Origin of the sequence: Burkholderia sp. Ac-20344 (assembly GCF_017104975.1) — a bacterium.
GTDB lineage: Bacteria > Pseudomonadota > Gammaproteobacteria > Burkholderiales > Burkholderiaceae > Burkholderia.
Genome location: NZ_JAAGPP010000027.1, coordinates 1 through 57671, shown reverse-complemented (window position 1 = coordinate 57671; position 57671 = coordinate 1). Strand labels below are relative to the sequence as shown.

Sequence of the window (57671 nt, the reverse complement as noted above, 5' to 3'; positions counted from 1 at the left end):
CCTGGAAGTCGAGTTGCGCGTGTATCGCGACGGGTCCAATCGCAGCGAATTCCTCGACACGCTCTGGCAGCATTTGCGCGAGGCGCCTTCCCGGCTCGGTTGAGACAGGGTTTTCCCGCCTTATGCGGTATTCGCATACCGCCATGTTGTACCGGCATCACGGCTTTTTTGACCGTCCCTACCATTCGTTCCAACGGCAATTGCGACGCGTGACCGGCGTCGCGCGGCCTTCTTCGCAGCGCTCGCCCGCCAGCCGGCGGCCGGGTGTCACCCACGGACGGATGGACATGAAAAATCGCCTTACCCTGAGCATTGCAATCGGCATGATCCTCGGTGTCGTCGCCGGTTACGCGTGCCACACGAACATAGCGGACCCGGCCACGCTCAAAGCGGTCGCCGGTTATTTCTCGATCGTCACCGACATCTTCCTGCGCCTGATCAAGATGATCATTGCGCCGCTGGTGTTCGTGACGCTCGTGTCCGGCCTGGCCGGCATGGACGGCGGCGAGGACGTCGGGCGCATCGGTGCGCGTTCGATCGGCTGGTTCGTCTGCGCGTCGCTGATTTCGTTGAGCCTCGGCCTCGTGATGGCCAATGCGCTGCAGCCGGGCGCCGGCCTGCACCTCACGGAAACCGCCGGCGAGGTGAACACCGGGCTGAATACCGCCGCACTGAACGCCCGGGACGTGATCACGCATGCGTTCCCGACCAGCCTGCTCGACGCGATGGCGCGCAACGACATCCTGCAGATCCTGGTGTTCTCGGTCTTTCTCGGCGTCGCGCTGAGTGCGCTGAAGCACGACAAGCGGGTCGGCGTCGTGATCCAGTCGATCGAAGGGATGGTGCCGGTGATGCTGCGCCTGACGAACTACGTGATGCGCGCGGCGCCGCTGGGCGTATTCGGTGCGATCGCTTCGTCGGTCACGCTGCGCGGGCTCGACGTGATCTACACGTATGGAAGGCTGATCGGCGCGTTCTATCTCGGCTTGCTCGTGCTCTGGATGATCCTGGTCGGTGTCGGCTACGTGTTTCTCGGGCGGCGCGTCGGGAGCCTGCTGAAGGCCATGCGCGAACCCGCGCTGATCGCGTTCTCGACCGCGAGCAGCGAGGCCGCCTATCCGCGCCTGGCCGAGCAGCTCGAGAAGTTCGGCGTCGACAAGAAGGTCGTGGGCTTCACGCTGCCGCTGGGTTACGCGTTCAACCTCGACGGTTCGATGATGTATCAGGCGTTTGCCGCCATCTTCATCGCACAGGCGTTCGGCGTGCACATGCCGCTGTCGCAGCAGGTCTTCATGTTGCTGGTGCTGATGTTGAGCAGCAAGGGCATGGCAGGCGTGCCGCGCGGCTCGGTGGTGGTGGTCGCGGCGGTTGCGCCGATGTTCCATCTGCCGGCGGCCGGCGTCGCGATGGTCCTGGCGATCGACCAGATTCTCGACATGGGCCGCACGATGACGAACGTGATCGGCAACAGCGTGGCGACCGCGGTGATCGCGAAATGGGAAAACCGGCGTGCCGCGAAGCCGCAAGACGCCGTGTTCGACCAGCCGGAGCTGAACGCATGATGCGCACCGAGAGCGTGAAGGCCCGGCAGAAATTCGGTGTGGTCGGCGGCCTCGGGCCGCTGGGGAGTGCCGATGTGTTCTTCAAGATGGTGAAGGCGACGCCTGCGTCGTCCGACGAGGAACACGTCGAGATGGTCTTCGAGCAGTATCCGTTCAAGGGTTCGGGGTCGGGCAGTGCGGCGACCATCGAACGCAAGCTGTACGTGTTCGACATGATCCGGTCGTTCGAGCAGCGCGGCGTGACGACGGTCGTGCTGCCGTGTTTCCTGAGCCATACGTTCATCGACGAGCTGAAGGCGAATACGCGCCTGCCGATCGTGGATATCGTCGAAGCGGTGCGCAGCCACGTGCGGCGCAAGTATCCCGACGCGACGCGCATCGGCGTGCTGGCTTCCGACTACGTGCGGGACAAGCGACTCTTCGACGCGTATTTCGAGTCACCGCCATTCGAAGTCGTTTATCCGCGGGCGCACGAGGGTATCGACCTCGTGACGGAGGCCATCTACGGCCCGGACGGCATCAAGCGCGGCAATCTTCGCGGCCGGCCGGTCGAGTTGTTGCGCCGCGCATGCGAGGACCTGGCCGATCAGGGCGTGCAGGTCATCGTCCCGGGGCTGACCGAGATCGCGCTGGTCGCGGACGAAATCGGCCCGCAGCGCGTGCCGCTCGTGGATTCGAATCTGGCGTACGCGCAGTATGCGGTGACCGGGGCGCCGGGCTCGCGTGCGGCGACGTTCAAGATCGGCGTGGTCGGCGGGGTGGGCCCGGCCGCGACGGTCGATTTCCTGGACAAGATCGTGCGCAATACGCCGGCGTCGCGCGACCAGGACCATATCAAGCTGCTGGTCGAACAGAATCCGCAGATTCCGGACCGAACCGAGAACCTGGTGGGCGCCGGCGCGGATCCGACGATCTCCCTGTACGCGACCTGCAAGAAGCTCGAGGACGGCGATGCCGACGTCATCGCGATCCCGTGCAACACCGCGCATGCGTTCGTCGAGCGGATCCAGCCTTACCTCGGCATTCCGATCGTCAACATGCTGACCGTCACGGTCGCCTATCTGCGCGACACCTATCCGGCGCTGCGGGAGGTCGGCGTGCTGGCGACGTCCGGCACGATCGAAAGCGGGGTCTATCAAAGGGCGCTGGAATCGCAAGGGCTCCGGCAGGTGGCGCCCGGGCCGGCGTTGCAGGCGCGCGTGATGGAAGCGATCTACGGCAAGCAGGGCGTCAAGGCTGGCTTCACGACCGGACAATGCGAGGACGATATCGGTGCGGCCGTCGAGGCGTTGATTGCCGACGGTGTGAGCGTGATCGTGCTTGGATGCACCGAGCTGCCGATCCTGCTGCCGGGCGGCGAATATGTCGCGCGGGACGGGCGCCGGGCGACGCTCGTCGATCCGACCGAGGTGCTTGCACGCGCGTGCATTGCCTGTGCGACGGCGGGCGGCGGCTGATTCGGTTCCTGTTTGGGGCGAACGTCGATGACGTGGCCGAGGCGCTGTTCGTGCACCTCGGCACGTGGTCAGGTTCTGCCAGCGTCGCCGGCGCCCGGCCGGGCCGCGCGCGTGATGAACGGGTATCCCGATGCGGGCGCCGCGGCGTCATCCTTGTACGAGGAAAAAGCGTAGTTCAGCAACTGCGCCGCCCCCGATATTCTTGCGGCCGCAGTGGGCGCGCCGAGGACTACCGCGAACACGCGGCGCTTCATCGCCGGGGCTTGCTGCGGCCGGCTCGCGGTCGCGACGATGCAATAGCCGGCGGCCGCGGTGTGCCCAGTCTTCAGGCCGTCCACGGACGGATCCATGCCCAGCAGCCAGTTCTTGTTGCGTTTTTCGAATTTTCCGTACGCGACGTGGCGTACGCGATGCCGTGTCGGCATCGCGTGATGCGTGTGCGGCATACGGCCGGAAAGCGTGGGCCGTATGTCGTCGTGATGCATACCCGCCGAGCGTCGTTCAGCGTGCGCTGTCGATGATCGAACCGCCGTCTGGCGTGAGGCTGTAGCCCGTCAGGAACTGAGCGTCCTTGCTGGCGAGGAACAGGACGACCGGCGCGATGTCGTCGTCGGGTGTGCCGAATCGACCCAGCGGGTTGGTCGGCGGCGGCACGTCGGCACGCTCGCCCCACGTTTGCGCCAACGGCAGCACATTGTTGACCGTGATCCCGTCGGCCGCCCATTCACGTGCGGCGGTTCTCGTCAGCGCGCGCACGGCTTCCTTCGCCATGTTGTACGGACCGTACCCTGCGAGGCCCATGACGCCGGCCATCGAACCGAAGTTGATCACGCGGCCAGCGCCGCTCGCTTTCAGGTGCGGGTAGGCCGCCTGCATCATCCGCAGGTACGCGATGGGCCCGAGATCGAAGTTGCGTTGCAGTTGCTCCACCGACAAATCGGCGATCGACGAAAACGGCGCGGACGGATCGAACGCATTGTTCACGAGGATGTCGATGCCGCCGCAGGTCGTGGCGACCTTGTCGACGGCCGCGTTGATCTGGTCGGCGCTGCCGAGATCGCAAGGGATGCCGAGCGCATGGCCGCCGGCGGCCTCGATGTCGGCCACGACCGAATCGACGTTGGCAGGCGTGAGCGACATGACCGCCACCGTTGCGCCTTCGGCAGCGAACCGTTTTGCGGTGGCGCGTCCGATTCCCCGGCCGGCGCCCGTGACGATGGCAATTTTCCCGCTGAGTCGGGCCATGATGTTCTCCTTTAACCGATGGTTGCGTGACGCATCGTCGCGACGATGCCGTACGGCGACGGGATGTCGCGCGCCGCGTTTTGCGTGATGAATGAAACGACGAGACAGACGAGGGCGATTGCCGCCGGCAGCGCGCCGCGTGGCTGGCGAACGCCTATGTGTGCCAGCGCGGAAAGCAGCAGGTGATAGAAGATGCCTGCGTACGCGAGATCACTGAGCGGCACGTAAGCACGCGTCAGGATGGCCGCCACGGCGGCGATTTTCACGACGGTCAGGAGCGGCACGAGATACGCGGGATAGCCTAACCCGACGAGGGTTGTGCGGATCAGATCCCGCTTGACGATGTAGAGCGTCGCGGACGCGAGGTAGAGCAGTGACAGCAATGCGGTGCTGATCCAGTAGGCAAGATTTGCAGCCATGGGTTGCGGTTTCCTGTGTTTCGTCGCTATCGACTTGGCGCAAGAATGTCGTCTAAGATGAATGCCCGCAAGTAGGATGATTTGCTGTCTGTTGGTATGGAAAAGATGACTAAAGACGCCGGCGAAGTGAACATGCACGACGAAATGCGGCGTGCATTCGCGCTGCTGTCCGGCAAGTGGAAGCTGGAGATCATGTGGCTGCTCAACCAGCACGTCTATCGTTTCGGAGAACTACGGAAGGCAATTCCGGGTATCACGCAGCACATGCTGACGGCTCAGTTGCGTGAGCTCGAAGCGGACGGCTTGATTGCCCGCACGGTGTTCGCGGAAGTGCCGCCGCGCGTCGAATACGAAATCACCGAAAAGGCGCGCGGCCTCGGGCCGACGATGGAGGCGCTGACGGCGTGGTGGAACGAGTACGGGCGAACCGTGCCGGCCAGGCCACCGGGGCGTGGACGCAAAGCCGGTCTCGGCAAGGCGTAGCCGGAGTGATCTGGCGCGTTTTCACGAATTCGCGCCGTTCATGGAAAACTGTATGAATATACAGTATAGTGTCCGTCGAAATCGAGCCGCACAGGTGCAACCTTCGCGGCCCGTGCGCCGCGCCTGCGGGCATCCGCCGCAGCGTTCCGGCACCGTGAAATCCGGCTAACTCATTCAGACGGGCAGGCAAATTGTCATCCAGCAATCTGATCCGCATTCGCGGAGCACGTCAGCACAACCTCAAGAATCTCGATCTCGACCTGCGCACCGGCGAGATGACGGTCGTCACCGGCCCGTCGGGCTCAGGCAAGTCGAGTCTCGTGTTCGACACGCTGTACGCGGAAGGCCAGCGGCGCTACGTCGAGACGTTCAGCGCGTACGCGCGGCAGTTCCTCGACCGGATGGACCGCCCGCAGGTCGAGCGTGTCGACGGCGTGCCGCCTGCGATCGCGATCGACCAGACCAACCCGGTGCGCAGTTCGCGTTCGACCGTCGGCACGATGACCGAGCTGAACGATCACCTGAAGCTGCTGTACGCGCGCGCGGCCGAGCTGTTCGACCGCAAGACCGCGCGGCAGGTGCGGCACGACACGCCGGAGACGATCTACGCGGATCTCGTCGCGCGCACGCAGGCGGACGATCCGCGCGTCGTCGTCACGTTCCCGGTCGAGCTGCCCGAAACGGTGTCCGACGAAGAAATCGCGCAGTGGCTGTCGGCGAGCGGCTACACGCGCGTGCAGGCGCAGCGCGAAGTCGCGTCGCCCACCGGGCCGCGCAAGATGCTCGACGTGGTGGCCGACCGCTTCCGCGTGCAGCAGGCCGACAAGGTGCGTGTCGTCGAGGCGATCGAGGCGTCGCTGAAGCGCGGCGGCGGGCGCGTGAACGTGTACGTGCTCGCGGCGGAGCCGGAAACCCCGGATGGCACGGCCGCCGAGCCGCAGGTATGGCGCTTCTCCACCGGGCTGCACGATCCCGACAGCGACCTGCGCTACGCGGAGCCGCAAGCGGCGCTGTTCTCGTTCAACTCGGCGTACGGCGCGTGCGAAACCTGCCGCGGCTTCGGCCGCGTGATCGGCGTCGATCTCGGCCTCGTGATCCCCGACGCGCGCAAGACGCTGCGCGGCGGCGCGATCAAGCCGATGCAGACACCCGCCTGGAAGGAATGCCAGGACGACCTGATGCGCTATGCGGCGAAAGCCGGCATCCCGCGCGACACGCCGTGGTCCGAGCTGTCGGACGCCGAGCGCGACTGGGTCGTCAACGGCTCGCCGGACTGGAACGGCAAGTGGCAGAGCCAGTGGTACGGCGTGAAGCGCTTCTTCGGCTATCTCGAATCGAAAGCGTACAAGATGCATATCCGCGTGCTGCTGTCGAAATACCGCAGCTACACGCCGTGCGACGTGTGCGGCGGCGCGCGCCTGAAGACGGAGTCGCTGCAATGGCGGCTCGGCTCGAAGGAGAACGCCGACGCGGTGCTCGCGCCCGCCGATCGCTTCCTGCCGCGCGGCGTCGACTGGTCGCGCGCGCAGCTCGAGGCGCTGCCGGGCCTGACCGTGCACGACCTGATGCTGTTGCCGATCGAGCGCATCCGCCGCTTCTTCGACGACATCACGCTGCCGAGCGCGCTGCTCGACGATGCGCTGAAGCTGCTGCTCGCCGAGGTGCGCACGCGCCTGAAATACCTGTGCGACGTCGGGCTCGGCTACCTGACGCTCGACCGGCAGAGCCGCACGCTGTCGGGCGGCGAGGTGCAGCGGATCAACCTGACCACGGCGCTCGGCACGTCGCTCACGAAAACCCTGTTCGTGCTCGACGAACCGAGCATCGGGCTGCATCCGCGCGATCTCACGCGGATCGTCGAGGCGATGCAGCGGCTGCGCGACGCGGGCAATACGCTGGTCGTGGTCGAACACGATCCGTCGGTGATGCTCGCGGCCGACCGGCTGATCGACATGGGCCCCGGCCCGGGCGAGCGCGGCGGCACGATCGTCTACGACGGCACGCCGGGCGATATCCGCTCCGCGCGCACGCTGACGGGCGAGTATCTCGGCGGCCGCAAGCATGTCGCGCATGCGTCGAACTGGGCGCGCCGCGTGGTCGACGCGAACACGCCGCGCATCGTGCTCGAAGGCGCGAGCGAACACAACCTGCGCGACGTGACGGTCGAGATCCCGCTGCAGCGGCTCGTCTGCGTGACGGGCGTGTCGGGGTCCGGCAAATCCACGCTGCTGCAGGATGTGCTCTATCCGGCGATGGCGCGGCACCACGGCAAGGCGACCGAGTCGCCGGGCGCGTTCCGCAATCTCACGGGCGCCGACCAGGTGGGCGACGTCGTGTTCGTCGACCAGTCGCCGATCGGCAAGACCACGCGTTCGAACCCGGCGAGCTACGTCGGCGCGTTCGACGAGATCCGCAAGCTGTTCGCGAAGGCGCCGCTCGCGCTGCAACGCGGCTACGGCGCCGGCACGTTCAGCTTCAACTCGGGCGACGGCCGGTGCCCGACCTGCGGCGGCTCGGGCTTCGAGCACATCGAGATGCAGTTCCTGAGCGACGTCTACCTGCGCTGCCCGGACTGCGACGGCAGCCGCTACCGTGCCGAGATCCTCGAAGTGCGCATCGAGCGCAACGGCCGCGCGCTGAGCATCGCCGACGTGCTCGATCTCACGGTGAGCGAAGCGGCCGCGTTCTTCGCGACCGACGCCGAGGTGCTGCGCGTGCTGCAGCCGATCGTCGACGTCGGCCTCGAATACGTGAAGCTCGGCCAGCCGGTGCCGACGCTGTCGGGCGGCGAAGCGCAGCGCCTGAAGCTGGCCGGTTTCCTCGCCGAATCGGCGGCGGCGGCCAACGGGCGCCGGGTCGCGACGGAAGAGGCGCGCATCGCGCGGGCGAAGCTGTTCATGTTCGACGAGCCGACCACCGGGCTGCACTTCGACGACATCGCGAAGCTGATGCAGGCGTTCGGCAAGCTGCTCGCGGCCGGCCATTCGCTGATCGTGATCGAGCACAACCTCGACGTGATCCGCGCGGCCGACTGGCTGATCGATCTCGGCCCGGAAGGCGGCGACGGCGGCGGTCTCGTGCTGTGCGCGGGCACGCCCGACGACGTGAAGGCCTGCGCCGCGTCGCATACGGGCGTGGCGCTGCTGCAGTACGACCGCGCGATGGATGCCGAGCTGGCGCTCGCCGACGAAGGCAAGCCGCTGCAGGCCGTGCTGAACGCGGCGCGCGAGCGGCGTGCGATCGAAGGCGAAGACGTCGTGCGGATCGTCAACGCGCGCGAGCACAACCTGAAGGCACTCGACGTCGACATCCCGCACGGCAAGTTCAACGTGATCACCGGCGTGTCGGGTTCCGGCAAGTCGACGCTCGCGTTCGACATCCTGTTCCACGAAGGCCAGCGCCGTTACCTCGAATCGCTGAACGCGTATGCGCGCTCGATCGTGCAGCCGGCCGGCCGCCCTGAAGTCGACGCGGTGTACGGCATTCCGCCGACGGTGGCGATCGAGCAGCGGCTGTCGCGCGGCGGGCGCAAGAGCACGGTCGCGACCACGTCCGAGGTCTGGCACTTCCTGCGGCTGCTGTACGTGAAGCTCGGCCTGCAGCATTGCATCCACGACGGCACGCCGGTCACGTCGCAATCCGTCGAATCGATCGCCGCGCAGTTGCTGCGCGATCATCGCGGCGAGCACGTCGGGCTGCTCGCGCCGCTCGTCGTCAACCGCAAGGGTGTGTATACCGATCTCGCGAAGTGGGCGAAGGCGCGCGGCAGCACGCATCTGCGGGTCGACGGCGAGTTCGTGCCGGTCGATCCGTGGCCGAAGCTCGACCGTTTCCGCGAGCACACGATCGAGCTGCCGGTGGCCGATATCGTCGTATCGCCGGACAACGAGGCCGAACTGCGGCGCGTGCTCGACGAGACGCTCGAACTCGGCAAGGGCGTGATGCATCTGCTCGCGCCGCTCGACGGGCTGCACGACGCGATGCAGAACGGTCATTCGACCGCGCGCGTCGGCACGGTCAAGGTGCTGTCGGTCAAGCGCGCGTGCCCGGTATGCGGCACGAGCTACCCGGAGCTGGACCCGCGGATGTTCTCGTACAACAGCAAGCATGGCTGGTGCACGACCTGCGTCGGCACCGGCGTCACGCTCACGCGCGAACAGCGCGCCGCGTACGACGACACGGTGCTCGCCGGGGACGATCGCGGCCGCGAGCAGACGCTGCCTTCCGACGAGCAGGAACCGGAAGGCGTCGGCAACGAGCCGTGCCCGGATTGCGGCGGCACGCGGCTGAACCCGTCCGCGCGCGCGGTCACGTTCGACGCGCATCCGATCGTCGAGGTCGCGCAATGGACGGTGTCCGACACGCGGCGCTGGATCGACGGGCTGGAACTGACGGGGCGCGACGCGCAGATCGCGCGCGACATCGTCAGCGAGATCGGCAGCCGCCTCGCGTTTCTCGAGGAAGTCGGGCTCGGCTACCTGAGCCTCGATCGCGCGGCGCCGAGCCTGTCGGGCGGCGAAGCGCAGCGCATCCGGCTCGCCGCGCAGCTCGGCAGCAACCTGCAGGGCGTGTGCTACGTGCTCGACGAACCGACGATCGGCCTGCATCCGCGCGACAACCAGATCCTGCTGGACGCGCTGCGCAAGCTCGGCGACAAGGGCAATACGCTCGTCGTCGTCGAGCATGACGAGGACACGATCCGCCGTGCCGATCACATCATCGACGTCGGCCCGGGCGCGGGCAAGCGCGGTGGCACGCTGGTCGCGCAGGGCGCGGTTGCGGATCTGGCCGCGCAGTCCGATTCGGTGACGGGGCGCCTGCTCGCGCAGCCGATGACGCACCCGCTGCAGCCGCGCCGCAGCGTGAGCCTGCCGGGCAAGAAGGGCGGCGCCGCGGTGCCGGACGCCTGGCTGACCGTGCATGGCGCACGGCTGCACAACCTGCGCGACGTCACGGTCGGCATTCCGCTCGCGCGGCTCGTCGCGGTCACGGGCGTGAGCGGCTCGGGCAAATCGACGCTCGCGCGCGACGTGCTGATGACGAACCTGCTCGATGCGGTCGGCCGCCCGGTGCTGTTGTCGGCGGCCACGCGGCGCGCACGCAAGGCCGCGCAGCAGGACGCGCCGGCCGCCAACCGCCGCTCGAGCGTGCTCGCGCGCAGCGCGCCGCGGCCGTCGCTGAACGTCACGCATGCGTGGCAGGGCTGCGAGTCGCTGAGCGGCTGGGAGCAGATCGATCGCGTGCTCGAAGTCGACCAGACGCCGATCGGCAAGACGCCGCGCTCGTGCCCGGCCACCTATATCGGCGTGTGGGACACGATCCGCAAGCTGTTCGCCGATACGCTGGAGGCGCGTGCGCGCGGCTACACGGCGTCGCGTTTCTCGTTCAATACCGGCGACGGGCGCTGCCCCGCCTGCGAAGGGCAAGGCGTGCGCACGATCGGGATGAGTTTCCTGCCCGACGTGAAGGTGCCGTGCGACGTGTGCCACGGGCAGCGCTTCAACCCGGAGACGCTCGCCGTCACGTGGCGCGGCCGGAACATCGGCGACGTGCTGACGATGGAGATCGACGAGGCCGTGGCGTTCTTCGCGCCGATCTCGAACATCGCGCATCCGCTTCAGCTGATGAAGGACGTCGGCCTCGGCTACCTGACGCTCGGCCAGCCGTCGCCCACGCTGTCGGGCGGCGAGGCGCAGCGCATCAAGCTCGTCACCGAGCTGACGAAGGTGCGCGACGACATCACGCGGCGCGGCCAGAAAGCGCCGCACACGCTGTATGTGCTCGACGAACCGACGGTCGGCCTGCACATGGCGGACGTCGCGAAGCTGATCCGCGTGCTGCATCGGCTCGTCGATGCGGGGCACAGCGTCGTCGTGATCGAGCATGACCTCGATGTGATCGCGGAAGCCGACTGGATCATCGATCTCGGGCCGGAAGGTGGCGTGGGCGGCGGCACGATCGTCGCGGCGGCGGCGCCGGAAGCGCTCGTGCAGGTGAGCGCGAGCCACACCGGGCAGGCGCTCCGGCCCGTGCTGGCGCGAACGGGTGCGGACGAGGGGGAAGCCGAGCGCGAGGGAGAAGCGCGGGTAGGGTGAACGCCACGGTGCGTATCGACGGCCCCGGTGTCGGGTGATCGTCCTCCCCGGCCACAAAGACATGGCCGGGGAGGGCGACGAGATCCGGCTCATACATCCTGTACCGACAGGTGTTTTCCCGGGTATGCGATTTCGACGCCCTACTGGCGTCACGGGGCACGCAAGCCGTCCCGGGGCGGCAGGTCAAAACGGCGAGTGATCCGAGCGGCATCGCGCGTCGTCGTTCACCGTGCGCACCACACGCCTGCGTCAGCAACCGTCGATCGTGCGGCAAGCTCATGCCGCCGCGATTACCGGTGCGGCCGCAGCATGCGTGTCGGCAGCGTTTTCCTCCTGCTTCGGGAAAAACCGCAAAATCTGCAAACCCGCCGACCCTACATGGCGCCTCCAGGAGCCCGCCATTGAAACCCCGAACCCTTACCCAATACGCCCGGCGCATGGAGCCCGTCCTGCGCTGGCTGGCAAGCCACCCCGACGCCGGGCCGGATCTGTATGGCTGCCCGCGAGCGGCATGGTGCCGGCCGACTTCCCGATGTTCGAGCAGGACCTGAACGACCCGCGCAGCACGCCGCCCGCACAGTGGCAGACGCGCATCTGCTTGCCGTTGAAGTAAGCGCCGCGCGGCCCGGCGGATACACGCCGGGGCCTCGCAGCAACGGCCTGCCCCGGCCGGGTTTGCCCGCCGCGGCAGGCTGCGATCGCCCTGGCTAGCGCCCGTTCGCGCCTACGGGACGGTTCACCCCCTAGCCCAGCCAGCGCGCATCGGGCCAGTCGCCCTGGTCGAACGTAGCCTTCACGCAGTCGAGCAGCACGCCGACCACGCAGCGCACCGGCGCCGTGGCCTGCCGGCTGCTGGGCGCCGCGAGCACGATCGTGCGCCTGACGCCCGGCGACGCGAGCGGCGCCGCGGTCAGGCTACCGCGCTCCACCTCCTGCGTCACGCCGACAGCCGGCAGGATCGTCCAGCCGTGGCCTTGCGCGACCAGTTCCTTCTGCACGCTCAGCGCGTTGGTTTCGGCGAAGACCTGCAACGTCACGCCCGCCTCGGCCGCCGCGTGCTCGATTGCGGCGCGCAGGCCCTGTGGTGCAGAAGGCAGGATGAACGGCTCGCACGCGACCCGCTCGAGCGACACCGGCCGCTTGTGCGACAGCCCGACGGACGGCGCGGCGACGACCCACAGGCTTTCCTCGATCAACGCCTTGACATGCAGCGCGGGCGTCTCCTTCTGCCCGTACAGCAGCGCCGCATCGACATCCCCCGCTTCGAGCCAGTCCTGCAGGTGGCCCGCGTAGCCGATCGTGAGCCGCAGGCGGATGTGCGGATAGCGCCGCGCCACCTCGCCCGCCAGCCGCGTGGCCAGCAGATCCGACGTGCTGGCCAGCAGCCCGATGCTCACGATGCCCGCCACCGGCCCCTCGGTCGGCTGGATCTCGGCCTTGGCCCGCGCCACCTCGTTGAGGATGCGGCGCGCGTATTCGAGCATCGTCTTGCCCGACGGCGTGAGCTGCATGCCGTGCCGGCTACGGTCGAACAGCTCCGTCCCCATGTCCTCCTCGAGCAGGCGCAGCTGGCGCGACACGGCCGGCTGCACGAGATTCAACAGGCTCGACGCACGGGTGACGTTGCCCGTTTCGGCCACGGTGACGAACGCGCGCAGTTGCTTGAGATCCATCGCGGATACCTCGATGCCAAAAACTGATCTATCGATCAGGAAATTCTATTGTTTAAGAAATCCATCAAAATCTATTATGGCTGCAACCCTAGCCGATGACGAAACACGATTCATGAGCGCCTCCGTTTTCTCCGCCCCCGACCAGTACCAGGCAATCCGCGATGCGGTACGCGGCCTGTGCAATCAGTTTCCGGCCGACTACCACCGCAAGATCGACGAGGCGCGCGGCTACCCCGAAGCGTTCGTCACGGCCCTCACGCAGGCCGGCTGGCTGGCCGCGCTGATTCCGCAGGAATACGGCGGCCCGGGGCTGTCGATGGCCGAGGCGTCGGTCATCATGGAAGAGATCAACCGCTCCGGCGGCAATTCGGGCGCGTGCCACGGCCAGATGTACGTGATGAACACCATCGTGTTCAGCGGCACCGAAGCGCAGAAACAGCGCTACCTGCCGCGCATCGCGGCGGGCGAACTGCGCGTGCAGTCGATGGGCGTGACCGAGCCCACCACCGGCAGCGACACCACCCAGCTCAAGACCACGGCCGTGAAGAAGGACGGCCGCTGGGTCATCAACGGCCAGAAGGTGTGGATCTCGCGCGTCCCGCATAGCGACCTGCTGATCCTCCTTGCGCGCACGACGCCGCTGGACCAGGTGCAGAAGAAGAGCGACGGGCTGTCGTGCTTCATCGTCGAGCTGGACAAGGCGATCGGCAACGGCCTGACGGTGCGTCCCATCCTCAACATGGTCAACCACGAGACCAACGAGCTGTTCTTCGACAACCTGGAGCTGCCGGAAGACGCGTTGCTCGGCACCGAAGGCAAGGGGCTGAAGGTGATCTTCGACGGCCTGAACGCCGAGCGCACGCTGATCGCGGCCGAGTGCATCGGCGACGGCTACTGGTTCCTCGAGAAGGCCCGCGACTACGCGAGCGAGCGCACGGTGTTCGGCCGCCCGATCGGGCAGAACCAGGGTATCCAGTTCCCGCTGGCCGAATCGTTCATCGAGCTGGAGGCCGCGAACCTGATGCGCTGGCGCGCCTGCGAGAAGATCGATGCGCGCCAGAACGCCGGCGTCGAGGCCAACATGGCCAAGTACCTGGCCGCGAAGGCAAGCTGGGAAGCGGCCAATGCGTGCCTGCAGACGCACGGCGGCTTCGGCTTCGCCTGCGAATACGACGTGGAGCGCAAGTTCCGCGAAACGCGCCTGTACCAGGTCGCACCGATTTCCACCAACATGATCCTCGGGCATGTGGCCGAGCACGTGCTGCAGCTCCCCCGTTCCTACTGATTCCCGATGCGATCGTGTTCGGGCCGGCCAACGTACCGTGACGGTGCCGGCGGCCTCTGCGACGCATCCATCATCGAGCACGAAACGACATGAGTCTCGAGCCTCCCGAATCCTTCGACGCGTGGATTGGTCGCAGCGAAAGCCGTGCGGACCGGATTACCCAGGCCCCCGTCCGTCTGCTGCGGGCGACACTGGACTACGCGAACCCCTCCGAATTACCCGCGACGCTACCGCCGCTTTGGCACTGGCTGTACTTCCTGCCGGGCGAGCGACAGTCGAACATCGGCGTCGACGGTCACCCGCAGCGCGGCGGCTTCCTGCCGCCCGTCACGCTGCCGCGCCGCATGTGGGCCGGCGGACGGCTGCAGTTCCTGCGTCCGCTGGCTATCGACGCGCCCGTGCAACGCCGGTCAACGATCCTCAGCGTGCAGAGTAAATCCGGCCGAAGCGGCCGGCTGGTTTTCGTCGCCGTGCTGCACGAGACGAACGACGCCGAGGGTGTGGCCATCCGCGAAGAACAGGACATCGTGTATCGCGATGCGCCGCCTTCCACCGCGGCTGGCACACCGGCACCCCAGCCGGCATCGGCACCGACCGACGAACAGTATTCGCGCGTCGTCACACCCGACCCGGTGCTGTTGATGCGCTTTTCCGCACTGACGTTCAACGGTCACCGGATTCACTATGACCGGCCCTACGCGATGCAGGAAGAAGGCTATCCGGGCCTGGTGGTGCACGGCCCGCTGATCGCGATGCTGCTGATGGAGGAACTGCGCCGCACGCACCCTGACAAGACCATTCGCCGCTTCGAGTTCAAGGCCGTCAGTCCGTTGTTCGACACTGCGCCGTTCACGGTGAACGGAAAACTCGAAGGTCATGCCGCCTGCCTGTGGGCGCGCGGCCCGCAAGGACAGCTGGCCATGCAGGCCAGCGCTGAACTGGAATAACGATCCGACCATGCAAGCTCGAAAAGGCCCCCTCAGCGGGATGACCGTCGTCACGCTCGAACACGCGATCGCCGCGCCGTTCTGCACGCGTCAGCTCGCCGACCTGGGCGCCCGCGTCATCAAGGTGGAACGGCCCGGCGTCGGCGATTTCGCGCGCGCCTACGATCACCGTACACGCGGTCTCGCCTCGCACTTCGTGTGGACCAACCGGTCGAAGGAAAGCCTCACGCTGGACCTGAAGCAACCCGCCGCGCAGGAAGTGCTGGGCGAGCTCGTGGCGCAGGCCGACGTGCTGGTGCAGAACCTCGCACCCGGCGCCGCCGCGCGTATGGGCCTGTCGTTCGACGTGTTGCACGCGAAGCACCCGGGGCTCATCGTCTGCGATATCTCCGGCTATGGCGCCGACGGTCCTTACCGCGACAAGAAAGCCTACGATCTGCTGATCCAGAGCGAGGCGGCGTTTTTGTCGATCACGGGCACGGCGGACGAGCCCAGCAAGGCGGGGACGTCGATCGCCGATATCGCGGCGGGCATGTATGCGTACACGGGCGTCCTCACCGCGCTGCTGCAGCGCGGCGTCACGGGCACGGGCTCGCACGTGGAAATTTCGATGCTCGAGGCGCTGGCCGAGTGGATGGGCTTCCCGATGTACTACGCGTACGACGGCCAGGAGCCGCCTGGCCGCAACGGCGCGGCACACGCGACCATCTACCCGTACGGTCCGTTCAAGGCCGGCGACGGCCGGGTCGTGATGCTCGGCCTGCAGAACGAGCGCGAATGGAAAGCGTTCTGCGACGTCGTGCTGCGCGCCCCGGCGCTCGCGACCGACCCGCGCTTCGATGCCAACGTGCGCCGTTCGGCGCATCGTGTCGAACTGAAGGTCGCGATCGAACACGCGTTCGCGTCGCTGACTGCGCAGGAGGTGATTGCGCGCCTGGACGAAGCGCAGATCGCCAACGCCGCCGTCAACCAGGTGGGCGACCTCTGGACGCATCCGCAACTGCAGGCGCGCCGGCGCTTTCGCACGGTCGATTCGCCGGCCGGCGACCTGCAAGCCTTGCTGCCGCCCGCAACGGTCGACAGCTTCGATGCCCGCATGGATCCGGTGCCCGCGCTGGGCGAGCACAGCACGGCGATCCTGCGCGAACTCGGGCGCACCGACGCCGAGATCGACCAATTGCGCGCCGCCGGCGTGATCTGAACCATGTCCACGATCCTCACGCCCGTACGGCACGCGCGCAGTCTCCTGTTCGTGCCGGCCACCCGCCCCGAGCGCTTTGCCAGGGCGCTCGATTCGGCCGCCGACTGCATCGTCATCGACCTCGAGGATGCCGTCTCCGTGGACAGCAAGGACAGTGCACGCGAGCAACTCGCGCAGCATCTTCCGCTGCTGACACCGGAGCAGCGCTCGCGCACCATCGTGCGGGTGAACGCGGCCGGCACGCCGTGGCACGACGCGGACCTCGCGCTTCTGAGCGCCTGGGCCGCGCAGGGCGTGGTGGCGATGCTGCCCAAGTCCGAAGACGCCGGTGCATTGCGCCGCGTTGCGGAACAGCTCGGCGACGACGCGTGCATCGTCGCGCTGATCGAATCGCTGGCCGGGCTCGATGCGGCCGATGCGCTGGCGCACGACCGGCAGGTCGTGCGCATCGCGTTTGGTCATCTCGATTTCCAGCTCGACCTCGGCATGCGCGCGACGCCTGACGAACCGGAACTGGCCTTTGCACGCAATGCGCTCGTGGCCGCATCGCGGCGCGCCCGGCTACCCGCGCCGATCGACGGCGTGACGACGTGTACCGATGACGCCGAGCGCCTGATGGCCGATGCCCGACGCGCCCGCGCGTTCGGTTTCGGCGGCAAGCTGTGCATCCACCCGGCCCAGGTTACCGGTGTGAACGACGCGATGGGTTATTCGGAACACGAGCAGGCGTGGGCGCGCCGTGTGATCGACGAAGCCGCAAGGCACGGCGGCGCAGTTTTCAGCCTGGACGGCCGCATGGTCGATCTCCCGGTGATCCGCGCGGCCGAAACGATCGTCGCCAGTCGGCGAGCGTGACCGCTGCGCGGCATGCCGCCAGAGAGCCGCCGTTGCAAAAGCATGTGCGGTATCCGGCGCCACCCGTCGCTTTGAAGAGGGGCTCGCCGAGATGCTTTTTACGTCCTGCCGCGTGCAATCACGCCTGCGGCGCGACGGATGCGCCGGTGATGCGATGCCGCCGCAGCGAATCCGCGACGAAGCCCGACGCCTTCATTTCCTCGACGAACGCATTCAGCGCCGCGGCGGCCGCTTCGCCGCGGCTCTTCGGTACCCCCATTGCCTGCCGGATCACCATGAACCGCTCGTCGAGCAGGCGCAGGCCGGGCGTTTTCGCCGCGTCGGCCTCGAGCTGCTGCTTCACGCCTGCGGCCACTTCCAGTTGCTGTTCGAGGAAGGTCTGCACGACGGCTTGCGACGTCGGCGCACGCACGATCTGCGCGGCCTTCAGTTCGCGCGTGAGGAACAGGTCATAGGCGCTGCCCTTGCCGACGGTCACGCGATTGCCGGGCTGGTCGACGTCCGCGTTCGTGCGGATCGGCGACGCATCGCGCACGAGATAGAACCCCTCGATCAGCACGTACGGCGCCGTGAACGCGACCGTCTCGCCGCGCAGCGGATCGACCGCGAAGAAACCGAAATCGGCACGCTCGTCGGTCAGCGCCTGCACCGATTTTCCGGCGGCGTCGAACACCACGAGCTCCAGCTCGGCCGACAGGCGTTCGGCGAACGCGCGCGCGAGATCGATCGACACGCCGAACGGTTCGCCCGTCGCCGGGTCGAGGTTCGCGAGGATCGGGTTGCCGAGATTGATCGACGCGCGCAGCTTGCCGGTCGGCGTGAACGCGGAGAGGACGGAGGGGGCGAGGGGCATGGAAGGCTCGTTCGGTCGTAGGGTCAGAGTTCGGGGTGCGTCGATGCGCGATGGTGTGTCGGCATCGAGCTTATCACCCGGCTTTCGTCATGACGCAGCGGCGAGCGGTTCAGGCCTGCCTGCATTGCCATCCCGGAGATGCGAGACATCTGCCTTCCGCCACTCGAGGCTTCCCGGGTATTCCGATAGCGTCCGCAAACAACCTTCAGATATTTGATTTCGAAACGATTCGTGAGGGCGGCGTGCCTGCGGCGACCGGAGGTGTCCCTGACGTAGTGTCGGGATTTCCCTAGGCTGACAAGGATCGCACGGCGTTATTAAATAAATCAACATGATTTATTTAATAACGCCGTGCGCCTATTCGAAAGCGAACTTCGTCGTCCCGAACGATCGATGTCGCATGCAACCCGCGGCTGTGGATGGTCGGACGCGTGCATCGAAGTTAGTTTGATGTCGGATTGTGCAAGCGTCTCTGGAAGCGTGAAATGGAAGCAAAGTGGCTTGAGGATTTCCTGAGTCTGGCCGACACGAAGAGTTTTTCGCGTGCGGCACGTACCCGGCACCTTACCCAGTCGGCATTCAGCAGACGAATTGCCGCACTCGAAACCTGGATGGACGCGAAGCTGGTCGACCGCAGCATCAATCCGGTCGCGCTGACGCCGGCCGGCCAGATGTTCCGCGGGCTCGCCGCGGACATCCTGCGCAGCATGTATGCGGCGCGCAATCTCGTGAACGGCTACGACCAGTTCGCGGCCAGCGACCAGGTCGTGCGTTTCGCGGTCGCCCATACGCTCGTGTTCACGCTGTTTCCCGAATGGCTCAAGCAGCTGAACGACGAGGTCGGTCACGTGACCACGCGCGTCAACGCGGTGAACGTGCCGGAAGGCGTGCAGCAGCTCGTCGAAGGCGAATGCGACCTGCTGCTCGGCTATCACCATCCGCAACTGCCGATCGTGCTCGATCCGAACCATTTCCCGTTCGTCACGCTCGGCGTCGAACGGATCCTGCCGGTGTCGACACCCGACGCGCGCGGCAAGCCGGTATTCGAACTGCCGGGCACGCTGGACGCGCCGCTACCGCTGCTCGCGTATTCGTCGGGCGCGTTCCTCGGCAACGTCGTCGAGATGCTGCTGCTGAACGCCACCAGGCCGTATGCGTTGCAGCGGTGCTTCGAGACGCACATGTCCGAGGCATTGAAGGGCATGGTCGTGGCCGGGCACGGGATCGGCTGGCTGCCGGAAAGTTGTATGACGAAAGAGTTGACCGACGGCAGCCTCGTGAGTGCAGGCGGCTTGTCCTGGGGCACGGAACTCGAAGTGCGCTTATATCGTTCGAGCCGCAAAGTCGGGGTGGCGGCAGAGGCGCTGTGGTCGCATCTCGTCCGGGGTTCGTCCCTGCCGGCCGGGTAGTCGGGCGAGTGAACACCGCCCGGTAAGCGAGTCGGCCGCCGGCGCAGGAACCAACGCCAGCCATCTTGCCGGCGACCTTACGGTACGACCGGCGTCAGGTACTGCTTCGTCGATACTGACTGGCTGCCAAAGCCGGAGCGCCTGCTCGAGATCCAAAGAGGCGTGAATGACCCGTGCACTCCCCGTGCAAATCGTGAATGCGTGCGCGGCTGGCCCGCACCGCGTCAGTGCGTGTCGAGCACTTCGAAGCGGTACGCGATTTCGGTCGGTGCGTCGGGATCCAGCGCGAGTGCGGTGGGCACGCCACGCGCGTTGATCGGATTCGATGCCAGTGACGTTGCGCAGCCGAGCTCGAACGCGCTCGCGACCGGTTCGACGCCGACGCACAGATTGCGGCCGTTCCATGGCGCGTACGTGCGGCCGCGGTTGCTGATCCACAGCAGCAGCGACGGCAGCGCGTCCGCGTCCCACGTGAGCCGGTAGCGCGTGCGTGCGTCGTCGTCGGTTAGCGTGACGGCGCCGTCGATGCCGCACAGCTGCACGATTTCCTCGGTCGCGTCGGCAAGCGGCAGGCGATCGAATGCGCCGGTGCCGCCGTCGGCGAGCGGCACGCGGTCGAGCGCTTCGAACATCGCGCCCGCGCGTGCGCGCGACACGCCAGGCTCAGGGCCCGCCGGGTGAACGATGCCGAACCGGAACGCGCCCGGCTCGATCCGGAACGCGCCCGCGAGCTCGGGCAACGCGAGATTGGGATGCAGGCCGGCCGGACGGCGGGCGGGGGCGCGCGCGTCGATCCGCAGCACGATGTCGAGCGCCGCGCGCGACGGATCCGCGCGGACGATGCGTGTGAGCCGCCTGATCGGCGAGTGCTCCGGGTAGTCGATCGCGATTTCTATCTCGAGCGCGGTCTGCTTCACGAGCGACCACGTGCCGACGCAGCCGTAGCCGTGCTGCAGGTCGTCGCTCGCGTCGTACGCGGCAATCGGCGTCGCGGCTGCTTCGCGCCAGCCGTCGGGCAGGCCGTCGGGGGCATACGGCACGCCGAACGGCACACACGGGAATTCGTTGCGCATCGCGCCGAGCAGGCCCGCCGGCTGCGGCTCCGGCCGGCCGAGCCACGGCGCTTCGTAGAACGGCTTGATCGTGCGGCCGTCGAGCGCGAACGAGACGCCGCCGAGCATGCCGCCTTTCGCGTAGACATCGAACGCGCCGTGCGTCCATTCGAGGTGCCAGATTGTTTCCATAGGGTCGTTGCGTGTGGTCGCGGGCGGTGCCGCATTCGGTTTCTAGTTGTCTTCCTCGCGCCAGCACGTGTCGTGCCGCGCGAGCAGCGCGCTCGACTGCGTGGGCCCCCAGTTGCCGGCCGTGTACGGTTTCGGCGCACTGTTCATGCCGAGGATGGGCGCGACCCACTGCCACGCGGCTTCCTGCTCGTCGCGCCGCACGAAGAGCGCGAGGCGCCCGGCGATCACGTCGAGCAGCAGGCGCTGGTACGCCTCCATCCGGTCCTGCTGGAAGAAGCGGGCGAACGCGAGATCGAGGTACACGCCCTGCAGCGTCATCCCGAGCCCCGGCTGCTTCGCGAGCGCGCCCATCCGGATCGATTCGTCAGGCTGCAGCCGGATCGTCAGCCGGTTGGAGCCCGGGCGCAGCGCGGCCGGCCCCAGCGCCGAATGCGGTACCGGCTTGAACGTGACGACGATCTCCGCGACGCTTTCCGCAAGCCGCTTGCCGGTGCGCAGGAAGAACGGCACGCCGGCCCACCGCCAGTTGTCGACCTCGGCCTTCAGCGCGATGAACGTCTCGGTGCTGCTGTCCGGCGCGATGCCGGCCTCGTCGAGATAGCCCGGCACCGTCTGCCCGAGGATCGCACCGCTGCGGTACTGGCCGCGCACGACGCTCTGGTGCAGCGCGTCCGCGGACAGCGGCTTCAGTGCGCGCAGCACGCGCAGCTTCTCGCTGCGGACCGCGTCGGCTTCCATCGATTGCGGCGGCTCCATCGCGACGATCGCGAGCAGTTGCAGCAGATGGTTCTGCACCATGTCGCGCAGCGCGCCGGTCTGATCGTAGAACGCGCCGCGCCCGCCGACGCCGAGTTCCTCGGCGACCGTGATCTGGATGTTGTCGATCCATTCGTGGCGCCATAACGGCTCGAACATCACGTTGCCGAAGCGCAGCGCGAACAGATTCTGCACCGCTTCCTTGCCGAGATAATGATCGATCCGGTAGATCTGCTCTTCGGAGAAGATGGTGCCCACCGCGTCGTTGATTGCAGCAGACGACGCGAGATCGTAGCCGAGCGGCTTCTCGAGCACGACGCGCGACGACGGCGGCGCGAGGCCCGCGGCCGCGAGCGAGCGGCAGATCGGCTCGAACAGCGACGGTCCGGTTGCCAGATAGAAGATCCGGCGACCGGGCGCCTGCTCGAGTGCAGCGCCGAGGCGCGCGTACGCGCCGGGCGCGCTCGCGTCGAGCTCGACGTACGCGAGCCGCTCGAGGAAGCCGCGCCATGTATCGTCGTCGAACTGTGCGTCCTTCACGTGCGGGCGCACCGCTTCGTCGACCCAGCGCAGATAGCCGTCGCGGTCGAGCGGCGTCATCGCGACGCCGACGATCCGGCCTTCGGGCGAGAGCAGCCCGTCGCGGTGCGCGGTATACAGCGCCGGCAGGATCTTGCGCATCGCCAGATCGCCGGTGCCGCCGAACAGCACGAACGCGAACGGATCGCGCTCGAACGAGGAGGGCGCGCGTGCGCTCATGGCGTGGCTCCTGCCGGCGCGGGCATCGACTCGCTCATCGCGAGGACTTCGTCGACCGTCGGTGCATACGCGCCCGCATGCGATGCGACGACCGCCGCACAGGCAGCCGCGAAGCGCAGATGGTCGGCCGCCGGCGCATCGGGACGCATCAGCAGGCTGGACATCCAGGCGCCGATACTCGCGTCCCCGCAGCCGACCGTGTCGACGACGGTCGCCGGAAACGCCGGCTGGAATGTCGACGCGTCGCCGTCGAAGAGTTCCATCCCCGATGCGCCGCGGGTCAGCAGCACCGCGGCGTTCGGCGCCCATGCGCGGATCTGCGCGAACGCGGCCGCTTCGTCGAGTTCGGGGAACAGGCCGGCGAGGTCCTCGTCGGATACCTTGATGTAGTCGGCGAGACCGGCCATCGTACGCAGCGTGTCGCGATACGACGGCTCGGCCATCGGTGCGCGGAAGTTCGGATCGAATGCGATCCGCTTGCCCGCCGCCCGCGCGTCGTGCGCGAGCGCGATCAGTCGCGACGCGAGCGGTTCGCGCACGACGCCGAGCGAGCCGAAATGGACGATCTCGACGGTGTCGAGCCAGCCGGCCGGCAACTCGGCAGGGTCGAACGCGAGGTCCGCACTGTTTTCGCCGATGAAGAAATACTGCGGCGGCTGCTTCGATACCACCATCGCGAGGAGCGGCGGCCGGTCGACCTGGCGCGTGAAGCGCATGTCGAGGCCGGCTTGCGCGCTCCGGTGCATCAGCTCGTCGCCGAACACGTCGCGGCTCACGGTGCCGGCGAACCCGGTCGGCACACCGAGGCTGGCGCCGACGCGTGCGACGTTCCAGCACGAGCCGCCGGCGAGGCTGTGCCAGTGGGTCGCGTCGTCGCGGATGAAGTCGGTCAGTGCTTCGCCGAATATGACCAGTCGGGGGAGATTCATCTGTGGCGTCCGTAAAATCAGGTCGCGGCGCGGCGCCGCGCCTTGAAACGGTTGATCAGCTGATTCGTCGAGCCGTCGTGCGACGCGACGTCTCCCGGTGCGCCGAATTCCTTCTCGATCTCGACCGCGAGCTTCTTGCCGAGCTCGACGCCCCACTGGTCGAACGAATTGATTCGCCACACGACGCCCTGCACGAACACCTTGTGCTCGTAGAGTGCGATCAGCGCGCCAAGCGAGGCGGGGTCGAGCGTGTCGATGCAGATCGTGGTGGTCGGCCGGTTGCCTTCGAAATGGCGATGCGGCTCGGCGGTCGAATGCGAGCCGTTCATCAGCGCCTCGGACTGCGCGAAGCAATTCGCGACGAGGATGTCGTGATGTTCGTCGAGCGCATGATGCGGCCGCATGCAGACGATGAAATCGGTCGGGATGATCGCGGTGCCCTGATGCAGCAACTGGAAGAACGCGTGCTGGCCGTTTGTGCCGGGTTCGCCCCAGATCACCGGGCCGGTCGCGTAGTCGACGCGCTCGCCGGCCAGCGTCACCGACTTGCCGTTGCTTTCCATGTCGAGCTGCTGCAGATAGGCGGGCAGCCGGTGCAGATAGTTGTCGTACGGCGCGATGAGCTGGCTCGTCGTGCCGAGGAAGTTCTGATGCCAGATGCCGATCATCGCGAGCAGCACCGGCAGATTGCGTGCGAGCGGCGCTTCGGCGAAGTGGCGATCCACCGCGTGCGCTCCGTCGAGCAACTGCTCGAACGCGTCCATCCCGGCCATCACCGCAATCGGCAGCCCGATCGCCGACCACAGCGAGTAGCGGCCGCCGACCCAGTCCCAGAACTCGAACATGTTGTCGGTGTCGATGCCGAACTTCGCGACCGCATCCGCGTTCGTCGATACCGCGACGAAATGCTGCGCGATCGCCGCTTCCGGCGCGCCCGACGCGAGCAGCCACGCGCGCGCGGTGTGCGCGTTCGCGAGCGTCTCGCGTGTCGTGAACGTCTTCGACGACACGATGAACAGCGTCGTTTCCGGGTTCGCGTGCTTCAGCGCCTCGACGATGTCCGCGCCGTCGACGTTCGACACGAAGTGCATCGTCAGACGCTCGTGCGCGTACGGCTTCAGCGCTTCGCACACCATCTTCGGGCCGAGATCCGAGCCGCCGATGCCGATGTTCACGACGTCGGTGATCTCGCGACCGGTGTAGCCGCGCCATGTGCCGTCGCGCACGGCGTCGGAGAAGCGCCGCATCCTGGCCCGCACGGCCGCGACCTGTTGCGACACGTCGACCCCGTCGACGATGCGCGCGTGGCCGGAGCGATCGCGCAGCGCGACGTGCAGCACCGCGCGGTTTTCGGTGCGGTTGATCCGTTCGCCCGCGAACATCGCGTCGCGATAGGTGTCGACGCCCGCTTCGCTCGCGAGTGCGATGAGGCGCGCGATCGTATCGTCGTCGACCGCGTTCTTCGAGTAGTCGACGAACAGGCCGGCGGCGTCGAGCGAGAAGCGCGCCGCGCGCGCCGGGTCGCGCTCGAACAGCGTACGGATCGATGCGGCCGGGGTACCGGCGATCGCGTCGCGATGGTCGGCGAGGGCGCGCCACGCGGGCGTCTGGATCAGTGAGGTCATGGTCGTGTCGGGCCAGGAGTGAGGTCGAGGGGATTAGTGCGAGCTCCAGCCCTTGTAGCTGCTCACGTTGTCGCGCGTGATGAGCGCCGGCTCGAGCAGGGTCATCGGATTCGACGGCTTCTTGCCGTTGATGATCCCGTAGCCGATCGTGACCGCTTCCTTCGCCATCGCGAACGGGTCCTGGCTCGCGGACGCCTGCACCAGCGTGTTCGACTTCAGCGCGGTTTCGATGTCCGGTGCGCCGTCGACCGACGTGATCACGATGTTTGCCCGGTTGAACTGCTTCGCGGCGAGATCGCTGCCGACCGCCTGCGGATCGTTGATCGCGAAGACGCCGTCGAGCTTCGGAAAGCGCGTCAGATAGCCCTGCATGGCGGCCATCCCGCCTTCGCGCGAGCCTTTGCCGTCCTGGTCGAACGACAGCACCTTGATGCCCGGATTCTTTGCGAGCACGGTCTTGCAGCCGTTCACGCGGTCCACCACCGCGGATACCTGCGGGCCGTTCTCGATCACGACGTTGCCCTTGCCGCCGATCTTCTTCGCGAGATACTCGCACGCGAGCGCGCCAGCCTTCACGTTATTGGTCTGCACGGTCGCATCGGCGCCCGCGGCCGCGACGTCGACCGCGATCACCGGGATGCCGGCGGCCTGCGCCTTCTTCACGGCGGGCTCGATCGCCTTCGGGTCGGCCGCGTTCAGCAGGATCATGTCGACGTGTGCGGAGATGAAATTGTCGATCTGCGTGAACTGCTTGTTCAGGTCGTAGTCGGCGGAGACCGCGGTGACTCGTGCGTTCGGGTTCAGTGCCTTGGCTTGGGCTTCTGCTCCCTTGACGACGGTCACGAAGTACGGGTTGCCGAGCGAACCGACCGTGATGCCGATCGACTTCAACTGCTTGTCGGCTGCGTGCGCGGCACAGGCGGCGAAGGCCAGCGTGCAGGCGAGGCCGGTTTGAAGCGCTTTGCTCCTGATCTTGAACATGTCGCGTTGTCTCCATTGGGTCCGGAAGGATGAGGGCGCACGCGGACCCGTCGTGCGCACCGGTTTTATCGGGAATTCACAACGATGCCGGATGCGGCCCGCTCAGGTGCGTGCGCCGCTCTGGCGGTAGCGATCGAGCGCGACCGCGCCGATGATCACGAGGCCCTTGATGATGTATTGCCAGATGTCGGACACGCCGAGCAGCACGAGGCCGTTGGTCAGCACCGCGATGATCAGCGCACCGATCAGCGTGCCGACGATCGAGCCGACGCCGCCGACGAAGCTCGTACCGCCGAGGATGACGGCGGCGATCGCGTCGAGTTCGTACGACTGGCCGAGCTGCAGGCCATTGGCCGCATAGAGCCGCGCGGCGGACATCAGCGCACCGAGGCCGGCGAGCAGGCCGGATGCCGCGTACACGAACAGTTCGATCGCGCGCACGTTGATGCCGGACAGCCGCGCGGCTTCCCGATTGCCGCCGACGGAGTAGATGCGCATGCCGAGTACCGTGCGGCGCAGGATGAACCACGACGCGACGACGACGACGAGCGCGATCACGACGAGCCACGGCACGCCGAGGATCGAGCCGTTGCCGATGGCGGCAAACGGCAGTTGCGGGTTGAAGATCGTCGTGTCGTTGCCGATCAGGCGGGCGATGCCGCGCACGGCGGTCAGCGCGCCGAGCGTGACGATGAACGGCGGCAGCCGGAGGAACGAGATCAACGCCCCGTTGACGAGGCCGAACGCGAGACCGATCGCGAGCGCGACCGGGATGCCGAGCCAGCCGAGACCCGGGATGTTCGACGCGATCAGCGAGCCGACCGCGGCGGCGGCGAGTATCGAGCCGACCGACAGGTCGATACCGCCCGTCAGGATCACGAAGGTCATGCCGGCGGCGAGCACGATGTTGATCGACGCCTGCTGTGCGACGATCGACAGGTTCTGCCAGCTGGCGAAGCCGTCGGTCATGAAGGCGAAGCCGATGCACAGCAGGACGAGCACGGGCAGCATGCCGGCTGTGCGCATCAGCGACTGGATGCGGGCGCGGCGATCACTGCGAGCTTGCGGCGCGCGGTCTCGGACCGGGGAGGCGGGCGAATGGGGCTGGTTCATGTCGGTATCTCGTATTCAGGTAACGTGTTCGGGCAGCGCGACTCAGTGCGCCTGTTCCTGTTCGGCTTGCGAACCGGTGGCGAGTGCGATGATGGTTTCCTGCGTGATGGGCTCGCCGTGTCCGCCGAGTTCGCCGGCGATCGTGCCTTCGCGCATCACGAGGACGCGATCTGCGACGCCGATGATCTCGGGCAGCTCGCTCGAGATCACGATCACGCCAACGCCTTCGTTCGCGAGCGCGTTGATGATCCGGTAGATCTCCGATTTCGCGCCGATGTCGACGCCGCGCGTCGGTTCGTCGAGGATCAGCACGCGCGGCTTCGTTTCAAGCAGTCGCGACAGCAGCACTTTCTGCTGATTGCCGCCGGACAGCGCGCCGACGTTCACGTTCGCGTGTGGCACGCGGATCGACAGCGCGGCGATCGCGTCGCGTGCGCGCGTTGCGCCGCGCGCGAGGTCCAGCACGCCGCCCGTCCTTGCGTCGCGGTTCGCGACCGAGATGTTGATGTTGTCGCGCACGCTCATGTCGAGGAACAGGCCCTGGCGCTTGCGGTCCTCGGTCAGATACACGAGGCCTGCATCGATCGATTCGCGCGGCGAATGCGAGTCAAACGTCTTGTCGCCGATTGTCACGCTGCCGCCCGTGCGCGGCTCCGCGCCAAAGATCAGCCGCGCGAGCTCGGTGCGGCCCGCGCCGACGAGCCCTGCGATGCCGAGTACTTCGCCCGAGTGCAGATCGAAGCTGCAGCCGCGCACGCGGCCGTCGTCGGCGACGTCGCGCACCGACAGCATCAGGTGGCCCGGGTCGTACGGTGCGTGTTCCTTCTTGTAGAAACCCGAAATGTCGCGGCCGACCATCATGGCCACGAGCCGGTCGGCAGACAGCGATTCGCGCTCCAGCGTGCCGACATACGTGCCGTCGCGCAGCACCGACACACGATCGGACAGTTCGTAGATCTCCGCCATCCGGTGACTGATGTAGATGATCGCGAGGCCTTCCTCGCGCAGCTGGCGGATCAGCGCGAACAGCTGGTCGGTTTCGCGCGACGACAGCGGCGTGGTCGGTTCGTCCATCACCAGGATGCGCGCCTTCGTGTGCACGGCGCGCGCAATCTCGACGAGCTGCTGCTCGGCGATCGACAGCGCACCGACCAGCGTGTTCGGGCCGAAGCTCGCGCCGAGGCGCTTCAGCACGTCCTCGCAGCCGCGGGCCATCGCCGGACGGTCGATCGTGCCGAAGCGCGCGCCGCCGCGGCGCAGCTCGCGGCCGACGTAGATGTTCTCCGCGACGGTCAGGTTCGGCGCGAGACACAGCTCCTGGTAGATCACCGCGACGCCGGCATCGCGCGCGGCGAGCGGGCCGTCGACGACGATCGGCTCGCCGTCGATCAGGATTTGGCCGCCTGCATCGGCCTGGTACGCGCCCGACAGGATCTTCATCAGCGTGGACTTGCCCGCGCCGTTTTCGCCCATCAGCGAGTGCACCTCGCCCGGGTAGACCGTGAGGCTCACGTTGTCGAGCGCACGCACGGCGGGGAACGTCTTGCTGATCCCGCGCATTTCGAGCAGCGGACGGGACGACTCAGTACGAGACATAGGTCGCCTCCTGTGTATCCACGCTTTCGCCTTTCAGGATGCCGGCGCGCGGGGAGAAGTTGAAGAACATCGGCAGTGTCGCCGCACCGATCGCGCCGGCATCCGGCCCGAACGAGCCGCGGATGAACACCGGCATCCCGCGCGCTTCCGGCGTGATGTCCGCGAGCGCCGCGCTCAGGCGTTTCATCAGTGCGTCGAGCAGGCCGGCGTCGGTGTCCGAGTCGAGGACGACGACCGGCGAATCGGTTACCGACAGCACGGCACGCAAGGCGGGCGCGAGCGCGTCGACGCAGTCGTCGATCCATTCGCCGACGGCCGGTACGCCGCGCGCGATGCACGCTTCGAGATCCGCACGCGATTCGACGGTCTCGCCGCTATAGCGCAGATGGCGGATCAGCGCGCTCAGCGACGCGCGCGTAAGCAGGATGTCCCATGCGCCGCGCGGCGCCGGTGCCGACGGCAGACGGCTCGGTGGCACCGGCATCACCGCGAAGTCGCCGGCATTGCCGGTGCTGCCGCGCAGGCAGTCGCCGTCGACCGCGATTCCGCCGCCGATCACGGGCCCGAGGAACAGATAGATGAAATCGTCGCGCTGGCGGCCGCAGCCGTAGAACAGCTCGGCGATCGCGGCCGCATTGCCGTCGTTCTCGCTGAACACCGGCAGCGAGATCGCGCGGCCGAGCTCGGTGGCGAAATCGACTTCGGCCCAGGCGCGGAACGCGTCGGCCGGCAGGCCGAGTTCGCGCAGCCAGCTGCCGAGGTTGAACGGCTGCGCGACGCCGACGCCGGTCAGTCGCTTGCGGTCGCGCGCGGGCAGGAGTTCCTGCATCGCGTCGATATCGCGGCGCACGATCTCGAGGACGGTCGCGGGCGGGGGCAGAAGGGTGTCGTGCGAGCGGCGGCCGATCACGTCGCCCGCGAAGTTCACGAGTGCGGTTTCGATACGCATCCGGTCGAGCCGCACGCCGATGCCGAACGCGCCGCTCGGGGCGAGCCGGATGAGCGATGCCGGCTGGCCGCGCTGGCCTTCGACGCGGCGGCCGGTGAACTCGATCAGCTTGGCGTCGGCGAGCGAAGCGATGATGCTGCCGACTGCGGTGCCGGTCAGATTGGCGAGGCGGGCGAGGTCTGCCTTCGACGCATCGCCGGCGCGCCGCAGCGCCTTGAGCAACAGGCGCTCGTTGTAGCGGCGCACGTTGACCGAATTGCTGCCCTGGCCGATGTGCAGACTCCTCATGAAGATGTCTCCTGTACGGTGGCTTGCCAGCCGTACTATTAATTAAATCATGGTGATTTATTTAACCCCGGGCAGCGCGAAATGTCAGCCTAGGGAAATCCCGGAATGGGTCCGGGGGGGCGTTCGAGCGGCCCGCGGCAGCCATGCGGCCGGCGGCGCGTTTGGGCGGCCTCGTTGAATGGGCGATCGCCGCTCCGCCGACAGATGGCCGGCCGATGCGCAGCGTGCGGTTGACCGGGTGTGCGGACCATGCTTCATCGCGTTCTCCTTGTCGCCAGGACAAAAGAGAACGCGCTTGCCGGATGGCGGCAAGAAACGTCTCGGGTCACGCGACCTTGACCGCGTGATGACGACCCGGCAACGGTGCGTGTGCAGTTGCCCGGATTATTTTGCGGACGTATCCTCGGTCGGAAATTCGCGGCGAGCCGATCCGAGACAGCGGCACGCACATGAAGCAAGCGGCGCGTTCGAACTGGGAGGGATCGGATCGCCATCAGACGTGAATGTGTGACATCGTGAAATCTGAATCTGCCTCGGCATTGGGCTTTACCACGCCCCAGGAAAGAACCGGCACGCCTCACTCCCTGTTCGAGGATCTCTACGCGATGATCGTCGGCATGGTATTCGTCGTAACCGGCCTGGTGTTGCTGAAGGCAGCCGGGCTTGTCACGGGCGGAATCGCGGGCATTGCGCTGCTGGCAGCGTATATCTTCCCGCTGCCCGTCGGCCTGATCTTCACGCTCGTGAATATCCCGTTTTTCATCTTCGCCTACTTTGTGATGGGGGCACGCTTTGCGATCAAATCGACGGTCGCGAGTTGCGGCATCACGCTTGCCTTGATGGCGATGCCAGGAACCCTGACCATTGCGTTCGTCAGTCCGCTGTTTGCAGCATTTACCGGCGGTACGTTGTGCGGCATGGGCATTCTCGCGCTGGCGCGGCACGGTGTCGGTGTCGGCGGAACAGGTATCGTTACCCTATGGCTGCAACGCGAGCGCGGCATCAACGCGGGCATTACGCAGATGTGCATCGACGCGACCATTCTGCTGGTGTCCATGTTGACGATACCGGCCGGCCGTGTGGGCTGGTCGGCACTCAGTGCCGTGGCAGTGAGCGGAATGATCGTGGCATGGCACCGCCCGGGACGTTATACGGGCATCACGCAGTGATGCCACGCGGATAGCGCGGCCGCTCGGCACGTCGATGCTCGAGCCGGGCTTGTCGGCTGGTCGGGCCGCCTGCGCCGGGGTCGTCGAAGCGCCGTGCTCGAAGAAATGGATCGCTGTAAAACGATTCGGATATCTGATTATATGATTGGCTGAAGCGACTGCCCGGGCCAGACGACGCGGCGCCGGGAGCAGGCATGTCGATTCATGCCGTCAGATGCCCGTATTGACCAGATCCTCGAGCGCGACCCCGCGAAAGGGTTCTGCATCGCGGGGAGGTGACGCCGGTGCTGCTCGCGATCGTGCGCGCATACGCGGCGGGCGCGACGATCGTCGCGGTCAGCGGCGCCGCGTCGGCGCTGTCCGGCTTCATGATCGCGGGCGGCACGACGTACGAGGCGCTGCGCTTCGGCATCGCGTCCGACATGGGCCGGCGCGGCCTCGTGATCCAGCAGGGGCTCGGCTTCTTCGGCGGCGCGATCGTCGACCAGAACCTTTCGTCGGCGCGGCGGCTCGGCCGCCTGATCGTCGCGTGCGCGGAGGAGGGGGTGCGGTACGGCCTGGGCATCTGCGAGGACAGCGGCGTGATCGCCAATCACGACAACTCCATGCTGACCGTGGTGGGCGCGCACGGCGTCGTCCTGGTCGAGATCGACCAGATCCATACCGAATCGCAGGGCGACGACTTCATCGCGCCGGGCACGACGCTGTCGTTCGCGATGCCGGGCGATCTCGTCGACCTGAACACCGGCACGATCTTTCGCAACGAGCCCGTCGAGCACGCAAAGGCGGCGCTCAGCGGGCTCGTCGAGGGCGTGTTCGACGCGTGTGCGGCGCGCGACGCCGACGGCGATCCGGACGTCTCGCTGGAGAGTCCGATCGCGCTGCGGTTCTCGGCGCTCGAGGCCGGCCGCGGCATTCTCGACATCGAGAGCATCCGCGATCACGGCGGATGAACCCAACACCGCGCGGTCGGGTTGCCGCGCGGCAATCCTGAATCAGGAGAAGACATGGAAAACACCACTGACGCAATGCAGACCCAGCCGGCCTGCCGCGTCGACCTCCCGCTGCCGCCGAACGCCGACGGCAATTCCCACGTCGTGTCGACATTCCGTTACGGCCATCCCGGCGCGCGGCCGAAGGTCTATATGCAGGCCGGCCTGCATGCGGACGAGTTCCCGGGGATGCTGGCGCTGAAGTGCCTGCGCGACATGCTGGACGACGCGGCCGCGCGCGGGCGGATCGTCGGCGAGATCGTGCTCGTGCCGCAGGCCAATCCGATCGGCCTGTCGCAGCACGGCGACGGCCTGCTGCTCGGCCGCTATGACGACGAGACAGGCAGCAATTTCAATCGCGACTACCCCGATCTCGCCCAGCTGACGGGCGACGCGCTCGCCGGCCGGCTCGGCACGGACGCGGCCGCGAACGTCGCAACGATCCGCGACGAGATGCGCAAGGCGCTCGACGGGTGGTACACGTCGACGGCCGTCGGCGCGCTGCGCCGCACGCTGCTGACGCTCGCCTACGACGCCGATTTCGTGTTCGACCTGCACGCGGACAACGACGCGCTGAAGCACATGTACGTCGGCACGAAATTGTGGCCGGACGCGCTCGACATCGCGGCGGAGGTCGACGTGCGGGCGGTGCTGCTCGCCGACGTGTCGGGCGGCCACCCGTTCGACGAGGCGTGCAGCGGGCCGTGGTGGGCGCTTGCCGAACGCTTCCCCGACGCAGCGACTCCTTCCGCGTGCCTGGCGACGACACTCGAGCTGGGCAGCAACAACGACGTCGATTTGCGCGACGCGCAGGACGAGGCCGCCGCGCTGTACCGGGTGCTCGAGCGGCGTGGCGTCGTCGCGGGGCCGACCGACGGCGAGCCGCCGCGCCTGCGTTGCGACGCAACGAGTCTCACCGCGATGGAGCAGGTCAAATCGCCCGTGACCGGACTCGTTGCGTATCGGCTGCGCCTCGGCGACACGGTACGGGCGGGCGACGTCGTCGCAACGATCATCGATCCGCTCGGCGAGAGCGTCGATGTCGAAGCGACGACTGACGGGATGCTGTTCGCGCGGCACAACCAGACGTATGCATGGCCGGGGAAGATCATCGGCAAGATCGCCGGCGAGACGCCGATCGCCGCGCGGCAGGAGGGGCCGTTGCTGAGCGACTGAGCATCGATCGCGGGCGGGGCGTGCTCCGCGCGCCCCACTCGTGCTCGCCGGGCGCCGGCGATGCGATCTCAGCGGAGCGGATCGTCCGCGAGGTGGGTATGCCAGATATCGCGTGCATACTCCGCAATGGTCCGGTCGGATGAAAACGCCCCCATGTTCGCGACATTGGCGATGGCCTTCGCCGTCCACGCGCCGGCGTCGCGGTACGCCGAATCGACGGCGTCCTGGGCCGCGACATAGCTTTCATAATCGGCCAGCAACAGGTAATGGTCTCCCCAGTTGACGAGCGCATCGAAGATCGAATGGAAGCGCGTCGGATCGTCGGGTGAGAAATGGCCGTCCCGGATCTGTTCCAGCGCGAGCTTCAGTTCGGCATTTCGTTCGCAGTAGCCGAGCGGGTGATAGCCATGCGCACGGATCGCGTCGATTTCGGCCGCGGTATGGCCGAAGATGAAGATGTTGTTCGCGCCGACCTGCTCGCGAATCTCGACATTGGCGCCGTCCAGCGTGCCGATCGTCAGTGCGCCGTTCAGCGCGAATTTCATGTTGCCGGTGCCGGATGCCTCCGTGCCGGCAGTGGAGATCTGTTCGGACAGGTCGGCGGCGGGAATGATCAGCTCTGCGAGGCTCACGCTGTAGTTCGGAATGAACGCCACTTTGAGCCGGTCGCCGATCCGCGGGTCGTTGTTCACCTTGTCCGCGACAGCGTTGACGAGGTGAATGACCTGCTTGGCCATGTGGTACGCGGACGCCGCTTTGCCCGCGAAGATCACGGTACGCGGCACCCAGTCCGAGTCCGGTTCGGCAAGGATCCGGTTGTAGCGGGTGATCACGTGCAGCAGGTTCAACAACTGGCGCTTGTATTCGTGGACGCGCTTGACCTGGACGTCGAACAGCGACACAGGGTCGATCGCCAGCCCCAGGTGCTTGCCGATCCAGTCCACCAGGCGCCGCTTGTTGTCGAGCTTGGCGGCGCGGAATGCGGCGGTAAACGTGGCGTCGCCGGCGAGCGCTTCGAGTGATTTCAACCGGTCGAGCCGGCGCCGCCAGTCGCGCCCGATCCGGCTGTCGATCAGCGCCGACAGCGACGGATTGGCCTGCGACAGCCAGCGCCGCGGCGTGATGCCGTTGGTCTTGTTGTTGAAGCGCTCCGGAAACACGCGGGCGAAGTCGGCGAAGATCGACTGTTTCATCAGTTCGGAATGCAGTTGCGACACGCCGTTGACCTTGTGGCTCGCGACGACCGCCAGATAGGCCATGCGAACACGCCGCTCGCCGTGTTCGTCGATGAGCGACAGGCGGCGCATCAGATCGACGTCGGCACCGAATCGCGCCGTGACCTGCGCCAGCATCTCGGCATTGATTTCGAAGATGATCTTCAGGTGGCGCGGCAGCACGCGGCCGAGCATCTCCACGGGCCAGGTCTCCAGTGCTTCATGCATCAGGGTGTGGTTCGTGTACGAGAACACGCGCTGCGTCAGCGCCCATGCGCGGCGCCACGGCACCTCGTGTTCGTCGACGAGGATTCGCATCAGCTCCGGAACCGCCAGCACCGGATGCGTGTCGTTCAGATGGATCGCGACGCGCTCGGGCAGCTTGTCGAAATCGACGTGGTTCGACAGGTAGCGGCGGACCAGATCCTGCAGGCTCGCCGATACGAAGAAATACTCCTGCCTGAGCCGAAGTTCACGCCCGGCGGGCGTGGAATCGTCCGGATAGAGCACGCGCGACACGTTTTCCGAGTGATTCTTGTTTTCGACCGCGTCGAAGTAATTGCCGCGATTGAAGGCGGCCAGATTGATCTCGTCGCTTGCCTTGGCGGACCAGAGGCGCAGCGTATTGGTCGCTTCGGTCGCGTAACCGGGCACGATCGTGTCGTAGGCCATGGCGAGCACATCCTGGGTGTCGAGCCAGCGGGTGCGCTCGCCTGCCTGCTCGACGCGGCCGCCGAACCGGACCTGGTATTGCACCTCCGGGCGGGGGAACTCCCACGGGTTGCCGTCGACCAGCCAGTAGTCGGGGCTTTCGACCTGTCGGCCCTCGACGATCTGCTGCCTGAACATCCCGTAGTCGTAGCGGATCCCGTAGCCGAAGCCCGGCACGCCGAGCGTGGCCATCGAATCCAGGAAGCATGCGGCAAGCCGCCCGAGGCCGCCATTGCCCAGCGCGGCGTCGTGTTCGAGATCGGCGATCCGGCCGAAGTCGACGTCGAGTTCGGCCAGCGCCTGTTTCACATTGGCATGGATGTCGAGGGCGAGCAGCGCATTGGTAAAGCTCCGGCCAATCAGGAATTCCATCGACAGGTAATACACGCGCTTCACGTCCTGCGCGTACTGGGCCCGCGTGGTTCGCATCCAGCGTTCGACCAGGCGGTCGCGCACGGCGAGCGCGGTGGCCTGCAGCCAGTCTTGCGGGCGGGCCGTGACAGGGTCCTTGCCGACCGCGTAGATCAGCTTGTTGGAGATCGAGTGCTTGAGCGCGGTGACGTCGCTCGACATCTTGTCGTACTTGAAATCGTTGAGGTTCATGGCATGCTCATGTGATTGATGCAGCGGGGCCGTGTCGCGGGTCGCGGCCGCCTGCGTGCCCGATGCGCGGATCGCGCGGTCAGGCGAGGTTCCGATAGATCGACAGGAATTGCGCGGCAGTGCGATCCCAGCCGAAGTCCTGGCGCATCGCGGCCTTCTGCACCTGCTTCCAGTCGGCCTTGCGACCGAACAGCGCAAACGCGCGGCGGATCGCGGCGTCGAGATCCGCTGCGTCGAACCGGTCGAACACGAAGCCGGTCGCCGTTGCGTCTGCGATGTTCTCGAGCGAACTGTCCACCACCGTATCCGCGAGGCCGCCGACCCGCCGCACGAGCGGCAGCGTGCCGTATTTCAGGCCGTAGAGCTGCGTCAGGCCGCAGGGCTCGAAACGCGACGGCACGACGATCACGTCGCTGCCGGCGACGATGCGATGCGACATGGCTTCGTCGTAGCCGATCACGACGGCCACGGAGCCGGGATGCGCCGCCGCCGCTGCGCGGAACGCCCGCTCGAGTTCGACATCGCCGCTGCCGAGCAGCACGAGCTGCCCGCCGCGACGCACCAGTTCGGGCAACGCGGCAAGCATCAGCGGTAGGCCTTTCTGCTCGGTCAGGCGGCTCACGATGCCGAACAGCGGCGCGGTTGTCTGGACGGCGAGCCCGACTTCCTGCTGCAGCGCGGCCTTGCACTTGAGCTTGCCGGGCGGCGCGGCCGACGTGGCCGACGCGGCCGGTGAGTAGGTCGCGGCGATCAGCGGGTCGCTGGCGGGGTTCCAGACCGATTCGTCCACCCCGTTCAGGATGCCTGACAGGTTGCCGGCGCGTTGCAGGAGCAAGCCGTGCAGTCCACAGCCCTGTTCGACCGACTGGATTTCGCTCGCATAGGTCGGGCTGACGGTTGTGATCCGATCGGCGTAGTAGAGGCCGGCTTTCAGGAACGACACCTGGCCATGGAACTCCAGTCCGTTGACGTCGAAGAATGCGCCTGGCAGGTCCAGCTCGCCGAACGTATGGGCGGGAAAGACGCCCTGGTATGCGAGGTTGTGGACGGTGAAGACGCTCGTTGCGGCGCGGTGTCCCGTGGCCAGTTCGGCGGCCCGCAGATAGGCCGGTGCGAGGCCGGCATGCCAGTCGTGGCAGTGCACGACGTTCGGGCGCCAGAACGCGTCGAGCCCGTGCGCGACGCGCGCGGCCACCCAGCCGAGCAGCGCGAACCGGCGGTGATTGTCGCCGTACGGATGCTGGTTGGCGTCGGCATAAGGGCCGCCGGGCCGATCGTACAGCCCGGGTGCGTCGACCATATAGATCGCGACGTCGCTGTCGGGCAGCAGGCCGTGATACAGGCGAATCTCGCCGCTCCCGGCCCACGACGGCAGTTCGGCGACGAGCTGGCGGTTCCGGATGCCGTCGCGAAACGCCGGGAAGCCGGGGACCAGCAGGCGCGCATCGCAGCCTGCTGCGGCCTGGGCAGCCGGCAGCGCTCCGGCCACGTCGGCGAGACCGCCGGTTTTCAGCAGTGGGTAGACTTCCGTGCAAACGTGTAGCACGCGCATGATGGTTCCTCTTGGATGGGGTTGCCCGGCGCATCGTGGTGCGCGATCGCGCATCACAGGTCTTTCAGCATGTTTTTCGTCACCAGCACCACCCCGCCGTCGGTGCGGTGAAAGCGCCGGGCATCGAGTTCGGCGTCTTCTCCGATCACGGTGCCTTCGGGAATCCGGCAGCCGCGATCGATGACGACCTTGCTCAGCCGGCAGTTCGCGCCGATATCGGCGCCGGGGAGGATGACGGCCTGGTCGATCGTGCAGAACGAATGGACACGGACGTTCGAAAACAGCACCGAGTTGGAGACGTGGGAGCCGGACACGATGCACCCGCCCGACACCAGCGTGTTGAAGGCCATGCCTGGCTGGCCATCCTGGTCATGCACGAACTTCGCTGGCGGAAGCTGTTCCTGGTGTGTCCAGATCGGCCAGTCGCTGTCGTAGATATTGAGCTCCGGCGTGGTCGATGCGAGATCGAGGTTCGCGGCCCAGAACGCGTCGACCGTGCCGACGTCGCGCCAGTAGGGCGCCTCGCGGCTGGCTGCCGGGATGCACGACAGGTTGAGCGGATGGGCGACGGCGCCGCCGTCGGCGACGACGCGCGGAATGATGTCCTTGCCGAAGTCGTGGCTCGACTCGGCATTCGCCAGGTCTTCCTCGAGGAGCCGGTACAGGTACTGCGCATTGAACGCGTAGATGCCCATGCTCGCGAGCGCCACGTCGGGCTTGCCGGGCATCGCGGGCGGATCGGCGGGCTTTTCGACGAACGCGTCGATCTTGCGCGTTGCGTTGACTGCCATCACGCCGAACGCCGTCGCCTCTGCCCGTGGCACCTCGATACAGCCGACCGTGCAGCCGGCGCCGGATTCGACGTGATCGAGCAGCATCTGCGAGTAGTCCATCTTGTAGATGTGGTCGCCGGCCAGCACCAGCACGTACTCGGGTGCATACGAGCGGATGATGTCGAGATTCTGAAAGACGGCGTCCGCGGTGCCGCGATACCAGTGTTCCTCCCCCACGCGCTGCTGGGCCGGCAGCAGGTCGACGAATTCGTTCATCTCGCCGCGCAGGAAGCTCCAGCCGCGCTGCAGGTGACGCAGCAGCGAATGCGACTTGTACTGCGTCACCACGGCGATGCGGCGCAGGCCGGAGTTCACGCAGTTCGACAGCACGAAATCGACGATGCGGAATTTCCCGCCGAAGTAGACGGCGGGTTTCACGCGCTGGTCCGTCAGTTGATGCAGGCGCGAGCCGCGACCGCCGGCGAGCACGAGTGCGACGGTACGGTTCCCGAGTTGCCGGGCGCTGATGGTGCTATCGATTGTCTCGTTCATTTTTAGCTCTCCTAATCCTTTGTCTCGGATAGTTGTTGACGGAATGTGCTGTACGACGATGGGTTCAGGTGACGACTGTCGGGGTGCTCCTTCCGGTGCGGGTCATGATTTCGGCAATGCCATTGGCGATCTCGATCAGGCCGGCCAGCGCCTCCTGGGTGGGAACGTCGTGGTTCGCGCAATCCGGCTCGAATTTCTCGAGGTAGATCCGCAGGGTGGCGCCCTCGGTTCCGGTTCCGGATAGCCGGAATACCATGCGCGAGCCATCGGTCAACACGATGCGGATGCCTTGCCGGAGCGAAACCGAGCCGTCTACGGGGTCCGTATACGCAAAATCATCGGCCGTCGCGACCGTATATCCGCCGAGGACCCGGCCCGGCAAGCCGGCCAGCTTGCCGCGCAGGTTCTCCATCAGGTCGCCGGCGGCCTGGCTGTCGAGCGCCTCGTAGTCGTGCCGCGAGTAGACATTGCGGCCGAAGCGCGCCCAGTGTTCGCGCACCAGCGTCTCGACGGACTTGCCCGTGACGGCCAGGATGTTCAGCCAGAACAGCACGGCCCACACGCCATCCTTCTCGCGGATGTGGTTCGAGCCGGTGCCGTAGCTCTCTTCGCCGCACAAGGACGCGACGCCGGCGTCGAGCAGGTTGCCGAAGAATTTCCAGCCGGTCGGCGTTTCGTAGCAATGCACGCCCAGTTCGGCCGCGACGCGGTCGACCGCCGTCGAAGTCGGCATCGACCGTGCGATGCCCTTGAGCCCCTGACGATAGCCGGGCGCGAGCGTCGCATGCGCGGCGAGGAGGGCGAGGCTGTCCGACGGCGTGACCGGGAACCCGCGCCCGACGATCATGTTGCGATCGGCATCGCCGTCCGAGGCTGCGCCGAAATCGGGCGCAGCGTCGCCGCTCATGCAGGCGACCAGGTCCGCGGCGTTCACGGGGTTGGGATCGGGATGAAGGCCGCCGAAATCCTCGAGCGGTTCGCCGCAGACCACCGTGCCGGCGGGAGCGCCGAGCTTATCTTCGAGAATCGCCTTCGCATACGGGCCGGCGATGGCGTTCATTGCATCGAAGCGCATCGTGAAGCCGCGTGCGAACAGGGCGCGGATCGCGTCGAAATCGAACAGGTCGCGCATCAGTTCGGCATGGTCGGCGACCGGGTCGATGATTTCCACCGACGTGTCTTCCATCTGCCGTTCGCCGAGCACATCGAGGTCGATGTCGGGTGCGTCGCTGATCCGGTAGGTGTCGATCACCGTCGTTCTCGCGTAGATCGCGTCGGTCACGCCTTCGGGGGCGGGGCCGCCGTTGCCGATGTTGTACTTGATGCCGAAATCGCCATCCGCGCCGCCGGGGTTGTGGCTCGCCGACAGCACGATGCCGCCGTAAGCCCGATGCTTGCGGATCGCGGCGCTGATCGCCGGGGTGGAGAACAGGCCGCCACGTCCGACCAGCACCTTGCGGAAGCCGTGCGCAGCGGCCATCTTGACGATGGTCTGGATCGCGATGCGGTTGTGGAATCGACCATCGCCGCCGAGTACGAGGGTCTGGCCGCGGCATCCGTCGAGCGAGTCGAAGATCGACTGCACGAAATTTTCCAAATAGCCCGGCTGGCTGAATTCGGCCACTCGCTTGCGCAGGCCCGATGTGCCGGGACGCTGGCCTGGAAACGGCTGCGTCGTCAACGTCAGGATTGCCATTCTTTCTCCTCCTTTACGGTTGAAGCGGCTCCGAAGCGCTTTCGGAACGTCGCATCGGGAAATTGCCGTCCGCTTTCAGTGCACCGGCACGGTCAGCAGGACCGCATGCGCCGGCACGGTGACGCGCCCGTCGAACGTGCGCGGCGGGGCCGCGGGCTCGGCACTGTCCAGCAGTGCGCGCCAGGTGCCGGGCGGCAACCGGAACTCGACCGGCTCGGCAGCGGCATTGACGAGCAGCAGGCATGGGTCGCCGTCGTCCGCGCCGGCCAGCCTGATCCCGACACTGCGGCGCGTGTGGTCGGCCCAGTCGGGCGTGGTCATCGAGGTGCCGTCGGGCTTGAGCCACGCGAGATCGGATTCGCCATCGGCGCGTGGCGTGCCGTCGTACCAGGTCGGGTGACGCAACGCACCGAAGCGCTTTCGCAGTGCGAGCAGCGTGCCGACGTATTCGGCCAGCGCGTGGTCGCCCTGCGTCCAGTCGAGCCAGCTCGTCGCGTTGTCCTGGCAATAGCCATTGTTGTTGCCGTGCTGCGTGTGACCGATCTCGTCGCCCGCGAGCAGCATCGGCGTGCCTTGCGAAAACACCAGCGTGGCCAGCAGCGCGCGTTTCAGGCGCGCGCGCAGCGTGCGGACGGTTGTGTCGCCGGTCGGGCCTTCCACGCCGCAATTCCAGCTGAAATTGTGCGCATGGCCGTCGCGGTTGCCCTCGCCATTGGCTTCGTTGTGCTTGAGGTCGTAACTGACCAGATCCTGAAGCGTGAACCCGTCGTGTGCCGTGATGAAGTTCACGCTCGCGCCAGGTACCCGCGTGCCGTATCGAAACAGGTCGCTGGAGCCCGCGAAGCGCGTCGCGAATTCGCCGAGCGACGTGTTGCCGCGCAGCCAGAAATCGCGCATCGCATCGCGATAGCAGTCGTTCCATTCGAGCCATTCGTCAGGGAAGTGGCCGAGCTGATAGCCGTCGGGCCCGAGATCCCACGGTTCGGCAATGAGCTTGACGCGCGCGAGCACGGGATCCTGCCGGATCGCCGCGAACAGCGTGGCATGCGTCGAGAAGTCGCGCGCGCCGCGGCCCAGCAGCGGCGCGAGGTCGAACCGGAAGCCGTCGACGTGCATGTCCGTGACCCAGTAGCGCAGCGAATCCATGACGAGTTGAAGCACGCGGGGCTCGGACAGATCGAGACTATTGCCGCAGCCGGTCCAGTTTTCGTAAAGCGCCGGATTGTCGGGCCGGAGCCGGTAGTAAAGCGCGTTGTCGATGCCGCGCAAGCTCAGCGTCGGCCCGTGCTCGTCGGTTTCGGCGGTGTGGTTGTACACGACGTCGAGTACGACCTCGATGCCGCGTGCATGGAGCGCCTTGACCATGTCGCGGAATTCGCTGATGGGCGTGGTGCCGGCCCGGCCGGACCAGTAGCGCGATTCCGGCGCAAAGAATGCAATGCTCGAATAGCCCCAGTAGTTCGAAAGCCCGGCATGCTGGAGCCGCGCTTCGTCCGCGCGGTGATGCACGGGAAGCAGGCTGACGGTCGTGATGCCGAGCGACTGCAGGTAGTCGAGCGAGGCCGCGCTCGCGACGCCGGCGTAGCTGCCGCGCATGCGCTTGGGTACGTCCGGGTGCAGTTGCGTGAACCCCTTGACGTGCATCTCGTACAGCACCGTTTCGGCGAGCGGTACGCGTGGCGGCGCGTCGCTTCCCCAGCTGTAGGGCTCGTGCACGACCCGGGCCTTGAGTGCGATGGCGCCATTGTCGAGCGGATCGGCCCGGCTCGCGTCGGTGGCGCACGCGCCGAGGAACGCGGGCTCGCCGCGATAGCGACCGACCACGCTGCGTGCGTACGGGTCGAGCAGCACCTTGTCCGGATTGAAACGATGGCCGGCATCCGGCGCATGGGGCCCGGCGACGCGATAGCCATAGACGAGCCCCGGCTCGGCCGTCTCGAGATAGCCGTGCCAGACATCGTGCGTGCGACCCGGCAGCGCCACGCGCATGTGTTCCCGGCAACCTTCCGGATCGAACACACACAGCTCGACCGCTTCGGCATGCGGGGCCACCAGCGCGAAGTTGACCCCGCAGCCATCCCAGTGCGCGCCAAGCGGGTAGGGCACGCCGGGCGTCAGAATATCGACGACTTGCATGGCGTCATCCTTCGAGTTTCAGCATGATCGTCGCGAGCGGCGGAACGACGAGACTGAGCGAGCAGTCCCGTCCATGCGACGCGATCGCCTCGGTATGGCACTCGCCGTTGCCGACACCGCTGCCGCCGTAGCACACGGCGTCGCTGTTGACGATCTCGCGATAGCGTCCCGGCTGCGGCGCGCCGATTCGGTACGCATGTCTCGGCACCGGCGTGAAGTTGCAGATCACCAGCACGCATTCGCCGTCGGCGGCTTTCCGGACGAACGAGAACACGGAGTTGTCGCGATCGTCGGCGGCAATCCATTCGAAGCCGTGCGCGTCGAAATCGACCTCATGCAGCGCCGGCTCGCGCCGCAGCACCGCGTTCAGGTCGCGCACGAACTGCTGCACGCCGCGATGCAATGGATACTGGAGCAAGTGCCAATCGAGGCTCGCGTTCGCGTTCCACTCGGACGACTGCGCGAACTCGCCGCCCATGAACAGCAGCTTGGCGCCGGGATGCCCCCACATGAAACCGTAGTACGCGCGCAGGTTCGCGAAGCGCTGCCATTCGTCGCCGGGCATCCTGGACAGGAGCGAGCCCTTGCCGTGCACGACCTCGTCGTGCGACAGCGGCAGCACGAAGTTCTCGCTGAATGCGTACAACAGGCCGAACGTGAGCTTGTCGTGGTGGTGCTTGCGATGCACCGGATCCTCGCGCAGGTAGCGCAGCGTGTCGTTCATCCAGCCCATGTTCCACTTGTAATGGAAGCCGAGGCCGCCCATTTCGAGTGGGCGCGACACGTTCGGAAAGCTGGTCGACTCCTCCGCCATCGTCACCGCCTCGGGGCGCTCGGCACACACGATCCCGTTCATCCTGCGCAGGAAGTCGATGGCTTCGAGGTTTTCGCGCCCGCCGAAATGGTTGGGAATCCATTGATCCTGCGGACGGCTGTAGTCGCGATACAGCATCGATGCCACCGCATCGACCCGCAGCCCGTCCACGCCGAAGCGTTCGATCCAGAACAGGGCGTTGCCGATGAGATAGTTCGCGACTTCGCGGCGGCCGTAGTTGTAGATCAGCGTGTGCCAGTCATGGTGATAGCCTTCGCGCGGATCCGCATGCTCGTACAGGCACGTGCCGTCGAAGCGGGCGAGGCCGTGCGAATCGGTCGGGAAATGGCCCGGCACCCAGTCCACGAGCACGCCAATGCCGTGTGCGTGCGCCGTGTCGACGAGATGCCGGAAATCGTCGGGCGTGCCGAAGCGCGAGGTGGGCGCATAGAGACCGGTCGGTTGATAGCCCCACGAACCGTCGAACGGATGCTCGTTCACCGGCATCAGTTCGATGTGGGTGAAGCCCATCTCCTTCACGTACGGAATCAGCTGATCGGCCAGCTCCCGGTAACCGAGCCATCGGTCCTGCTGTTCGGGCATACGGCGCCACGAGCCGAGATGGACCTCGTAGATGCTCATTGGCGCGGCCAGCGCGTTGGCACGCTGCCGTGCGGGATCGCTCGGGCGGGCAGGCGGCAGGCCATGGATGACCGACGCGGTGCCGGGACGCATCTCGGCGCGAAACGCGAACGGGTCGGCCTTGAGCAGCGTCTCGCCGTCGCGGGTCCTGATTTCGAATTTGTACAGGTCGCCGACGGCCACATGCGGCACGAAGATCTCCCACACGCCGCATTCGCGGCGCAGCCGCATCATGTGGCGACGGCCATCCCAGTTGTTGAAATTGCCGACCACCGAGACGCGGCGCGCGTTCGGCGCCCAGACGGCGAAGCGCACGCCGGCCACGTCGTCGATTTCGGCCGGATGCGCGCCGAGCGTTTCGTACGGCCGATGGTGGGTGCCTTCTGCCAGCAGCCACGCGTCCAGCTCGCCGACCAGCGGTGCAAAACGATAGCTGTCCTCGATATCCTGCTCGTGCGGACCCCAGTCGACGCGCAGCCGATACGCGAACGGCCGCCGCCGGCGCGGCACCACGCCGGCGAACAGCGCCGTGCCGTCGACACGCTCGAGTCTCGCCAGATTGCGATCGCTTGCGCGGTCGACCACGCTGACCGCAACCGCGTCCGGCAGGAAGGCGCGCACGGTCACCCGACCATCGACCAGGTGCATCCCGAGCAACGCGAACGGATCGTCATGGTCGCCTGCGATCAGCCTCGCGACAGTTTCCCTTTCCAGCATTCCATTCCCCATGTGTTCCTGCATGACTTCATTCGTCCGGGCGCCTTCCGTTGCGCGGGCAACGGCGGCGCCGTCGAGTGCGGTGAGCGGCCGCAGCCGGGCGGGCGCGCGGCTCACGGTACGTGTGCGCCGATCCATCCGGCGCGCGGCATCAGTTCCAGGCAATCGCCGGTCAGTTCGGCACCTGACAGGCCGTGCCCTGCGACGGCTTCGGCGCGTGTTCCGTCCGGCAAGATCCAGCTCTGGTGCGTCGTGCCGAGATTGAAGGCAAGCAGGTAGCGGGCGTCGCCGAGCGTACGCTCGAACACGAGAATCGGTTCCGGCGCCGGGATGAAGCGGATATCGCCGTCGCGCAGTGCCGGATGCCGCTTTCGCCACGCCAGGAACTCGCGAAAGAACGTCAGGACCGATTCCACGTCACGGTCCTGGTGGTCCACCGCGGCGGCCAGGTGTTCCGGCGGCAGCGGCAGCCACGGCTCGACCGGCGAGAAGCCCCCGAACGGTGCGTTGGCCTGCCACGGCATCGGCGTGCGGCAGCCGTCGCGCCCCTTGTATTCCGGCCAGAACGTGATGCCGTAAGGATCTTGCAGGCGTTCGAACGGAATGTCGGCTTCCGTCAGTGCGAGCTCTTCGCCCTGGTAGACGCAGACGCTGCCGCGCAGCGTCGCGAGCATCGCAAGCACCATCCTGGCGAGTTGTGGCGACGCGTCGCCGTTGCCCCAGCGGGTCATGACACGCGGCACATCGTGATTGCCGGCCGACCAGCAGGCCCAGCCGAGGCCGCCGTGCTGGGCGAGCTTGGTCTCCATGCGCTCGACCGTGTCCCGCACGTGTGCGGCGGTGAATTCCGGCGTCAGCAGGTTGAAGCTGTAGGCCATGTGCAGCTTGTCGCCGCCAGCCGTGTAGTGCGCCATGGTCGTGAGCGCGTCGTCGTCGCCGACTTCCCCGACGCTCGCGGCGCCGTATTCGTCCAGCAGGCTGCGCAGCCGCGCGAGGAACGCGAGATTTTCCGGCTGCGTCTTGTCGTAGCGATGTTGCTGCATGCCATAGGGATTCTCCGGCGGCACGATGAACGTGCCTTGCGCGGCCGCGGGCGGGTTGTCCCGCAGTTGCCGGTCGTGGAAATGGAAGTTGCACGCGTCGAAGCGAAAACCGTCGACGCCGCGTTCTAGCCAGAAGCGGACGTTGTCGAGGATCTGGTTCTGGACCGCGGCACAGTGGAAATCGAGATCCGGCTGGCTCGCGAGAAAGTTGTGCAGGTAGTACTGCCGGCGGCGCGGCTCCCACTGCCACGCCGAGCCGCCGAACACGGATTGCCAGTTGTTCGGCGGTGTGCCGTCCGGGCGCGGATCGGCCCACACATACCAGTCGGCATGCGGGTTGTCCCGGCTGCTGCGGCTCGCGACGAACCACGGGTGTTGATCCGACGAGTGGCTCAGCACCTGGTCGATCATGACCTTCAGGCCGAGCGCATGCGCTTTCCCGATCAGACGGTCGAAATCGTCGAGGGTGCCGAAGATGGGATCGACATCGCAGTAGTCCGACACGTCATAGCCGAAATCCTTCATCGGCGAGCGGAAGAACGGCGAAATCCAGATCGCATCCACGCCGAGCGAGTGGATATAGTCGAGCTTGCCGACCAGGCCCGGCAAGTCGCCCAGGCCGTCGCCGTTGCTGTCGGCAAAGCTGCGCGGATACACCTGATAGATGACCCCGCCGCGCCACCATTGATTGGACATATGCGATTCTCCTTGTCGTTTTGTCAGGCGTGCAGTTTCGCGTCGACCTCGTCGGGCGTGGGCGCATACGCACCGTGCCGTGCACAGGTCAGCGACGCGCACGCGGCGGCGAACCGCAGATGGTCCATCGCCGGCGCATCCGGTCGTGTCAGCAGGCTCGCGATCCAGCCGCCCATGCTGGCGTCGCCACACCCCACGGTATCGGCCACGGCAGTCGCGAACGCCGCCTGGAACAGGGTGCCGTCCGGCTCGAGCAACTGCATGCCGTCGCTACCACGCGTGACGAGAATGGCGGCCTCGGGTGCCCATGCACGGAGTTGCGCGAGCGCGTCGGCTTCGTCCAGCGCCGGAAACAGCCCGCGCAAGTCTTCGTCGGACACCTTGATGTAGTGCGCGAGCCCCGCCATTTCACGCAGCGTGGCCCGATAGGCGGGCCCCGCCATCACGTCGCGATAGTTCGGGTCGAACGAAATGCATTTGCCTGCGGCATCGGCGGCGGCGGCGACCTCCAGCAGATGCGCCGCGAGCGGTTGCCGAACGAGGCCGAGCGACCCGAAGTGGACGATCTGCGCCGCTTCCATCCAGCCTGCCGGCAGCGTTTGGGCGTCGAACGCGAGATCGGCACTGTTGTCGCCGACGAAAAAGTACGCCGGCGGCGATTTCGACGTCACCATGGCGAGGAGCGGCGAGCGTTCGACCTGGCGCATGAAGCGCATGTCGAGCCCGGCCTCCCGGCTCGACGCGGCGAGGGTGTCGCCGAACACGTCGCGGCTGACGGTGCCGGCAAAGCCGGTCGGCACGCCCAGACGCGCCGCAACGCGGGACACGTTCCAGCAGGAGCCGCCCGCGGCGGCGCGCCAGCGTCCGTCGCTTTCAAGGATGAAATCGGTCAACGCTTCGCCGAAGACGACGAGGCGGGGGAGGTTGTTCGTCATGTCGATTCCGTATGGGACCACCGGATCAGGGCGGCGCGGCACGGCGCACGCTCGCCTGCGTCGCCCGCGAATGGGCGGCGCAGGCAGCGGACAGGCGGGCAGCGGACCGGATCCTGATGCGCTTGTGTGCTCACTCAGCGTGGCGAGGTCCAGCCCTTGTAGCTCTTCGCGTTGTCGCGCGTGATCAGTGTCGGCTCGATCAGGATCATCGGGTTGGCCGGCTTCTGGCCGTTCATGATCCCGTAGCCGACGTTGACGGCCTGCTGCGCCATCGCCCACGGATCCTGGCTCGACGATGCCTGCACGAGCGTGTTGCTCGTGAGCGCGGTCTCGATGTCGGGCGCGCCGTCGACCGACGTGATCACGATGCCCGTGCGGTTGAGCTGCTTCGCTGCGAGATCGCTGCCGACGGCCTGTGGATCGTTGATCGCGAACACGCCGTCGAGCTTCGGAAAGCGCGTCAGGTAGCCCTGCATCACGTTCATGCCGCCTTCGCGCGAGCCCTTGCCGTCCTGGTCGCTCGACAGCAGCTTGATGCCGGGGTTCTTCGCGAGCACGGCCTTGCAGCCGTTCACGCGATCGATCACGGCCGACACCTGCGGGCCGTTCTCGATGATCACGTTGCCCTTGCCGTTCAGCCGCTTCGCGAGGAAGTCGCACGCGAGCTCGCCGGCCTTCACGTTGTTGGTCTGCACGGTCGCATTCGCGCCGGCCGCTGCGACATCGACCGCGACGACCGTGATGCCGGCTGCCTGTGCCTTCCGCACGGCGGGCTCGACCGCCTTGGGATCGGCGGCGTTGAGCAGGATGATGTCGACATGGGCGGAGATGAAGTTGTCGATCTGCGTGAACTGCTTGTTCAGGTCGTAGTCGGCCGATACCGCCGTGACTTTCGCGTTCGGATTGATCTGCTTCGCACGCGCCTCGGCGCCTTTCGCGATCGTGACGAAGTAAGGATTGCCGAGCGAGCCGACGGTGATGCCGATCGACTTCAACGGTTTGTCGGCGGCATGCGCGGCGGCGGCCGAGAGGGCGAGGGCGCAGGCGATACCGGTCAGGACGGCTTTAGGGTTGAACATGGCGTTGTTTCCGTGAAGGGTGTGATGAAATGGAGCGCCGCGCGATCCGCCGCCGCCCCGGTTCGTATCGGACGTCGTTCAGGTACGGGCTTCAGGTACGGGCCGAGCCGCGCTGGCGGTAGCGGTCGAGCGCCACCGCGCCGATGATCACGAGGCCCTTGATGATGTATTGCCAGATGTCGGACACGCCGAGCAGCACGAGGCCGTTGGTCAGCACCGCGATGATCAGTGCACCGATCAGCGTGCCGACGATCGAGCCGACGCCGCCGACGAAGCTGGTGCCGCCGAGGATCACCGCGGCGATCGCGTCGAGTTCGTACGACTGGCCGAGCTGCAGGCCGTTGGCCGCATAGAGCCGCGCGGCCGACATCACGGCGCCGAGGCCGGCGAGCAGGCCCGACGCGGCGTAGACGAAGAGCTGGATCAAGCGCACGTTGATGCCGGACAGGCGTGCGGCTTCCGGGTTGCCGCCCACCGCGTAGATCCGCATGCCGAGCACCGTGCGGCGCAGGATGAACCACGAGGCGACGATCACCGCGCCGGCGATCACGACGAGCCACGGCACGCCGAGGATCGAACCGTTGCCGATGAACGCGAACGGCAGTTGCGGATTGAAGATCGTCGTGTCGTTGCCGATCAGGCGGGCGATGCCGCGCACGGCAGTCAGTGCGCCGAGCGTGACGATGAACGGCGGCAGGCGCAGCAGCGCGATCAGGCCGCCGTTGATCACACCGAACGCGAGGCCGACCGCGAGTGCCGCCGGCACGCCGAGCCAGCCCCAGTTCGGCAGGTTCGACGCGAGCAGCGCGGTGACCGCGGCGGCGGCGAGTATCGAGCCGACCGACAGGTCGATACCGCCCGTCAGGATCACGAAGGTCATGCCGGCGGCGAGCACGATGTTGATCGACGCCTGCTGCGTGACGATCGACAGGTTCTGCAGCGTGAAGAAGCCGTCGGTCAGGAAGCCGAAGCCGATGCACAGGAGCAGCAGTACCGGCAGCATGCCGGCCGTGCGAACGAGGCTCTGCATGCGTTGCTGGCGCGCGGCAGCCTGGTGTTGTCGAGGCTGCTTCGACGTTTGCGGGGCCGATGCGATCGGCCCTTTGCTTGTGTTGCTCATGTTCTCCTCCGTTTAGTGTGGAATCTCGTCATGCCGCCGGTTGCGCGGCGTCGCTCGCTGCCGGGTGCGATCCGGTCGCGAATCCGATCACGCCTTCCTGGGTAATGGCGTTGCCGGTATGTCCACCGAGTTCGCCGACGAATTCGCCTTCGCGCATCACGAGTACGCGGTCCGCTACCCCGATCACTTCGGGCAATTCGCTCGAAATGACGATCACGCCGACGCCGGAACGCGCCAGTTCGTTGATGATTCGGTAGATCTCGGATTTCGCGCCGATGTCGACGCCGCGGGTCGGCTCGTCGAGGATCAGCACACGTGGCTTCGTCTCGAGCAGGCGCGACAGCAGCACCTTCTGCTGATTGCCGCCCGACAGCGCACCGGCATTGACTTTTGCGTGCGGCACGCGGATCGACAGCGACGCGATGGCGTCACGCGCGCGTCGCGCACCTTCGACGAGATCGAGCACGCCGCCGCGGCGAGCATCGCGATTGCAGACCGACACGTTGATATTGTTGTGGACGCTCATGTCGAGAAACAGGCCGAGGCGCTTGCGGTCCTCGGTCAGGTAGACGAGGCCCGCATCGATGGCTTCCCGCGGCGTACGCATCGCCAGCGGCTGCCCGGCAATCGCAATCTCGCCGCGCGTGCGCGGCTCGGCGCCAAAGATCAGGCGGGCGAGCTCGGTGCGTCCGGCCCCGACCAGCCCGGCGATGCCCAGGACTTCGCCTGCGTGCAGGTCGAAGCTGCAGCCGCGCACGCGCTTCTCGTCGGCGATGTCGCGCACGGACAGCACGACGTTGCCGGGGTCGTATGCGGTGTGTTCTTTCTTGTAGAAGCCGGACAGGTCGCGTCCGACCATCATCTGCACGAGACTGTCGGCGGAGAGCGCATCGCGCTCCAGCGTGCCGACGTAGGTGCCGTCACGCAGCACCGACACACGATCGGACAGTTCATATATCTCGGCCATCCGGTGGCTGATGTAGATGATCGCGAGGCCTTCCGCGCGCAGTTGCCGGATCAGTTCGAACAGTCGGTCGGTCTCGCGCGACGACAAGGGCGTCGTGGGCTCGTCCATCACGAGGATGCGAGCACGAGCGTGAACCGCGCGTGCAATCTCGACGAGCTGCTGCTCGGCGATCGACAGCGTGTCCACCACCGTGCCCGGGCCAAACGAGGCGCCCAGGCGTGTCAGCACGGCTTCGCAGCCGCGTTCCATTGCGGCGCGGTCGATGGTCCGGAAGCCGCGGCCGGGTTGCCGCAACTCGCGGCCGACGTAGATGTTCTCCGCGACCGTCAGGTTCGGCGCAAGGCTGAGTTCCTGATAGATCACCGCGATTCCGAGCGCGCGCGCGGCGAGCGGACCGTCGATGACCGACGGTGTGCCATCGACGAGAATTTCGCCGCCCGGATCGGCCTGGTACGCGCCGGAAAGAATCTTCATCAACGTCGACTTGCCGGCGCCGTTTTCCCCCATCAGCGAGTGGATCTCGCCGGCCCTGACCGACAGGCACACGTTGTCGAGGGCGCGAACCCCCGGAAAGGTCTTGCTGATGCCGCGCATTTCCAGCAATGCGGGCCTGGATACCGATTGGGTCATGACTTGTCTCGCTCCGTTGTTCTGATGTTGTCGTGATCGTCAGCGTCTGACGCAAAGGCCGTCAGCGCCGCGGGTGGGGATGCGCGGATGCGGGTGGACGTATCGGACGCGTGCGGGCCGGCGCGTGTGCGCCAGCGCGGCCGGACGGGCGCGGGTTGTCGTCGCGCGCGTCTACCGAAGCGAACATGTGCGGCCGTCGATCGCACGGGCGTTGCATCACGCGAGTGTCGATCTGGCCGATGGGCGTCGTACGACTGCCCCGAACCTGATGGTGCGTCAATCGTCTCCTCCAGTTGGAGTTCTTCCGATTAATTAAATCACGGTGATTTATTTAATCGTGAATGGAATGAGACTTCAAGTCTAGGGAAAGCTCTAGTCGTGAATATGGATCCTTAGGAAGACGATGAAAGGTTTTGCATTCGACAGCGCACTGCAGACACCGAAGTGATGTTTTTTTTGCGACTACTCATGAGAGCCGGGCACGGGTGCGCGGCGACGGGGATCGCCGAGAGGCTTGTGGCGTGGATGTTTGCGGCGGGTGCCCGTGTCGTCCGAGCGAGCGGATGACGATGGCGAGGGCAGTGCACAGCTTGCCCCGGAGTCGATGATGTGTCGCTGTACGGTTGGAATCTCCGCCAGTTCACCGCCGGTCTTATGCACGGATCGATTATGGGTCAGTCGAAAATAGCATGGGCGTCGTCGCCCAAACTCAGTGCCGTGCGTTGGATTGACGACAAGGCGATCGATTGGTTTGCGGTTCCTCGTTGACGTGCGATGAGGACGGGGGGGCGGCGTGACCGGCGAGTCATGCCGACGGGTTTCGCACACCGATGCGGGCGTCACTTCACTTCACTTCACTTCTGCGCACTCGACCGGCACCGGATGGTCGGATCGGCCTCGAGGCCGAATGCGCCCGCGGTCAGGTCACGCTGTCGAAGAATTCGGCTGCCTTTGCACGATTTGCTGCGTCCTTATTCCGATTGCGCATAGTGCTCGCTCGATCGAAATTCGGCTGGTTAGTCTCGGGACACCAGTGATCGTCGAAAGCGGAGGAAAAATGTCAGCGTTGCCAACGAGAACGGAGCACGATCTGCTGGGCGACTGCGAAGTGCCGTCCAGTGCGTATTACGGCGTTCATACATATAGAGCAGTCGCCAATTTCCCGATTACCTCCACGCCGATTTCGATCTATCCCGACCTGATCAACGCGCTCGCGTTCATCAAGGAGGCGGCTGCGCTGGCGAATCATCAACTGGAACTTCTTGACGATGCACGCTGCGATGCAATCGTCGATGCGTGTCGGGACGTGCGAACCGGCGCGCTGCACGACCAGTTCGTGGTCGATGTGATCCAGGGCGGCGCCGGGACGTCGACGAACATGAACGCGAACGAAGTCATCGCGAACCGGGCGCTCGAGCGCCTCGGATACGAGCGTGGGGACTACCAGCACCTGCATCCGAACGATCACGTGAATATCGGGCAGAGCACGAACGACGTCTACCCTTCGGCCTTGCGAATCGCTGCCTATCTCGGCATCCGCGAACTGATCGACGCGATGGGGGTGCTGCGCGAAGCGTTCGAGGAAAAGGCAGAAGCGTTTGCCGATGTGCTCAAGATGGGGCGCACGCAGTTGCAGGACGCCGTGCCGATGACGCTCGGCCAGGAGTTCGGTACCTACGCCGTGATGCTTGGCGAGGATCAGGAGCGGCTCGCCGAGGCAGTCCTGCTGATCTGCGAGATCAACATGGGGGCGACGGCAATCGGCACCGGAATCACCGCACATCCCGACTATGCGCCGCTCGTGCTCGCCCGGCTCGTCGAGCTGACCGGCATTCCGCTCGTCACTGCGCCGAATCTGATCGAAGCGACACAAGACTGTGGTGCATTCGTTCAACTGTCGGGTGTGCTGAAACGCGTGGCGGTCAAGCTCTCGAAGATCTGCAATGACCTTCGGCTCCTGTCGAGCGGCCCGCGAGCGGGCTTGGGCGAGATCAACCTGCCGCCGGTTCAGGCCGGATCGAGCATCATGCCCGGCAAGGTCAATCCGGTCATCCCGGAGGTCGTGAACCAGGTGGCATTCGAAGTCATTGGCAATGATCTGACCGTCAGCTTTGCAGCGGAGGCCGGGCAGCTTCAACTGAACGCTTTCGAACCGATCATTGCGCACAGTCTCTTCAAGAGCGTCACGCACCTGAAGAATGCATGCCTGACGCTGGCGACCCGATGCGTGACGGGGATTACCGCAAATCGTGAGCATTTGCGCGCCACGGTCGAGCATTCGATCGGGATCGTCACCGCGCTCAATCCTTATATCGGCTATGCCAATGCGACATCGATCGCCCAGGAGGCACACGCCACTGGCGGCAGCGTAGCGGCGATCGTGCTGGCGCGCGGGCTGTTGTCGAAGGAGCAGCTCGACGAGATTTTGCGTCCCGAGCAGTTGACCAGACCGACCAAGGTGCCCACCGGGCACGCTTGACCGGAAAAGTACGGGCCGGCGGCCCTCGCCATCACCGAAGTTCGATTATCGATTATCCGCAACGGGCATCGTGCATATCGGTCGGGACAATGTCCCAATGGGTCGAGCAAGTCTCAACCGGCATGGGCGATGCCTGACAGGGGAAGAGGTGAGGCAATGCTGGAAGGAAGCAACCCGGAGCGCATCCATGCGCCCGATGGCGTCTACATCGGTCAGGCGCGTCGAGACCCGGTCGAGGTGGCTGTTTTTGACGACGAGCAACAGGGTGTCGCGATCGTCGCCGCAGCGGTGATGCTGAACGCGCTTGAATATATCGGCAAGCGCATGAGTGAAGCGAGGCTCGTCTGCTCGGGTACGGGGCCAGGTGCACTCGCCTGTCTCGATCTGGCGGCGAGCCTCGGGCTGCGGCGGGAAAACATCTTTGTCGGCGATGCGACCGGTGTCGTGTACGTCGGCCAAGTGGCGGGAATGGATCCGCGACTGGCGAGATTTGCACGTGGTACCGGGGCGCGCGCGATAGCCGACGTGATGCCGGGCGCCGACATCTTCGTCGGGGCGTCGGCGGGGAATGTGCCGATGGCCGATCTGGTCAAGGTCATGGCAGTCAACCCGATCGTCATCGCGATATCGGACGCGATGCCCGAGGTCACGCCCGAGTCCGTGCTCGCGGTACGGACGGACTCCATCGTCGCGACCCGTCACGCGCGCTATCCGAACCAGATCAGCGGTGCGATGTGCGTGCCGTTCATTGTCCGGGGCGCGCTCGATGCCGGAGCCATGACAGTGAACGACGAGATGAAGCTCGCGGCGGTCCACGCGATCGCATCGCTCGCGCAAGCGGAGATACCGGCGGACGTTGCCGCAATAGAGGATGCGCGTGATTTACGCTTCGGCCCCCGCTACCTGATTCCGAAAGCCTTCGACCGAAGGTTGATCGAGGTGATCGCGCCTGCCGTTGCGAAGGCGGCCGCCGAAAGTGGTGTCGCGCGGCGCCGGATAGCGGATATGGAAGCCTATCGGCGAAGTCTCTCGCAAGTCGGCAGCAGTTCGCGCCCGACGCCGCCGGCGGCGATTGCCGGCCGGCACGCCAACGTGAAGTCGGTGATGTTTGCGGAGGGCGAGGACGAGCGCGTGCTGCACGCTGCCCAGTGCGCGATCGACGAGTCCGTCGCCAGGCCGGTGTTGCTTGGCCGGCCGGACGTGATCGCGGACGTGATTGATCGTTGCCGGCTCGGTCTCGAGCCGGGGGTGAACTGCGAGATCGTCGACCCGCTTGATCCCGATATCCACGACGATGCCGTGACACGCTACTGCATGCTGCGTCGGCATGACGGCATCTCGCCCGTACTGGCGGCAGCCGAGCTGCGCAGTTGCCGCACGCTGCTTGCCGCGGTGCTGCTCACGACCGGGCGCGCAGACGCGATGCTTTGCGGGACGACCGGACGACGAGCGGGTCATCTGATTGCCGTGCGAGACGTGATCGGACGTCGCAAGGGTGTCAACACGCTGGCGGTAATGGAGACCCTCATGTTACCGGAGCGCCCCTTGTTCATCTGCGATGCGCTTGTGAACAGCAATCCCGGTGCCGGGCAAATCGCCGAAATTGCGTGGCTCGGGGTCGATGAAGTGCGCCGCCTGGGAATCTCGCCGCAGGTCATGCTCGTGCCGAGGTTGGGGTCGAGTGCGCGGGACGCGACGTGCGAAAAGACGATGCGCGACGCGCTGGCCCTGATCCATGCGCGCATTTCAAGCATGGCGAGCGGCGAAGGGGAGCCGAGCGGTTCGGCGTTCCCATGCGCAATCTTCGATCAGACGCCCTCGGCGTTGAATTGCGACGCAAGTGCAAACATGCTCGTGATGCATGACGGCGAAATGGCCGACGTCATCCACGATGCGATGCGAATTTCAACGGGACAAGGAATCTCGGCCGGCCAGGTTGTCCTTGGCGCACGGTGGCGTGTTCACATCCTGACGCCGGCGGCGACGATCCGGCAAATCGTCAACGCGACTGCACTTGCCGTGAGTGACGATGTGTCCAATTGGACAGGTTCGTAAAAGGCGAATTCGCGTCGCTCATGCAGCGCGATCGAAGCGCTGCCACTTTCGCCTCGTCGACCTCCGGGGAAGGGGCGAAGCTCCGCGGCCTCTCGATCAGGTTCGAGGCGGTATTTTCTTTCAGTGTGATTGCGGTTCGAAGGGGTCTCGTCGCCCGATTTGTTTTCTATTGATTGGTATAACTACATATATAAATTTTGCGTTGTCGGGAAAGACGTAAAGATCGCTATGCCGGATTTCAAAGTGGACTAGTCGTTTTTTGCATAGGAATTGTGGGGCGAATTTCGGCTGAATAGGCTTCGATCAGCTGTTCCTGCTCGCGACCGTCCACGTGCCTCAATCACGATATGACGGTGCAAATCCAGCTGCATGTGTCTACCTATGATGATAGGAGAAATGGCCGGCGGCTTTAAGAATTGAATTTCGTTGATTACTGGAGGATACAGTCATGGCATCGATTCCCGAACCGTCGCCGACGGGCGAAACCAATCAACGCAGCTGGCTGGAATCCCACGAGGCCGGCTATCACAAGACCCTCGGCAACCGGCAGGTCCAGATGATCGCGATCGGCGGTGCGATCGGCACCGGTCTGTTCCTCGGTGCCGGCGCGCGGCTGCAGGCCGCCGGGCCGTCGCTCGCGTTCGTCTATCTGGTGTGCGGCGTGTTCTCGTTCCTGATCCTGCGCGCACTCGGCGAACTCGTGATGCATCGCCCGAGCAGCGGCAGCTTCGTGTCGTATGCGCGCGAGTTCCTCGGCGAGAAGGCGTCTTTCGTGGCCGGCTGGATGTATTTCCTGAACTGGGCGATGACGGGCATTGTCGACATCACCGCCGTTGCTGTCTACATGCACTACTGGACGCCATTCGCCGGCGTTCCGCAATGGATCTTCGCGTTGATTGCACTGTGTATCGTCGCGACGATGAACCTGATCGGCGTGAAGTGGTTCGCCGAGATGGAGTTCTGGTTCGCGCTGATCAAGGTCGCCGCGATCGTGCTGTTTCTGGTGGTGGGCACCGCGATTCTCGGCACCGGCGGACACGTCGCGGGTCATGACACGGGGATGCACCTGATCACCGACAACGGCGGGTTCTTCCCGCACGGCATGATGCCGGCACTGGTGCTTGTCCAGGGCGTCGTATTCGCGTTCGCTGGCGTCGAACTGGTCGGCACGGCCGCCGGCGAGTGCAAGGATGCGCGCAAGGTGCTGCCGCGGGCGATCAACAGCGTGATCTGGCGTATCGCGCTGTTCTATGTCGCATCGGTGGTGCTGCTCGTGTGCCTGCTGCCGTGGAGCGCGTACAAGGCGGGCCAGAGCCCGTTCGTCACGTTCTTCGGCGCGCTCGGCGTGCCGGGCATCGGCTCGGTGATGAACCTCGTGGTGTTGACGGCGGCGCTGTCGAGCCTCAACTCGGGGCTGTATTCGACCGGGCGCGTGCTGCGCTCGCTCGCGATGGGCGGCTCCGCGCCCGCGGCGCTGTCGCGGATGAGCTCGCAGTCGGTGCCCTATGTCGGCATTCTCGTGACGGTCGCGATCTACGTGGTGGGCGTGCTGCTCAATTATCTCGTGCCGTCGAGCGTGTTCGAGATCGTGCTCAACATTGCGTCGCTTGGCATCATCAGCACGTGGGGTTTCATCATCGTCTGCCAGATGAAGTTCCGCGCGGCCGTCAAACGCGGTGACGTCGACGACGTGCCATTCAAGATGCCTGGCGCACCGGTTACGTCGTGGCTCACGCTGCTGTTCCTGCTCGGCGTGCTGGTGCTGATGGCGTTCGACTATCCGAATGGAACCAGCACCGTGGCGTCGATTCCGGTAGTCGCACTGCTGCTCGTCATCGGCTGGCGTTGGGTGAGCGGCCGCGCACGTCGTGTGCTGCTGAAGCCGACGATTCCGTCGGTCACGCTCACGCAGAACGTGCTCGAAAGGGATGACAACTAATACGACACGAGCGGTATCCGGAACCACGAAGGTGACCGCTGCACGCGACAAAAGAGAAAAATTCCATGGCACCGTTTGACGAAATGCTGACGGGCGATCAGGTTCGCCCACCCTACTCGCGAGTCAAGTCGTGGCTCGACGCGCAGAATCCTGCAAGCCTCGCCCAGAAAGCCCACGACGCGGAGGGCGTGTTCCGCAAGACGGGCATCACGTTCGCCGTCTACGGCGACGCGGAGGCCGCCGAGCGGCTGATTCCG

The 57671-nt window shown here is 66.2% G+C and carries 40 protein-coding genes and 2 pseudogenes (1 of these 42 running past the window's edge); 18 read left to right on the top strand and 24 right to left on the bottom strand.

Features of this window, described 5'->3' with window-relative positions; genetic code table 11:
- The 3 genes from G3N64_RS12000 to G3N64_RS11990 form a co-directional block, all read left to right on the top strand.
- On the top strand, nucleotides 1-103 hold the 3' end of the coding sequence (locus tag G3N64_RS12000; RefSeq protein WP_205784149.1) for a LysR substrate-binding domain-containing protein. The gene continues 812 nt to the left of window position 1, outside the view; only the last 103 of its 915 coding nucleotides appear in the window; its start codon lies off the left edge, out of view; the stop codon is at nucleotides 101-103.
- 184 nt (nucleotides 104-287) lie between these two features.
- Complete coding sequence (locus G3N64_RS11995; RefSeq protein WP_205784148.1) at nucleotides 288-1562, top strand: dicarboxylate/amino acid:cation symporter; 1275 nt, start codon at nucleotides 288-290, stop codon at nucleotides 1560-1562.
- Nucleotides 1562-3019, top strand: a complete 1458-nt coding sequence (locus tag G3N64_RS11990; protein ID WP_205784158.1) for an amino acid racemase — start codon at nucleotides 1562-1564, stop codon at nucleotides 3017-3019. The genes G3N64_RS11995 and G3N64_RS11990 overlap by 1 nt, the downstream gene beginning before the upstream one ends.
- Nucleotides 3020-3087: 68 nt before the next feature.
- On the opposite strand, the gene G3N64_RS11985 is transcribed toward G3N64_RS11990, so the two are convergent.
- From G3N64_RS11985 to G3N64_RS11975, 3 genes are read right to left on the bottom strand one after another with little or no spacing between them, the layout of a single operon-like run.
- Entirely contained in the window at nucleotides 3088-3504 is a 417-nt protein-coding gene (locus G3N64_RS11985) for a hypothetical protein (RefSeq protein WP_205784147.1), read from the bottom strand.
- 16 nt (nucleotides 3505-3520) lie between these two features.
- Nucleotides 3521-4264, bottom strand: coding sequence for an SDR family oxidoreductase (locus tag G3N64_RS11980; protein ID WP_205784146.1), 744 nt, complete (start codon nucleotides 4262-4264; stop codon nucleotides 3521-3523).
- A gap of 11 nt (nucleotides 4265-4275) precedes the next feature.
- Nucleotides 4276-4683 (bottom strand): DoxX family protein, encoded by a 408-nt coding sequence (locus G3N64_RS11975; protein ID WP_205784145.1) that lies wholly within the window; start codon nucleotides 4681-4683, stop codon nucleotides 4276-4278.
- A 105-nt stretch (nucleotides 4684-4788) separates the two neighbouring features.
- On the opposite strand from G3N64_RS11975, the gene G3N64_RS11970 reads away from it, so the two are divergent.
- The 3 genes and pseudogenes from G3N64_RS11970 to G3N64_RS11960 form a co-directional block, all read left to right on the top strand.
- A complete protein-coding gene (locus G3N64_RS11970) occupies nucleotides 4789-5166 on the top strand; it encodes a helix-turn-helix domain-containing protein (protein ID WP_205784144.1) in 378 nt (125 codons plus the stop codon).
- A gap of 191 nt (nucleotides 5167-5357) precedes the next feature.
- Nucleotides 5358-11261: an excinuclease ABC subunit UvrA gene (gene uvrA, locus G3N64_RS11965; protein ID WP_205784143.1), complete on the top strand. Its 5904-nt coding sequence runs from the start codon at nucleotides 5358-5360 to the stop codon at nucleotides 11259-11261.
- A gap of 487 nt (nucleotides 11262-11748) precedes the next feature.
- Nucleotides 11749-11874: pseudogene (locus tag G3N64_RS11960) on the top strand (GyrI-like domain-containing protein); the annotation flags it as partial.
- A 130-nt stretch (nucleotides 11875-12004) separates the two neighbouring features.
- Here G3N64_RS11960 and G3N64_RS11955 read toward each other — a convergent pair.
- Nucleotides 12005-12934 (bottom strand): LysR substrate-binding domain-containing protein, encoded by a 930-nt coding sequence (locus G3N64_RS11955; RefSeq protein WP_205784142.1) that lies wholly within the window; start codon nucleotides 12932-12934, stop codon nucleotides 12005-12007.
- 112 nt (nucleotides 12935-13046) lie between these two features.
- Here G3N64_RS11955 and G3N64_RS11950 point away from each other — a divergent pair, with 112 nt between their 5' ends.
- From G3N64_RS11950 to G3N64_RS11935, 4 genes are all read left to right on the top strand, one after another.
- Complete coding sequence (locus tag G3N64_RS11950; RefSeq protein ID WP_205784141.1) at nucleotides 13047-14219, top strand: acyl-CoA dehydrogenase family protein; 1173 nt, start codon at nucleotides 13047-13049, stop codon at nucleotides 14217-14219.
- Between the two features lie 89 nt (nucleotides 14220-14308).
- Nucleotides 14309-15166 (top strand): MaoC family dehydratase N-terminal domain-containing protein, encoded by an 858-nt coding sequence (locus G3N64_RS11945; protein WP_205784140.1) that lies wholly within the window; start codon nucleotides 14309-14311, stop codon nucleotides 15164-15166.
- A 10-nt stretch (nucleotides 15167-15176) separates the two neighbouring features.
- Nucleotides 15177-16367 (top strand): CaiB/BaiF CoA-transferase family protein, encoded by a 1191-nt coding sequence (locus tag G3N64_RS11940; RefSeq protein ID WP_205784139.1) that lies wholly within the window; start codon nucleotides 15177-15179, stop codon nucleotides 16365-16367.
- 3 nt (nucleotides 16368-16370) lie between these two features.
- Nucleotides 16371-17222, top strand: coding sequence for a CoA ester lyase (locus tag G3N64_RS11935; protein WP_205784138.1), 852 nt, complete (start codon nucleotides 16371-16373; stop codon nucleotides 17220-17222).
- Between the two features lie 118 nt (nucleotides 17223-17340).
- Here G3N64_RS11935 and G3N64_RS11930 read toward each other — a convergent pair whose 3' ends face one another.
- Nucleotides 17341-18075, bottom strand: a complete 735-nt coding sequence (locus G3N64_RS11930; RefSeq protein ID WP_205784137.1) for an ABC transporter substrate-binding protein — start codon at nucleotides 18073-18075, stop codon at nucleotides 17341-17343.
- 485 nt (nucleotides 18076-18560) lie between these two features.
- Between G3N64_RS11930 and G3N64_RS11925 the strand changes: the two genes are divergently transcribed.
- Nucleotides 18561-19484, top strand: a complete 924-nt coding sequence (locus G3N64_RS11925; RefSeq protein WP_205784136.1) for a LysR substrate-binding domain-containing protein — start codon at nucleotides 18561-18563, stop codon at nucleotides 19482-19484.
- A 224-nt stretch (nucleotides 19485-19708) separates the two neighbouring features.
- On the opposite strand, the gene G3N64_RS11920 is transcribed toward G3N64_RS11925, so the two are convergent.
- The 8 genes from G3N64_RS11920 to G3N64_RS11885 all read right to left on the bottom strand — a co-directional run bounded on the left by G3N64_RS11920 (nucleotide 19709) and on the right by G3N64_RS11885 (nucleotide 29724).
- Complete coding sequence (locus G3N64_RS11920) at nucleotides 19709-20728, bottom strand: hypothetical protein (RefSeq protein WP_205784135.1); 1020 nt, start codon at nucleotides 20726-20728, stop codon at nucleotides 19709-19711.
- A 42-nt stretch (nucleotides 20729-20770) separates the two neighbouring features.
- A complete protein-coding gene (gene zwf, locus G3N64_RS11915; protein WP_205784134.1) occupies nucleotides 20771-22243 on the bottom strand; it encodes a glucose-6-phosphate dehydrogenase in 1473 nt (490 codons plus the stop codon).
- Nucleotides 22240-23172 (bottom strand): carbohydrate kinase, encoded by a 933-nt coding sequence (locus G3N64_RS11910; protein ID WP_205784133.1) that lies wholly within the window; start codon nucleotides 23170-23172, stop codon nucleotides 22240-22242. Before G3N64_RS11910 ends, zwf begins: the two co-directional genes overlap by 4 nt.
- Before the next feature lie 17 nt (nucleotides 23173-23189).
- Nucleotides 23190-24797, bottom strand: coding sequence for a glucose-6-phosphate isomerase (gene pgi, locus G3N64_RS11905; protein WP_205784132.1), 1608 nt, complete (start codon nucleotides 24795-24797; stop codon nucleotides 23190-23192).
- Between the two features lie 33 nt (nucleotides 24798-24830).
- Nucleotides 24831-25778, bottom strand: coding sequence for an ABC transporter substrate-binding protein (locus G3N64_RS11900; protein WP_205784131.1), 948 nt, complete (start codon nucleotides 25776-25778; stop codon nucleotides 24831-24833).
- 102 nt (nucleotides 25779-25880) lie between these two features.
- On the bottom strand, nucleotides 25881-26891 hold the full coding sequence (locus tag G3N64_RS11895) for a ribose ABC transporter permease (RefSeq protein ID WP_205784130.1): 1011 nt from the start codon (nucleotides 26889-26891) through the stop codon (nucleotides 25881-25883).
- 42 nt (nucleotides 26892-26933) lie between these two features.
- Nucleotides 26934-28487 (bottom strand): sugar ABC transporter ATP-binding protein, encoded by a 1554-nt coding sequence (locus G3N64_RS11890; RefSeq protein ID WP_205784129.1) that lies wholly within the window; start codon nucleotides 28485-28487, stop codon nucleotides 26934-26936.
- Nucleotides 28474-29724 (bottom strand): ROK family protein, encoded by a 1251-nt coding sequence (locus tag G3N64_RS11885; protein WP_205784128.1) that lies wholly within the window; start codon nucleotides 29722-29724, stop codon nucleotides 28474-28476. The genes G3N64_RS11890 and G3N64_RS11885 overlap by 14 nt, the downstream gene beginning before the upstream one ends.
- Nucleotides 29725-30227: 503 nt before the next feature.
- Here G3N64_RS11885 and G3N64_RS11880 point away from each other — a divergent pair.
- The 3 genes from G3N64_RS11880 to G3N64_RS11870 all read left to right on the top strand — a co-directional run bounded on the left by G3N64_RS11880 (nucleotide 30228) and on the right by G3N64_RS11870 (nucleotide 33061).
- Nucleotides 30228-30893, top strand: a complete 666-nt coding sequence (locus tag G3N64_RS11880; RefSeq protein WP_205784127.1) for a YitT family protein — start codon at nucleotides 30228-30230, stop codon at nucleotides 30891-30893.
- A gap of 284 nt (nucleotides 30894-31177) precedes the next feature.
- Nucleotides 31178-31846, top strand: a complete 669-nt coding sequence (locus tag G3N64_RS11875; RefSeq protein WP_205784126.1) for a hypothetical protein — start codon at nucleotides 31178-31180, stop codon at nucleotides 31844-31846.
- 54 nt (nucleotides 31847-31900) lie between these two features.
- The gene (locus G3N64_RS11870) at nucleotides 31901-33061 is read left to right on the top strand and encodes a M14 family metallopeptidase (RefSeq protein ID WP_205784125.1); all 1161 of its coding nucleotides are present in this window, start codon (nucleotides 31901-31903) and stop codon (nucleotides 33059-33061) included.
- Between the two features lie 68 nt (nucleotides 33062-33129).
- On the opposite strand, the gene G3N64_RS11865 is transcribed toward G3N64_RS11870, so the two are convergent.
- The 11 genes from G3N64_RS11865 to G3N64_RS11815 form a co-directional block, all read right to left on the bottom strand.
- Nucleotides 33130-35589 (bottom strand): glycogen/starch/alpha-glucan phosphorylase, encoded by a 2460-nt coding sequence (locus tag G3N64_RS11865; protein WP_205784124.1) that lies wholly within the window; start codon nucleotides 35587-35589, stop codon nucleotides 33130-33132.
- A 79-nt stretch (nucleotides 35590-35668) separates the two neighbouring features.
- Complete coding sequence (gene glgA / locus G3N64_RS11860; RefSeq protein WP_205784123.1) at nucleotides 35669-37141, bottom strand: glycogen synthase GlgA; 1473 nt, start codon at nucleotides 37139-37141, stop codon at nucleotides 35669-35671.
- Nucleotides 37142-37194: 53 nt separating this feature from the next.
- Nucleotides 37195-38466, bottom strand: a complete 1272-nt coding sequence (glgC, locus tag G3N64_RS11855) for a glucose-1-phosphate adenylyltransferase (RefSeq protein ID WP_205784122.1) — start codon at nucleotides 38464-38466, stop codon at nucleotides 37195-37197.
- Nucleotides 38467-38530: 64 nt separating this feature from the next.
- Nucleotides 38531-40162 carry an alpha-D-glucose phosphate-specific phosphoglucomutase gene (locus G3N64_RS11850; RefSeq protein WP_205784121.1) on the bottom strand — a complete coding sequence of 544 codons (1632 nt, stop codon included), beginning with the start codon at nucleotides 40160-40162 and terminating at the stop codon, nucleotides 38531-38533.
- A gap of 75 nt (nucleotides 40163-40237) precedes the next feature.
- Nucleotides 40238-42298 (bottom strand): glycogen debranching protein GlgX, encoded by a 2061-nt coding sequence (glgX, locus tag G3N64_RS11845; protein WP_241020908.1) that lies wholly within the window; start codon nucleotides 42296-42298, stop codon nucleotides 40238-40240.
- A gap of 4 nt (nucleotides 42299-42302) precedes the next feature.
- The gene (gene glgB, locus G3N64_RS11840) at nucleotides 42303-44471 is read right to left on the bottom strand and encodes a 1,4-alpha-glucan branching protein GlgB (RefSeq protein WP_205784120.1); all 2169 of its coding nucleotides are present in this window, start codon (nucleotides 44469-44471) and stop codon (nucleotides 42303-42305) included.
- A gap of 113 nt (nucleotides 44472-44584) precedes the next feature.
- Complete coding sequence (locus G3N64_RS11835; RefSeq protein ID WP_205784119.1) at nucleotides 44585-46210, bottom strand: alpha-glucosidase; 1626 nt, start codon at nucleotides 46208-46210, stop codon at nucleotides 44585-44587.
- A gap of 23 nt (nucleotides 46211-46233) precedes the next feature.
- Nucleotides 46234-47145: a carbohydrate kinase gene (locus G3N64_RS11830; protein ID WP_205784118.1), complete on the bottom strand. Its 912-nt coding sequence runs from the start codon at nucleotides 47143-47145 to the stop codon at nucleotides 46234-46236.
- Between the two features lie 134 nt (nucleotides 47146-47279).
- A complete protein-coding gene (locus G3N64_RS11825; protein ID WP_205784117.1) occupies nucleotides 47280-48224 on the bottom strand; it encodes an ABC transporter substrate-binding protein in 945 nt (314 codons plus the stop codon).
- Nucleotides 48225-48315: 91 nt separating this feature from the next.
- Nucleotides 48316-49344 carry a ribose ABC transporter permease gene (locus tag G3N64_RS11820; protein ID WP_205784116.1) on the bottom strand — a complete coding sequence of 343 codons (1029 nt, stop codon included), beginning with the start codon at nucleotides 49342-49344 and terminating at the stop codon, nucleotides 48316-48318.
- Between the two features lie 28 nt (nucleotides 49345-49372).
- Entirely contained in the window at nucleotides 49373-50941 is a 1569-nt protein-coding gene (locus G3N64_RS11815; protein WP_205784115.1) for a sugar ABC transporter ATP-binding protein, read from the bottom strand.
- A 1057-nt stretch (nucleotides 50942-51998) separates the two neighbouring features.
- Here G3N64_RS11815 and aspA point away from each other — a divergent pair.
- From aspA to G3N64_RS11795, 4 genes and pseudogenes are all read left to right on the top strand, one after another.
- Nucleotides 51999-53420 (top strand): aspartate ammonia-lyase, encoded by a 1422-nt coding sequence (aspA, locus tag G3N64_RS11810; RefSeq protein ID WP_205784156.1) that lies wholly within the window; start codon nucleotides 51999-52001, stop codon nucleotides 53418-53420.
- Nucleotides 53421-53576: 156 nt separating this feature from the next.
- Nucleotides 53577-55475, top strand: coding sequence for a phosphate acyltransferase (locus tag G3N64_RS11805; protein ID WP_205784114.1), 1899 nt, complete (start codon nucleotides 53577-53579; stop codon nucleotides 55473-55475).
- A gap of 448 nt (nucleotides 55476-55923) precedes the next feature.
- Nucleotides 55924-57414: an L-asparagine permease gene (gene ansP / locus G3N64_RS11800; RefSeq protein WP_205784113.1), complete on the top strand. Its 1491-nt coding sequence runs from the start codon at nucleotides 55924-55926 to the stop codon at nucleotides 57412-57414.
- Nucleotides 57415-57479: 65 nt separating this feature from the next.
- Nucleotides 57480-57671 (top strand): annotated as a pseudogene (locus tag G3N64_RS11795) (circularly permuted type 2 ATP-grasp protein); the annotation flags it as partial.

What these genes read in the sequence shown, in the direction of transcription:
- G3N64_RS11995 (WP_205784148.1), top strand. Translation starts at nt 288, where the DNA reads ATGAAAAATCGCCTTACCCTGAGCATTGCAATCGGCATGATCCTCGGT.
- G3N64_RS11990 (WP_205784158.1), top strand. Translation starts at nt 1,562, where the DNA reads ATGCGCACCGAGAGCGTGAAGGCCCGGCAGAAATTCGGTGTGGTCGGC.
- G3N64_RS11985 (WP_205784147.1), bottom strand. Translation starts at nt 3,504, where the DNA reads ATGCATCACGACGACATACGGCCCACGCTTTCCGGCCGTATGCCGCAC.
- G3N64_RS11980 (WP_205784146.1), bottom strand. Translation starts at nt 4,264, where the DNA reads ATGGCCCGACTCAGCGGGAAAATTGCCATCGTCACGGGCGCCGGCCGG.
- G3N64_RS11975 (WP_205784145.1), bottom strand. Translation starts at nt 4,683, where the DNA reads ATGGCTGCAAATCTTGCCTACTGGATCAGCACCGCATTGCTGTCACTG.
- G3N64_RS11970 (WP_205784144.1), top strand. Translation starts at nt 4,789, where the DNA reads ATGACTAAAGACGCCGGCGAAGTGAACATGCACGACGAAATGCGGCGT.
- G3N64_RS11955 (WP_205784142.1), bottom strand. Translation starts at nt 12,934, where the DNA reads ATGGATCTCAAGCAACTGCGCGCGTTCGTCACCGTGGCCGAAACGGGC.
- G3N64_RS11950 (WP_205784141.1), top strand. Translation starts at nt 13,047, where the DNA reads ATGAGCGCCTCCGTTTTCTCCGCCCCCGACCAGTACCAGGCAATCCGC.
- G3N64_RS11945 (WP_205784140.1), top strand. Translation starts at nt 14,309, where the DNA reads ATGAGTCTCGAGCCTCCCGAATCCTTCGACGCGTGGATTGGTCGCAGC.
- G3N64_RS11940 (WP_205784139.1), top strand. Translation starts at nt 15,177, where the DNA reads ATGCAAGCTCGAAAAGGCCCCCTCAGCGGGATGACCGTCGTCACGCTC.
- G3N64_RS11935 (WP_205784138.1), top strand. Translation starts at nt 16,371, where the DNA reads ATGTCCACGATCCTCACGCCCGTACGGCACGCGCGCAGTCTCCTGTTC.
- G3N64_RS11930 (WP_205784137.1), bottom strand. Translation starts at nt 18,075, where the DNA reads ATGCCCCTCGCCCCCTCCGTCCTCTCCGCGTTCACGCCGACCGGCAAG.
- G3N64_RS11925 (WP_205784136.1), top strand. Translation starts at nt 18,561, where the DNA reads ATGGAAGCAAAGTGGCTTGAGGATTTCCTGAGTCTGGCCGACACGAAG.
- G3N64_RS11920 (WP_205784135.1), bottom strand. Translation starts at nt 20,728, where the DNA reads ATGGAAACAATCTGGCACCTCGAATGGACGCACGGCGCGTTCGATGTC.
- zwf (WP_205784134.1), bottom strand. Translation starts at nt 22,243, where the DNA reads ATGAGCGCACGCGCGCCCTCCTCGTTCGAGCGCGATCCGTTCGCGTTC.
- G3N64_RS11910 (WP_205784133.1), bottom strand. Translation starts at nt 23,172, where the DNA reads ATGAATCTCCCCCGACTGGTCATATTCGGCGAAGCACTGACCGACTTC.
- pgi (WP_205784132.1), bottom strand. Translation starts at nt 24,797, where the DNA reads ATGACCTCACTGATCCAGACGCCCGCGTGGCGCGCCCTCGCCGACCAT.
- G3N64_RS11900 (WP_205784131.1), bottom strand. Translation starts at nt 25,778, where the DNA reads ATGTTCAAGATCAGGAGCAAAGCGCTTCAAACCGGCCTCGCCTGCACG.
- G3N64_RS11895 (WP_205784130.1), bottom strand. Translation starts at nt 26,891, where the DNA reads ATGAACCAGCCCCATTCGCCCGCCTCCCCGGTCCGAGACCGCGCGCCG.
- G3N64_RS11890 (WP_205784129.1), bottom strand. Translation starts at nt 28,487, where the DNA reads ATGTCTCGTACTGAGTCGTCCCGTCCGCTGCTCGAAATGCGCGGGATC.
- G3N64_RS11885 (WP_205784128.1), bottom strand. Translation starts at nt 29,724, where the DNA reads ATGAGGAGTCTGCACATCGGCCAGGGCAGCAATTCGGTCAACGTGCGC.
- G3N64_RS11880 (WP_205784127.1), top strand. Translation starts at nt 30,228, where the DNA reads ATGTGTGACATCGTGAAATCTGAATCTGCCTCGGCATTGGGCTTTACC.
- G3N64_RS11870 (WP_205784125.1), top strand. Translation starts at nt 31,901, where the DNA reads ATGGAAAACACCACTGACGCAATGCAGACCCAGCCGGCCTGCCGCGTC.
- G3N64_RS11865 (WP_205784124.1), bottom strand. Translation starts at nt 35,589, where the DNA reads ATGAACCTCAACGATTTCAAGTACGACAAGATGTCGAGCGACGTCACC.
- glgA (WP_205784123.1), bottom strand. Translation starts at nt 37,141, where the DNA reads ATGCGCGTGCTACACGTTTGCACGGAAGTCTACCCACTGCTGAAAACC.
- glgC (WP_205784122.1), bottom strand. Translation starts at nt 38,466, where the DNA reads ATGAACGAGACAATCGATAGCACCATCAGCGCCCGGCAACTCGGGAAC.
- G3N64_RS11850 (WP_205784121.1), bottom strand. Translation starts at nt 40,162, where the DNA reads ATGGCAATCCTGACGTTGACGACGCAGCCGTTTCCAGGCCAGCGTCCC.
- glgX (WP_241020908.1), bottom strand. Translation starts at nt 42,298, where the DNA reads ATGCAAGTCGTCGATATTCTGACGCCCGGCGTGCCCTACCCGCTTGGC.
- glgB (WP_205784120.1), bottom strand. Translation starts at nt 44,471, where the DNA reads ATGCTGGAAAGGGAAACTGTCGCGAGGCTGATCGCAGGCGACCATGAC.
- G3N64_RS11835 (WP_205784119.1), bottom strand. Translation starts at nt 46,210, where the DNA reads ATGTCCAATCAATGGTGGCGCGGCGGGGTCATCTATCAGGTGTATCCG.
- G3N64_RS11830 (WP_205784118.1), bottom strand. Translation starts at nt 47,145, where the DNA reads ATGACGAACAACCTCCCCCGCCTCGTCGTCTTCGGCGAAGCGTTGACC.
- G3N64_RS11825 (WP_205784117.1), bottom strand. Translation starts at nt 48,224, where the DNA reads ATGTTCAACCCTAAAGCCGTCCTGACCGGTATCGCCTGCGCCCTCGCC.
- G3N64_RS11820 (WP_205784116.1), bottom strand. Translation starts at nt 49,344, where the DNA reads ATGAGCAACACAAGCAAAGGGCCGATCGCATCGGCCCCGCAAACGTCG.
- G3N64_RS11815 (WP_205784115.1), bottom strand. Translation starts at nt 50,941, where the DNA reads ATGACCCAATCGGTATCCAGGCCCGCATTGCTGGAAATGCGCGGCATC.
- aspA (WP_205784156.1), top strand. Translation starts at nt 51,999, where the DNA reads ATGTCAGCGTTGCCAACGAGAACGGAGCACGATCTGCTGGGCGACTGC.
- G3N64_RS11805 (WP_205784114.1), top strand. Translation starts at nt 53,577, where the DNA reads ATGCTGGAAGGAAGCAACCCGGAGCGCATCCATGCGCCCGATGGCGTC.
- ansP (WP_205784113.1), top strand. Translation starts at nt 55,924, where the DNA reads ATGGCATCGATTCCCGAACCGTCGCCGACGGGCGAAACCAATCAACGC.